Genomic DNA, 54921 nt, shown 5'->3' on the forward strand with positions numbered 1-54921 from the left:
TTCGAATTGAAAAGCGATTCGGCGATAAATCAGGCGTTAATCAGACCCTCCTTAACGAAATATCGGAGTTACTGGGGCTGGAGCAGAGCAAAACAGAAGCTCTGGAGCAACAGATGCTTACCGCTCAGGACAGTCTCAGCGACAGCCTGGCCGAGAATGAGGCTTTACAGGGTCGGCTGGATGCTTCCCGTAACCAGTTGATGCAACAAACAGCCGACGCCGAAGCCAGGGCTGAAAGGCTGGCTAATATGAACAAGGAGTTGGACGAAAAAGACGAACTGTCTACCAGCCAGCAAAACATGATCCTGCGGCTATCGAACCGGATTGCATCACTACAGGAACAGCTAAGCCAGATAGCCACAGCGTTACGTTTGCAAAAAGAACTAACAGCGAAAAAAGAGGGCGAACTGGAAAATGTCAGTAAGCGCTTGAATACATTACTGGCGGAACGGGTAAACCAGCTGGAACAATATCAATCTGAGTTCTTCTCACGGTTGCGGGATATTCTTGCCGCCAATGAAAATATCCGGATTGTGGGTGATCGTTTTTTGCTGCCTTCGGAACTGTTATTTGCATCCGGCTCCGCCCAGCTTGGTGCTGAAGGCAAGCGCGAACTCGACAAACTGGCAGGGGTGCTTCTTGATGTGGTGGACACGATTCCTCAAGATCTTGACTGGATTCTGCGCATTGATGGCCACACCGACATCATTCCTATCAATACCCGGAAATTCCCTTCCAACTGGGAGTTGTCAACCGCCCGGGCCGTGGCGGTTGTGCGCTACCTGGCCAATCAAGATGTGCCGCAAGGCCGAATGGTAGCAGCAGGCTTTGGCGAGTTTGCCCCGGTTGTTGAGGGCACCACGCCAGACGCCTTGCAGGCCAACCGGCGCATTGAGATCAAACTTACGGATCGCTAGTGCAAAACGATCCGTAGGTTTGTGGCTCAGGTCTCAGAAGTGAATCACGGTGCGGATGCTCTTGCCCTCGTGCATCAGGTCAAACGCCTCGTTGATGTCTTCCAGTTTCATTTCGTGGGTAACAAACACATCGAGCGGAATCTCGCCTTTTTCCGCTTTTTCCACATAGCCAGGCAGTTCGGTGCGGCCTTTTACGCCACCAAACGCCGAGCCTTTCCAGACCCGACCAGTTACCAGCTGAAACGGGCGCGTGCTGATTTCTTCACCGGCACCGGCCACGCCAATGATGATGGACTCGCCCCAACCCTTATGGCAGCACTCAAGCGCTGAACGCATCAGCTGCACATTGCCCACGCATTCGAACGAATAATCCACGCCGCCGTCCGTCATCTCAACAATGACTTCCTGAATCGGCTTGTCATAATCCTTGGGGTTAACCACATCGGTGGCGCCCAACTGCTGGGCAATCTCAAATTTGTCCGGGTTGATGTCTACCGCAATGATGCGCCCCGCCTTTGCCATTTTGGCACCAATAATGGCCGCCAAACCAATGCCACCCAAGCCAAAAATGGCCACGGTTGCGCCTTCTTCCACCTTCGCGGTATTCATCACCGCGCCAATCCCGGTGGTTACGCCGCAACCCAGCAGGCACACTTTATCCAGCGGCGCTTCTTTGGGGATTTTGGCCAGGGACACTTCAGGCAGCACAGTGTACTCAGAGAACGTAGAGCACCCCATGTAGTGGTACAGGGGCTCGCCCTTGTATGAAAAACGGGGCGTGCCATCGGGCATCACACCTTTACCCTGGGTTTCGCGCACGGAGCCGCACAAGTTGGTCTTGCCAGAGGTGCAGAATTTACACTTGCCGCATTCAGCGGTGTAAAGCGGAATCACGTGGTCGCCCACCTCAAGATCGGTCACGCCTTCACCGAGGGCCTCCACGATACCGCCGCCCTCATGGCCCAGAATGGTGGGAAATAAACCTTCGGGATCGGCACCAGAGAGGGTGTAAGCGTCGGTATGACACACACCGGTTGCCACAATGCGCACTAGCACTTCGCCTTTTTTCGGCGGTGCAACGTCCACTTCTACAATTTCCAGCGGTTGATTGGCGGCAAAAGCCACGGCGGCACGGGATTTAATCACGGAACATCTCCTTGCAGGCGGAATTTCAGCTATTGGGAGTTTGACTGAATTTAGACGAACGGTCCATGAAGCCGGTAAAGAGATTCGCAGCACCGTCACTACACCCGATGCAACGAAAGCAGCAAAAGAACACTACCAGGTAGCCATCGACGCCGATGCAGTTGCAGAAACAATCACAGAGTACGAGCGGAATGAAATCCGCAACGAACCCACCTATTAGCTGTGGCTTGAGGAGCAATTCATCGATTATGATGCAGCAAGCAACTATGGCAACTGGCAGTGCTGGCTGGCGCGGCCAGGCAGCGCAACCTGTGGCACTGCACACAGTGGATGCGGCGGACTGGCCAGTTTCATGACATGATTGCGATTGGCTATCCACCCAGAATCGAAAGAGGGCACTTACTCATGGCGCTGTTCAGCGAAAAGAACGCACAAACGCAGTTGGATGCCGAGGCGAAGAAGGTCAAACGTGCCGACCTGGAGGCGTTACTGGAACGGCAGCGGGCCATAGAAGACAAGGTTAAGGGCAGTGGCAAACTGAGCCGGTTCAGCGCCGATATCAAACTGATGTTTTCGATGATACGGGACTACTGGAAAGGCAATTACCGCGACGTTCCCTGGAAAAGTATCGCCGCCATTGCAGGCGCCCTATTGTATGTGTTGAACCCTCTGGATTTCATTCCGGACCTCATCATCGGCCTTGGTTTTCTTGACGACGTTGGCGTGGTTGCGCTGTGCCTGAGGCTTGTGGAATCCGACCTGCACAAGTACGCAGCCTGGAAAGAACACACAGAGGAATCCAGCCAATCGGCATAAGCTGATTGATTGAATAATGAACTAAGGGTAATCTTTCGCCCCTGATGTTTTCCTCAACTCATCGTCGCTGCTGATTGTTGTGGGTGGCACTCTGTTGGTGGTGCTTGCAAAGTTCAGCATCCCCCAGTTTCTTGGCGCTTTTAAAGCCGCGGCCCGGTGAAGGAATCGGGTGTAGGCTCAGGGCCGGATACAAGCACTATTACCTGGTAAACCAGGGCGGCGGATCAGAATAAACACCGCGCGCATCCGTGATCACTCAGCATATCCGGTCAGCTCCATATAGCCCTCGCCCTGATGACTTCCAGCTACATTTACCGGGCTTTCCCAATAGGGATAAAGCCCCCGGTTGAGGTAATCACCGGGCGGTGCGACAAGCTGCAAATCTACCTGATACGCCGGAACCTTGAGCCGCCAGCCCACAGGCACACCCTTGCGCCGGTCCAGTTCCTTAAGGTTCAGTTCCGCTGAACTTAACGGAACAGGATCGCCTTCCGCAGGAAGCCAGGTGCCCGCCTGGAAACTGCCGCTCTCATCACGCAACCGGAAGGCCATCAGTTTGTCGCCGCTATCCAGGTGCAGCGCAAACCAGTCCCAGCCCTTCTGCCCGGTTTTCAACAGCTGGCTGCTCCACTCCCGATCAAACCAGCCCTGGCCCCAAACCTTCAGCACGTCGCCACCCAGCGTTACCTCACCGGTTATGGCTATATCCACCAAACTGAAATACATGGAGCCTTCACCACTGGCAGATTTGGCGCTGAAGCCGTCTTTACCGTGCGCTACGGGAGCCCCCTCGATAGCAAGGATCAGATCGTAACTCCAGCCCTCACCGGCCGCCTTCAGTTGCCAGCGGTTATTCTCAGCATTGCCGGTAAGCTGCCAGTTATCCAGCCAGACCCGAAACGGAGCGGCCGTGGCACCGGCATTACCCATATCCCCTCGTGCAAGCTTTTCGGCAAAGTAGTGTTGGCCTTGCCAGCTCACCGCGCCATGAGCCATCCAGGCGGCCTGTCGTGGCCAGTTTCTGGCCGCTGGTGCTGGCTCGGTCGCAGCTCTGGGCTGCAGTGCCTGGCGGAATTGTGTCCATTGCAGCCCCAGAGGGTCACCGGCTGCCGTTTCAAGGTTGGCGGTGAGGTACCACCACTCAATACGGTGCTGCGGATGCGGCCCAAAATCGGCGGGAAATGTCAGCCGATCTCCGGGACCTGGCTGCAAATACGGCGTGCCAGCTTCGTCGTTTTTTCCAATCCCCGCCAAACCAGCAAACCCCTCGTCCCCGGCCTCTCCGGAGCAGCCGGCCAATAGCAACAGAACCAGGCACAAACCCATCGGCCGGATCATCGTTCACCTCCTGTTATAGCACTGGCAGAGACGGGCGCAACCGTCGGCTTGCCAAGCTGCCTGCGCATTAATGCAGCAATGCTTACACCTATGCCCAGGCTGAGAACAGCAAGCTCCAGCCAGAATGCAGGGTACACCGCCATGGGCAGAGACCAGCCAAACGCCAGAGGGTTAATGCGGTGCACCAGCACCCAGGTCAGCCAGATGCCCAGAGGCAAAGCCAACAAAGCAACGCCGCCCGTTAGCAATAGCGACAGCCGCAGTAACTGACCTGTCACCTCCCGGTGTGAGAGCCCCCAAATCATCAACAGACGGAAATACCAGGCCCGGGTGGAGAATAACACCCACCCCATTATTAACAGCGCCGAGGCTGCCAGAACCAGCGTGAGCAATGTCATGGCGCGGGTGAGCGCAAAGGTTCGATCAAACACACCGGTGGCCAGCTCCCGAATGCTGTCGTTGTCCCTCACGGACAGTGCGTGTACGCCCCAGATTTCCTCAAGCGCGTTAATGATGGGCTTGATGCCGGACTCTCCCGGGCTAACGGACAGGCTCTCGAAACGAGCGTTAAAGGTATCTGGCAGTGTGTCACCGTTCAGCAAAACCTCACCCACAGGTCGGCCATAGTCAGGGTAAATGCCCAATACCGGCAGTGCCAGTGACTGATCGCCGAATGTCAGTTGCACGCTGTCGCCCACGCCGATTTTCTCCCGTCGCGCCAGCTGCTCGTTAATCATCACACCGTCGCCCGCAGCCAGGGCATCCCAGGGGCGGCTGCCTGCCTCCAGCAAAGCCCACCCGCGAATCAAAGAGCCAATGGGTGCAAGGGCAAGTATGTCCACCTGCGGGCTATGGGCACTGCCCGCACCTGACAATTGGGCGCTGCCCCGGATCACCCGGTGCCACTGCAAACCCGGAGCACTCTCCTGCTGACTGGAGAGCCATTCAGTTGCCTGATAGCTGTCGACCCCGGCGGGTATTTCAATGTAAAAGTCGGCTTCAAGCCGCTGCGCCAGCCAGCGATCAAAGGTGTCTTCAAAGGTGGTAACCAGAGCCTGAACCGCAAGTACCATGGCCAGCGCAAACTGCAGGGCCACCAGTGGCAACGTCAGGCGGCGAACCAGCACGGCAAGCTCCCGGTAACGCCAACGCACAAGCGGCGCCTGCAAGTGGCTGGCACGCCAGTGGGCGATCCGGGCAACAGCGGCCGGTGTTAGCCAGCCAGCACCGGCAAATACCAGAGCAACGCCAACAAACGCCCAGGGCAGCGACGGCGACAACCAGGCCATAACCAGTCCAGTGGCCAGCAGAGATGCAGCCAAAGCGGCCGGAGCTGGCAGCCGTAAAAACGATCGACCACGGAACCAGAGCAAAAGCAGGTCGCCCAAACAGGCAATCACCACCACCGCCAGCATGACCAGCACCGGCATTAGCCAGCCCTGCCCCTGGCCAGCGTATAGGGGAATATCAAACAACCCATCCAACGCCTGCCCGAACCCGTTCCCCAGCCCGGCCGCAAGCCACCGGCCCAGCCAGACACCGGGCACCACACATACCAGCGCCAGCCCCAGAATCTCCATCACCAGCCAGCGCTGTACCTGCCCGGGTGCGACACCAAAGCGTTGCAACAACGCGAAGCTGTCACGGCGCTGTGCCAGCCCCAACAGATATACACTGCGCAATAACAAGGCAGTGATCAGTAGCACCAGCACGCCCAGGGCTTCCAGGTTAAGCAGAAAGCTGTCGGCGAGCTGGCCGGTATCCGGACTGATGGCGAAGGATTCCAGGCGATAACCGGAGGGCAGATCAACGGCCCGGGTGGCGTCGGGTGTCAGCAAGGATAGCCGGCTTTCACTGGCATCTTTTTCAACAGCCGTATGAATATCCACAAAGGGTTTGCCGTCCAACGGCTGATCCAGTCCTGGCGACGCTGCGCTTGCATCGGCAAAACAGTGGGCGGCCAACGGATCAATACCCACAAGCCTGTTTCCGGCTTCAGGTGTCACCTCCAGCCATGGCATCACACACACACCGGCCAACCGAAGTGATACAAAGTCTTCAATCGCCGGCCTCTGGCCATCGATCCGCACCACCTGCTGACGCTCCGCCACAGCTTGCTCACTCTGACTCAGGCTGGCTCTGGCCTGACTGGTGAGATAGCTAACGCCGGTCCACAACATGGTAGCGAGCAGTATCATGACCGCCAAAGCAATCAGTTGCAGCGGGTGACGGCGGTAATGACTGCCTAGAGCCTGGGGGATGAAAAAAATCTGAAGCAGGGATCGGGAGCGTTTCATGGCTCGCTCAAGTGCCCGAGATCCAGGTGCTGCTGGCAATCAGCGGCTAGCTCAATGTCGTGGGTAGCCAGTATCAGGCTGCAACCGTGGCGGGTCTGAAGGTCGAATAGCACCCGGGTTACCTCATCGGCGGTATGGCGATCCAGGCTTCCTGTTGGCTCGTCGGCCAGAATCAGTGCAGGCTCCATGGCAAACACCATGGCCAGAGCCGCCCGCTGACGCTGGCCACCGGATACCTGATCCGGATAACGCCGGGCCAGTTCACTGATGTTCAGGCGGGTCAGCCAGTCCTCGGCATTTGCCGGATCCCGGCCGGCAAGTTGTGCCCGCAATCGTACGTTGTCGAGCAGCGACAGCGCGGGCATCAGGTTGGCCTCCTGGAACACCACGCCAATGTGACGGCGGCGCAAGGCCGACCAGGCCGCCGCTTGTGGCCGCGCCGAACCGCTGGCCTCAAAAATCTGATCTCGCAGAACAATCGCGCCAGCATCTGGCCACTCCAGACCACACAACAGATGCATCAATGTGCTCTTGCCTGAACCGGAACGGCCCGTCAGTGCCAGCGACTGGCCCTCGCCAAGGGTGAACGACAGGTTTTCAATGACCGGAACGGTTTCATTACCACTGACAAAGTGCTTACCAAGCCTCCTCACCACCAGCAAAGGGTCCGTCATGTTAGCTCTCCGTTGTTGTGTGCTTCCCGCCACTGTCGGAACTGCTCAAGCCACGATCACATACATTAATGCCACGCCCACCCACAACCCGGTTTTCATGTCCGCAATGGTTTCCCGCTGGTATGCCGAGCGGCCCTCAAAACTGTAGCGAACATTGTAGCGGCTGGCGATATTCGGCAGCGCCTCTGCCTGCAGGCTTTCAAGGATCTGCGCCGTGGTGCTTACGCGGCTGTTCAGCGCAGACGTCACTTCCACCGCCAGCTTGCCATCGGCATGGCGCAGGGCTTCGGAGCCCTGACGGTGATCCAGGTTCATCACCTGACCAAGCGGTACAAAGCGTCCATCGGGAAGGCGCACGGTCACCCGGGACAGGGTAGACAACCGCTCGCGCTGATCCCGGGGCAGTTGCACCCGTACTTCTATCTCATCGCGCCCGTCCTGATAAATCTGCGCCACCCGGCCATCAAACGCCGCTCGCAACTGGCTGCCCAAATCCGTGGTGGTCAAGCCCAGTGCCTCTCCGTAGGCACTGACCTGATAGATCAGCTGTTCCCCCGGCGCGGGAGCTGCCGCCAGTACACACGACATGGTAATGCCCCGGTGCGCCAGACTAAGCCGGGAAAATCGGCGAAACGGACCTTCCCGGAAACCAACAGGCGGCGCTCGCCCTTGGCGGAGACCACTTCGCCATACAGGGGCAGTACCGGAGTATGTGTACCAGGCTCCACATCCTGAATCTGCACCCGCCAGCTACGTTCAGTGGCACTGACTTGCGCTGGCTCCGGCCGGGTCATTTTCAGGAGCAGAAAACCCAGCACACTGGCCGCCAGAATAATCAGTGGTAAAAGTCGCTTGAACATCAATTTTCAGCCCGCTCAAAAAACCAAGCCACGCCAATGGACGTGCAGGAAGCGCGCAAACCACACCCCTCTGTATCACCACAGCCGCCTTAAATACTTATTAATTAATCAACTATAGGCTATCAATATACCCAGCGCGAAGACATGCCACACACTCCTGACCGAGGCTTATTTGCCAAACCACCGAAAATATGGTCAAATCACGGCCCCATTTTTTGACCATTCTTTTCATTTTCCTGCAATAAGCAAGAACCGAAACAAGGAATACCCTATGACCGCCCGACTTGATGAGAAACTGGAACTGATTTACGAGGACGTTCTACACCGCAATCCGGGTGAAAACGAGTTCCACCAAGCCGTACATGAAGTTCTGGAAACACTGGGACCTGTTCTGGTGAAATACCCGGAATTTGCCGAGAAGAAAATCATTCAACGCATCTGTGAACCCGAGCGCCAGATTATTTTCCGGGTTCCCTGGCAGGACGATAACGGCGAAATCCATATCAACCGCGCCTTCCGCGTAGAATTCAACAGTGCCCTGGGGCCCTACAAAGGCGGCATGCGTTTTCACCCGTCGGTTTATTTGGGCATCATCAAATTTCTGGGGTTCGAGCAGATTTTCAAGAACGCCCTGACCGGCCTACCCATCGGTGGTGGCAAAGGCGGTAGCGATTTTGACCCTAAAGGTCGCTCAGACGACGAAATCATGCGCTTTTGCCAAAGCCTGATGACCGAGCTGTACCGTCACATTGGTGAATACACAGACGTTCCAGCGGGCGACATTGGCGTAGGCGGCCGCGAAATCGGCTACCTGTTTGGCCAGTACAAGCGCATCACCAACCGCTACGAATCCGGCGTACTTACCGGTAAAGGCCTGGATTGGGGCGGCAGCCGCGCCCGCACCGAAGCCACCGGCTATGGCACCGTATTCTTTACCAATGAAATGCTGAAAGCCCGTGGCGACTCTATCGAAGGCAAAAAAGTGGTCGTTTCCGGTTCCGGTAACGTGGCGATCTACGCCATTGCCAAAGCCCATGAACTGGGCGCTACGGTTATTGCCTGCTCCGACTCCAGTGGCTTTATCGTGGACGAAAAAGGCATTGATCTGGCCGCGGTCAAGCGCATCAAGGAAGTTGAGCGTCGTCGTATCAGCGCTTACACAGAGTTCCACAAAAACGCCAAATACATCGAAGGCGGCAGCATCTGGTCTATCCCTTGCGACGTTGCCCTGCCGTGCGCTACCCAGAATGAACTGAACGCCAATGACGCCAAAACTCTGGTTGAAAACGGCTGTATCGCGATTGCCGAGGGCGCAAACATGCCCACAACGCCGGAAGGCATCGCTATTTTCCAGCAAGCGCCAGTGGTCTACGCACCAGGCAAGGCAGCCAACGCTGGCGGCGTTGCCACCTCTGCCCTGGAAATGCAGCAGAATGCCAGCCGCGACTCCTGGTCCTTCGGTTATACCCAGAAGCGCCTTGAGGACATCATGATCGATATTCACAAGAGCTGCTTTGAGACATCTGCAGAGTTCGGCGCTGAAGGCAACTATGTGCTGGGCGCCAACGTCACAGGTTTCATCAAGGTAGCGCGTGCCATGGCATCCATGGGCGTTATCTGATCACTGCATAACACTGAAGACCCGGTGGTGGGGCTAAGAAAAAGTCCCACCACTGCAGGCCTCTTCCCGCAAGAACGCTGCCATGGAATAGCCCACTCACGTATACGGCCTGCCTGTTTCGCACACGTAACGCTTGTGCTGAAGCTCCTCAGAGGAATTACTAACGCGTAACGTAGATGACGCTGCTAAAATAGTACTATCGGGTAGTACTGTCAGGACAAGGAGGTACGTCGCACTTTCTATAGCCGGAGCACGGAGTACGTTATGCCAGACTCATATAATCCGGAGCCATCAGCACCGCCCTCCCAGGTTGATTTAAAACGCCTTTCACTGGTTGCCGGGGCCAGTCGTAACATGATTTTGCCACTCGACGACACCGGTGCTATCCAGTGGGCTAATCCCTGCTTTGAGGAGTATACCGGCTATCAACTAGCAGATATTTCGGGTGATCACCCAAAAGATCTGCTCAACGGCCCCGCCACAGACCCGAAAGCTATAAAGCGCATCTCGCTGAAGCTACATCAGACCGAACCCTTTGAAGAAGATGTTCTCCTTTATACCCGTTCAGGCACAGCTTTTTGGGTCCATCTCTATTGTATCCCGATCGGTGAGGACCAGGGTGTAGCACCAGGCTTCATCTCCATCATGAACAACATTTCGGATCGCAAGCGCAGCGAACGGGGCCTTCGCATTGCGGCCAGCGTGTTTGATCGTGGTCACGAAGCCATCATTATTTCAGATAAGCAAAACCGCATATTGGATGTAAACCCGGCATTTTCACGCATTACCGGCTACAGCCGGAACGACGTGCTAGGGCTCAACCCCTCCATACTCAGCTCTGGCCGCCACTCTCCCGCCTACTATCGTTCCATGTGGCAAAGTATCGAAGAAAACGGTTACTGGCGGGGGGAAATCTGGAATCGTCGGAAAAACGGTGAAGAATTTATCGAGTTACAGTCAATCAGCCGAGTCTACCTGGATGAGCGAGAGAACTACTACCATGTTGCCTCCTTCACGGACATTACAGAGCTGAAGAACCACGCTAAAGAGCTTGATCTTGCGGCCAACTATGATGAGCTGACCGGCTTACCAAACCGCCAGTTGCTGGAGGAACGTCTGAAAAGCGCGAGGGGGCACGCGGATCGCCAGCAAAAAAACCTGTCGGTGTGCTACATGGATCTGGACGGTTTCAAGGCGATCAACGACAGCTTTGGCGAAGCTGTCGGCAACCAGATTCTGCGTACTTTGGCGGGCCGTCTTGCACAAGCCATACGCAGTGGCGATACCGTTGCCCGAATTGGCGGCGATGAGTTTGGTGTGATCCTACAAAGCGAACAGCATGAAATTGTGTATGAGCGCATACTATCCATCATCAACGAGCCCATTGAGCTAACCGCAAACTTCGGTGCAATCACGCTTACCGCCAGCCTTGGCATAACCCGCTACCCTGCCGACAATGCGGATGCGGAAGGCTTGATCAGGCACGCGGACCAAGCCATGTACTCCGCCAAGGAAAAAGGCCGGAATCTGCTGCACTTTTTTGACCCTGAGTTGAATGAGCATCGGCAGCAGAGACGAGAACGGCTAACCGAGATCACCCATGCACTGGAGAACGATGAGTTTGAGCTTTACTTCCAGCCCCAGCTGCGCCTGGCGGACTGCAAAGTTGTAGGCTTTGAAGCTCTGATTCGCTGGAATCACCCCCATAAAGGCCTGCTGCAACCAAACGCATTTTTGCCCATGCTGGAAGATAGCCACCTTGAAGTGCCTCTGGGCCAGTGGGTTCTAAAAGAAGCCATTTACCAGATGAATCTCTGGCATGGCTCAGGTGAAGATTTGTCCGTTAGCATCAACATCAGCGCACGGCATCTGATGCATCGAAGTTTTACTCGCTATCTGGAAAGTTACCTGCACAGCCACCCGGCGATAAAGCCCGGCCGGATCACTCTGGAAGTGCTCGAATCAACCGCACTGGACGATACCCGGCACGCCAGCAATATACTTGCCCGATGCCAGGAATTGGGCTTTCGTATTGCACTGGATGATTTCGGAACAGGTTTTTCGTCACTGACCTACCTGCAGGCCTTACCGGTTGACTTGGTGAAAATTGACAAAAGCTTTGTGCGCAACATGCTCAAAGATGCCAGTGACCGGGCTATTGTGGAAAGCGTGATTTTTCTGGGCCAGAGGTTTGCGCACCCTGTTCTGGCGGAAGGCGTTGAAACCATGGATCATGCCCGCGCCCTGCGACAGCTAGGCTGCGAGTATATTCAGGGTTATGGCGTTGCCCGCCCAATGCCCGCTGGCGAGATACAAGACTGGCTACAGCAATGGCAGGAGAAAACCGCCAGCGGTGACAACAGCGATGCTTTGGAATCGATGCATATCGGTTAATACCGGCACACAACCAGGCGCCAAAGGTATCTAGCGATAGCGGCGCTGATTCAGGGTTGTCAGCCGGTCTGGGTGGAACACCATCAACCCGGTCACCACAGTGCCGTTCACAAACCCCTCTGGAAGCATGAACAGCGGGAGGTATCGCAAGTAATCGCGAACCAGTTCTGAAAACTCATACACGCCGCTGAGCCAGAGCATCAGGCACATCAGCAAGCCAGACACAGCCACTGAAATGCCCGCCCCGAAAAAACCACAAAAGAAGATATAAGCGAAGAAATTGCTGAAGTTTCGATGCCTCTCCCAAAGCATTATGCCGTGGGTAACAAGGGCAGGCACCATAACGGTGACCAAACCGTTCGCGGCAAACATAGCCGCTGGTTCACGGCCAATTAACACCGTAAAGATCAGTGCCATCAAGCCGGCAAACACAGCCAAGCCCCAGCCAAGCATCAGGGTAACCGCGGTTATGCCAAAAATATGAATGGCAAGCCCGGGGTAGATACCCGCGCGCATTTGCCAAAGCAGACCCAAGACCACCGCAGCACCAAAAAAAGAATGCTGCAGGGCATTGTCGCGGCGTAGCCCGTGCCACCTCACCGATCGGGCCGCCTGAACCAGAACCAGCAAAAACAGTGCGAAGGTTACCAGCCACTGCCCTGTTGATAACAGATTACCGGTCATGCCCATAGTGATCACCGCTCGCAGAATCCCGGAACACATTAACCGGTATTTTCAGATATACCCGGCCATTGTCCTCTGCCGGAGGCATGTCTCCCGCCCGCATGTTCACCTGCACGGACGGAAGAATCAGGCGGGGCATATCAAGTGTCGCATCCCGTTCCGTGCGCATCTGTACAAATTCGTCTTCGCTAATGCCATCGTGCACATGAACATTGGCCTCCCGTTGCTTCGCTACCGTAGTTTGATGGGCGTACTCATCACGTCCGGGCGTTTTATAGTCATGGCAGAGGAAAATGCGGGTTTCTGCGGGCAGGGACAGTACCTTGCGGATTGACTGATACAGAACCCGGGCATCGCCCCCCGGAAAATCACAGCGGGCGGTTCCAAAATCCGGCATAAACAGGGTGTCGCCCACAAACGCCGCATCCCCCATTATATAAGTCAGGCAGGCGGGCGTGTGGCCGGGGGTATGCATCACCCTGCACTCAAGGTCACCAATGGTAAAGGTGTCACCGTCGTGAAAAAGTCGGTCAAACTGGCTGCCATCGCGGACAAAATCGACTCCGGCGTTGAACACCTTGCCGAAGACCTCCTGAACATCACGGATATGAGCACCAATACCCGTTTTACCGCCGAGCTTTTCATGTAGATAAGCGGCCGCGGAAAGGTGATCTGCGTGTACGTGGGTTTCCAGAATCCACTCAACCTTCAGGTTATTTGACCGGACATACTCAATAACTGCATCCGCGGAGCGCGCATCGGTGGCGCCGGCGGCATAATCAAAATCGAGCACGGAGTCGAGAATCACACAGGCCTCGCCGGCCGGATCACGCACCACATAACTGAACGTATTGGTGGGCTCATCAAAAAAGTGCTGAACCTTTGGGTTGCTCATAGCAATCGCCTCCGCCGATGGGAATCCTTTTTTTATTTTAAAGGTATACCCAAGCGAAATATAAGGTGAAATTCTCTTTCCTTATACGCGCGATACGCCCGATGCATCAACAAGGCAGTCTCGCCCGGCTTTTTTTGCACGATACAACCGCTGGTCTGCCAACCGGATAACAGGGTCTGGCGCAACGGGAATGCTATCCAACTCACTCACAGCGGCCACACCCGCGCTGACGGTAAGCGGCACAGTGTGCCCTTCAAAAGTAAAAGCATGTTCACGCACCGAGCGGATAATACGGCTTACCGTGCTCCGGACATCTGCCTGGCTCATATCACTGAAAGCCACCACAAACTCTTCTCCGCCAAATCGTGCCACCACGTCTGCATCCCGGGTTTGTTCCTGTAAAATGCCTGCAAACTCACGCAAACAAAAGTCGCCCCCCAAGTGGCCGATAGAATCATTGATACGCTTGAATCGATCAAGATCAAACATCGCCAGCGTAAAACGCTCACCGTAACGACTGGAGCGGCTGAGCATTTCATTCAGCCTGGGCATAAGGTAGCGGCGATTATGCAATGTGGTTAGCGGATCACTAATGGACTGACTAAGGAGTTTACTCTCCAGCCGTTGGCGTTCCAACGCACCAGAGAGCAAGCCGGATACGATAATCAGGAGGTCTGCCTGATCGGTTCGCCACGAGCGCTGTCGAATTGAGTCCAGGCCAAAAAACCCGGAAACCATACCGTTTACTCTAACCGGTACGCAGAACATGGAGCAAACGCCCTGTTGCGCCAACATATCCCGCTCTGGGCCAGGCTTCATTTGCGTGAGGTCTTCAACAAACACAACCCGGTTGTCGCTCAACATTTCGGAGATTTTTTCGTGCCACCAGTCAAAAGCATCAATTGATACATTGCGCTGGTCATTAATCAGGGCAGGCACGCCTGGCGAGCACCATTCATGGGTGTTATTCATGAACCGGTAGTCTGGCGAGAACGCATACAAATAGGCGCGGTCGGCCCTGAAAAAGGTTCCGATCACCTTCAGCAGTTCGCTAATACCCTCATCAATGCCTCCGAATCCCAGGGTGATAAACGCCGTTGACTGCTTTGCAATCAGCTTTTGAAAATCCGCCTGAAAAGCGGCCTCTGCCTCGTTCTCGCGGAGCGTGCTTTCAAGACCTTTATAATGCTGAATACTATGAATCTGGCCATACCAAACTGTACTTCCATCGGCTTGGCGCTCAGGCTTTGAGTGGGCTTCAAACCACTCATAGAACCCTGCTTTTGTTTGTAATCGGGCTTGGCAAAGCCAGGGTGTAAGCGCCGCGGCTGATTCGGCGATGCTTGCGTACACACTGTCGCTATCATCCGGATGAATGGTGGAAAACACCGCATCGGCACTTGCCCGTAACTCAGACGGATCAAGGCCCAGAATGTCTTGTATCTGGTCACCCACAAACAAGAACCGGTGGGATTTGCCGTCGGCACTGAGCCAGTACGTGATCAGGATGCCGGGAATGCCCGAAGCCAGCTTCCGGAAAAGGTAGTCAGAATCTACAAATGGTTCCATTTCGCCGGACTGCTTTATCATGAACCACTTACTCCCTGAGCCTGAAACCACACCGTCCTGAAAGTGTAGTTCACCGCGCCCCACAGAGCCATCCCAACCTCAGGGCACAGGTTGGCCCATGCGCTTTTCGCTCCGGTTTTGGTCAAGTGGTACCATGCTTGACACCACAACTTGCCAAAACACTTGCCCGTGTCTGTCTACACCCAGGAGACCCATTAATGAGCGAAGCCGATAAAAAAAGTTCAGGCTCAAACCCTGCAAAACCGATCGCCTTCGGCGTCATTCTGGTGCTTGTTGTCCTCGCACTTATCTACGCATTAGGCGACCGGTTAGCACCGTCCTCGTCACGGGGATTTGTTTCTGCCCACGTTGTGCAGGTTGCGCCCCGGGTGTCTGGCGATATTACCGACGTTATGGTTCAGGACGATGCGGTGGTGCAGGCAGGCGACCCGCTCTTCTCTATTGATGCCCGGCCTTTTGAGCTGGCGGTTAAACAGGCAGAAGCCAACCTTGCCAGCACGGTTCAGGGCATAGATGCCTCAGCGGCGTCACTGGTGGCAGCCCAAGCCGGGGTTACGCAAGCCAGAACAAACCTGAATACCGCCCGCACAGACGCCGACCGCACGTTGCGTTTGGAAAAACGCGGCATTGTGCCGGTTGCCCAGGGTGATGCCGCCCGGGCCAAGGTAGCAGATGCGAAAGCACAGCTGCGCACGGCCGAGGCCAACCTGGAAAGCGCCCGTAAGCAACTCGGCCCCAAGGGCGCCGACAACCCCTCTATTCTGGCCGCGCAAGCACAACTGGAGAATGCACAGTACGACCTGGCTTCTACAGTGGTTCGTGCGCCTCACTTTGGCGTCGTAACCAACATGACGCTGGCCAAAGGTCAGTTTATCAGTGCGGGCAACCCGGCACTGACGTTCATTGATGCCGAGGCAGCCTGGATCACCGTCGACTTGCGGGAAAATCAGTTACAGAATATCGAATCAGGCGACACGGCCCACCTGCTGTTCGACGCAGTGCCCGGTACCATCTTCGAAGGCCGCGTACAAAGCGTTGCATGGGGCATAAATCCAGGGCGCAACGTTCAAGGTGGCCTGGTGGTAAACGAGGCATCCAACCGTTGGTTTGAGCCTGCACGGCGCATTCCGGTGCGAATTGAACTCACCGGTACGCAGGAGGACTGGCCACGGCAAGTGCGCGTCGGTGGAAAAGTGCACGCCGTCGTATTTGCCGGTAGCACCGGCAACCCGATTGCCTTAATCGCTCGCGGGTTGCAGCGTGTAAGATCCTGGTTCAGCTACCTGTATTGAGGGGCTTGCCATGTATATAACTCCACGCCCCAGTGTTACAGACGACCCGCTTTATGCGGTGCGCCTGGGTGTCACAGGCATGCTGGCCTACGCCGCCATACCCCTGATCAACCCGGCACTGCCGCCCATTATTGCGGCTCTTCCCGTCGGGCTGATTGCGGCACAACGCAAAGCGTTTAATCCGGGCAAGGCCATTGCCGGCCCCATCGTTATGATCCTGCTGGTGTATATCATGACGTGGTTTGTGGAAACCCTGCGCCCTATGCCATTGGTTTATGTGGGCGCCATGTGGCTCACTTACTTTGCCGGCTTTCGGATGATTTTGCAGTCTGGTGCCCAGGCCGGCATGCTGATTATTATCGTGGCGGTACTGATGTCCGTGATGGGCATGCATGGCACCGCCACTGTGGAAACCATGCGTGATGGTTTTGTGCAGGCCTCGTTGGTAGGGCTTGTACTGGGGCCGATTGTGTATGCCCTCTTCCCCGCCCGAACCACCGAACAGCATGTGGATGATCCGGCACCCACAGACGGCAATGTCACCCTGGGCGCAGCTATTCGGGCAACGGTGCTCATGGCCCTCACCTTCTGGCTGTATGCAGTCATGGAGCCATCCGACATGATGATGGCGGTCATCGCAGCCATGGTGCTGGTTTTTCCCACCCGTAACGCCGTGTTTTATGAAGCCCACCAGCGTGTGCTCGCAACCTTCTATGGCAGTGCCGTTGGGCTTACCATACTCTGGCTGTTCACCTTTTCTTCACATTTGCCGATACTGCTGGGGCTGATCTTCCTCGGCGGCTTGTGGCTGGGCCACCTTATGCTGCACGGAAAACATCCCAGCATGGTGTATCAGTATGCGTTGTCGGTAGCTCTGGCCCTGATTGCCGGTGCCCTGTCCACACAGGATCCTGGCTACGCAACCTTCACGCGCATTGTTCTGACCCTGTCTGGCGCCGGGGCGGCTGCACTGCTGGTTGCCGGGTTAGACGCCCTGACCGGGTGGCGACGCCCGACACCACAAGAAAGCACGACATGACAGAACAAGAAACCCAACGTGCGTCACGGATCCAGCATGAATGGCAGGCTTTTTGGCTGTCCATTGGCTTTCTTACCCGCATTCCCATGCTGGTGCGCATTGATTACTCCCAACACCTGATGAATCAGTGCAGCATGTACTTTCCGCTGGTGGGCCTGCTGCTCGGCGCGCTCTACGCCGGGCTGTTCGCCTTACTGAATCTGGTATGGAGCCCGCTGATCTGTGTGCTGGTAGTACTGTGTTTTCACCTGTTTATTACCGGCGCTTTTCACGAAGATGGCCTTGCAGACAGTGTGGATGCGTTGGGCGGGGGATATACCGTTGAGAAACGCCTGGAGATCATGAAAGACAGCCGCATAGGCACCTATGGCACAGTAGCGCTGGTGATGGCGCTGGGCCTGAAAGCTGCGCTGCTGGTCGATGCGAAAAGTATCTGGCTGGCACTGCTGGTGGTGCCCGCAATCAGCCGCTTAACGCCGCTGCTGTTAATGGCCTTTATGCCGTATGTAACCGACCCGGATAAAAGCAAAAGCAAGCCAGTTGCAGAAGCCTTTTCTCGCCAACGCTTGCTGGTCAGCTGCGTGTTTACCGCCCTAATCGCGCTGGTATTCAGCGCTTGGTTGCCGGGGCTTTGGCTTAGCGCCTTAGCGGCTGTAGCCATCGTAGCCTTACTGTGGGGCTGGTATTTACAGCGGCAATTAGGCGGTTACACAGGTGATGCGCTGGGGGCGAGCGTGGTGTTTTGTGAGCTGGTACTGTTGCTGGGGGTTTAGGTTAGTTGATCAGCCGACCAGCCGTGGCAAAACGCCCAAACAAACAATGATCAATGTTTATTCATTTTGGTACACTGTTTCCCGTAGAATAATTTTTCAGGTCTCGTTACTGGAGGGACAGGTATGAAGCTCTCTATAGATCTTAGCCCACAACAACATCAACACCTTAAAGCAGCCGCTGCGCTGGAAGGAAAAGCCATCAAGGCATACGTGCTTGAGAGAGCCTTTTCAGGCATGCCGGACTCTAGCATCCAAGACCTATCCCCACTAGAGAAAGTTCTAAATGCACGAATGACTGCCGCAAGACAAGGAAGCATTTCCAGCAGATCAGTTGAGCAGATCTTTGATGAAACTCTAAAAGAAGCTGGCCATTAGCCTATGCGCAACTACGACCTCACGGATGAGGCAGAAAGCGATCTTCGACAAATTATTCGCTACACCCTGGAAAAATGGGGTGCAGAGCAAGCCCATAACTACCGCGCAGCTTTCTCGAACACGCTGGAAGCCATTGGTAATCAAACTCTCGTTGGAATGACGTTCTCCGATAATCTACCAGCTATTCGCGTAGTGAAATCGCAGCACCACTATATTTTTACACTCTACAAAACCATCCGCGCGCGCTTGTTCTTGCTTTCTATCATGAGCGCCAGAACTTGGTCGCGCAATTGGAAAAGCGCTTAACTTAGTGTGTCGAAAATGCGCTTATTGAAGGGGTGCGAGCCAACATGAACGAGGAAAAATATGACCGTTAAACGCTGGAAACTGATTATCTCGGGTCGTGTTCAGGGTGTTTCTTATCGCGCTTCAGCAGAAGCTCAGGCCAACGAGCTCGGTATTCTCGGCTACGCCAGAAATCTTGCAGACGGGCGTGTGGAGATTGTTGCTGAAGGTAACGACCGTCAACTTAGCGAGCTGGAATCCTGGTGCCGGGAAGGTTCACCAGCGGCGACTGTCAGCTCAGTTGATGCAGAAGAGCAGGAAGCGACGGGCGAGTTTACCGGTTTCGGAATTCGCCGTTAGATAGCCAGTGCACAGGGCGTCACTACCGGGTCAGTTATCCTGGGCACAAGACACAATCCGCGATAAATGACTGTAGGGCAACCCGGTTTGCTGATGCCAATGGGTAAACGCGACTTGCGCCTGCTGCAGCCCTTTTTTGCTGGTTGGCGAGGCGTCCAACAGGCCGGCCCGGCGCAACACGGCCACTACATCATGGGACAAAATAAACCCGTCCCAGCCGACAATGCGCAGAAAATACTGCGCACTATTGCCGCCCAGGCGTGAACCATGGCGCTTCAGCCATAGCAACAAGCCCGCCTGGTCTTCCGACGGCCACTGGCTCAGAAAGGCACCGAAGCTGCCGTACTCATGCACCGCATCCATAATCATGCGGGCGTTTTCCGGCACCGTGCGGATTTTCTGCAAGTTGCGCACAATGCGCTCATCCGCCGCCAACTTTTCCAGAACCTCTGGCGACACCTGTTGCCAGTACGCGGGTACAAACCCGTCAAAAGCTGCCTCAAAACCCGGCCATTTGTTATCGATTACCCGCCACACAAAACCTGCTTTAAATACACAGCGGGTGATTTCTGCGAGATAGCGGTCGTCGCTGCGCTCTTCCAGCACACTGGCAGGCGGCAGCTGTGGGAGCAGAGTGTTCAGTTCCGCCACACCGCCTTTGCGGGCGATGGCGCGTTCGTGGATATCAGAAAATTTCATAGCCGCTCACTTTGTCAGTTTACCCAGCAATGCCTTGTCATCCAGCGAGACACCCCAGCGGTTACCATGCACCAACTCGTCCAGCGGCAAGCGCGAGCGCCAGCCTTTGGCTTCCAGCTCGGGCTGGTCCGCAAACTCGCTGACGTAGCCAAGGCACAGATAAGCCAGCGGATATACGTTATCCGGCAGGTTGAGGATCTTCGCCAGCTCGCCTTGATCGATGATACTCACCCAGCCTACACCTATACCTTCCGCCCGAGCCGCCAGCCATAAATTCTGTACCGCCAGGCAGGTGCTGAACAAATCCATCTCCACAATGGAATTGCGCCCCAAGACGTGGGTGCCGCCACGGCTGCGATCACAGGTAATGCACAAATTCATCGGGCTTTCGGTAATGCCCTGTAATTTCAGGCTGCGGTAGGTTTGTTGGCGCTCACCGGTATAGTTGTCTGCGGCTTTGGCGTTTTCTTCGTTAAAACTTGCCAGCACTTGCTGGCGTACTTCGGCGCTGTCGATGAGGATAAAATCCCAGGGCTGCATAAAACCCACCGAGGGTGCATGGTGCGCGGCTTTCAAGAGTCTCGCCAGTACGGGTCGGGGTATGGGGTCGGGCAGAAACTGCGAGCGTACGTCGCGGCGCTCGTATATGGCGCGGTAGAGTCCGGCGCGCTCACTGTCGCTGAAACTGTGATCTGATTTACTCACTGTGCCTGATCTCCTCCAGGTTGATCGCTGTCGGGTTCAGGTTCAGCAGCTCGCGCAGCCATGCGGTATCCAGATGCTGTTCTACCTGATCAGCCAACCGGTCAAGCTGGGCCAAGCGATGTTGCTGATAGTCCACCGCAGAGCCCGATTGGTTTAGCCCAGCCCAATGCAGCAGGGCATCACAAGCGGCGGGCTCATCAAATATTCCATGCACATAGGTTCCGGCGACTTGGCCGTCGGTGCTCATTGCGCCTTCGCTACTGCCTTTCATACAGCCCAGTGGCTGCGCCAGAGCCGCTCCCTCACTCACGCCGTTATGCATTTCATAACCGCTGAAAACCACACGGTCACTGCCAGACATATCCGTTTGAAAGGTGAGTGTGCCACTTACATTCCTCAGCTGTTTACCGGCAACCATGGTGGTGGTCATTTCCAACAAACCCAAGCCGTTTGTAGAACCGGCACCGCCTTCCAGTCCATTTGGGTCATCCACCTGCTCGCCCAACATTTGAAAGCCACCACAAATACCAAATACCTTGCCGCCGTAGCGCAGATGTTTCCGGATGGCTTTTGGCCAGCCCTGACTGTGCAGAAAGGCCAGATCCGTGCGGGTGCTTTTACTGCCGGGAAGTATGATTAAATCCGCCGAAGGAATGGTCTGATCCGGCCCGATGAACTGTAGGTTTACACCTGGGTGCAGGCGCAAAGGATCAAAATCATTGTGATTACTGATGCGAGGCAATACGGGAACAATCACGTTGAGAGCGTCGGCTTCGCTGCTGCCAGAGGTACCAATGCTGTCTTCGGAATCCACAATCAGGCCATGAAGGTAGGGCAACACGCCCAGTACCGGCTTGCCCGTGCGCTCGGTCAGCCAGTCCAGGCCCGGCTCCAACAGACTGATGTCGCCACGAAAGCGGTTGATGATAAAGCCTTTTGTGCGCTGCTGTTCGCTCCCGGAGAGCAGCGCCAGCGTACCCACCAGCTGGGCAAACACGCCACCCCGGTCGATGTCGCCCACCAGCAATACCGGGCAATCCGCCGCTTCGGCAAAACCCATGTTGGCGATGTCGTTGGCCCGCAGGTTCACCTCGGCCGGGCTGCCGGCACCCTCGGCAATGATCACATCGTAGCGCTCACTGAGCGAACGCCAGGCCTCCATGACGGCCTTCATCGCCTCCGCTTTGTAGGCGTGGTAGTCCAGCGCCTCCATGTTGCCGTGTACCTGGCCGCGCAGAATCACCTGGGCGCCGCAGTCGCTTTGCGGTTTCAGCAGCACCGGGTTCATGTCGCTGTGGGGCTCGAGGCCGCAGGCCAGGGCTTGCAACGCCGTGGAGCGGCCGATTTCACCACCATCCACCGTAACGGCACTGTTCAGGGCCATGTTCTGGGGTTTGAATGGCGCTACTGACACGCCCTGGCGCGCCAGCCAACGACACAGGGCTGCGACAACAGTGGTTTTACCGGCATCGGAGGTGGTGCCCTGAATCATCAGTGTGGTCATTTACAGCTCAACACCCTTCTGAGCCTTGATGCCCTGATCCTTGAACGCGTGTTTCACCGCACCCATTTCGGTAACGGTATCTGCAATATCAATCAGCTCTTGCGGGGCATTCCGGCCGGTAACCACCACATGTTGCATCTCGGCGCGGCCCTGCAAATCGTCCAGTACCCGGTCCAGATCTATGTAGTCGTACTTCAGCGCAATGTTCAGCTCATCCAGCAGAATCAGGTCGTAGCTTTCATCTTTCAGCATGCCGGCTACTATGTCCCAGGCGGCGTTGGCCGATGCCACATCCTGCTCCCGACTCTGGGTTTCCCAGGTATAGCCCTGCCCCATTACGTGGTAGTCCACATTGGGCAAATCCCGGAAGAAGGCTTCTTCGCCAGTGCTGAAGGCACCTTTGATGAACTGTACAATGCCCACTTTCATGCCGTGGCCCAGAGAGCGCGCCACCATGCCAAACCCGGAGCTGCTTTTGCCTTTGCCTGGGCCAGTCAGCACCAGCAATATGCCCTGCTCTTTCTGGGCATTGGCTATGCGTTCGTGCATGATTTTCTGCTTCGCGGCCATGCGCTTGGCGTGGCGTTCGGGGTCTTTTGCGCGTTCTTTCATGGTGTGCTCTCCTCGTCATTAGAAAATGCCAGCGGTTGGCCCTTGAAAATAGCGGCAACAACGCCGGGTGCTGATGGGAAATAGCTGTAAAACAGGCTGGCGACCAAGCTTTTGTCACCGAACACGAGCTCACTCCCGGTGCCTGCCTGTTTTTGGGTGTGCGCCACGGCTGCCCAGTGTGTGCTTAATGTAAACCGATGAAACGTGTGGCCTCGCAGCTCCCCCTGCTTCGTGGCGAGGCTGTGCATACCAATGCCCTGGAGGCGTTTGGCAATGGTTGCCTGCCCCCGCACGATCCCGAATAGCGAGTGCGCCACGCCTTCCTTATCGGTGAACTCTTCCATACAGGCGATCAAGCCGCCGCATTCTGCGAGTATTGGCTTGCCGGAATGGTGGAACGCCCTGATGGCTTGTCCCATAGACTCATTCTTTGCAAGCGCGCTGCCATGAAGATCGGGGTAGCCACCCGGAAGCCAAAGGGCGTCGGCGGCTGGCAGTTCTGCGTCTTTCAGGGGCGAAAAATAATGCAGCTCGGCGCCCATCGCATGCAGCAACTCGGTATTCGCGCGGTAAATAAAACTGAAGGCAAGATCCCGGGCAATCGCAATGCGCACTCCGGCCAGTAACGCTTGGGGCCTGACCGGCTCGGCAGCCCTGACAGGTATCGTCTTCGGTAACTCATCAAGGCCTGCGGCTTTGAGCACTTCGGCCGCTTTATTCAGCTGTTGATCGAGGTTCTCCAGCTCTGCCGGCTGAACCAGCCCCAGGTGCCGATCGGGAATACTCATTGCCTCATCACGGGGAACAGCACCCAGCAAACTGACACCTTCAGGCAACCCTTCACGCAACATATCGCCATGGCGCGGGCTGCCAATTTTGTTGGCAACAACCTGATATACAGCGAGGTCGGGATCAAAACTGGCGAGGCCCAAGGCAACAGCACCAAAGGTTTGTGCCATGCCACCAGCATCAATCACCGGCAGCGCAGGAATAGCCATCAGCTTTGCCAGGTCAGCGCTTGACGGATCGCCGTCGAACAGCCCCATTGCACCTTCGATCAGAATAAGATCTGCCGTTTTCGCCGCTTCTGCCAATCGCCACCGACACTCATCTTCGCCGGTCATCCAGGGGTGGAGTTGGTAAACAGGGTTTCCAGAGGCAAGTTCCAGCACCATTGGATCCAGATAGTCCGGGCCGTGTTTGAACACACATACTTTGCGCCCCGCGTTGCGATGAAGCCGTGCCAGCGCGGCCGTTACCATGGATTTACCCTGCCCGGAGGCGGGCGCAGTAATCATCACTGCCGGTACAGCTAAATTCATCAATTCACCTATTCCATAAATTGAATCAGGAGGACACCGGCACAAACACGGGAGCCCCATCGACCTCTACAGTGGTCAGTTTCTGGTTATACAGCCTCTCGAGCGCCGAGGGCTTAAGCATGGATTCCGCTGGGCCCCAGCACGCATCGCCGTTGGTATATAACAGCAGAACATGACTACACCAGCGTGCGGCCAGGTTCAGATCGTGCAGGCACATGAACACTGTTTTCCCTGCATAGGCCTGATCCCGGAGAATAGTCATTACCCTGACCTGGTGGTGCAAATCCAGATGATTGGTGGGCTCATCCAGCAGCCATACATCCGGGTTTTGCGTCATCAGCGTTGCTATCGCAACACGCTGTCGCTCGCCACCAGACAATGTATTCAGCAGCCGGCCAGACAAATAATCAACATCCAAAGCGGCCAAAGCACGTTGGGCACGATCCAGATCTTCACCCTGCTCACTTTCCCAGGCCGACAGCCAGGGGTGACGCCCGATCAGGGCGGTTTCTATAACCGTTGCCGGAAAGCTGTCCTGCCGCTCCTGAAACACCAGCCCCAGATGACGGGCAATGTCACGGCGTTTGAGCTCTGTTAAAGGCGTCGCGTTGAGCATTACCTGACCGCTACGGGAGGGAAGCAAACCGGCGAGTGTATGAAGTAGCGTGGTTTTGCCCGCACCGTTGGGGCCAAGCACACCCCAAGTCTGGCCTGGCTCGATCTCCATGTTCAAAGCATAGCTATCAGGCCGCCCCGGTACGTTGATAATCAAATCACGGGTACGCAACTTACTCATCAGCGGCTCCGGTGCAGCAGATACAGGAACGTGGGTACGCCCAGCAGTGCGGTAATCACGCCAACCGGTAATTGCTCGGGCGCAATCACCGTGCGTGCCAGTGTGTCCGCCAGTACCAGCAAGGTGCCGCCTGCCAGGGCACAAGCTGGCAGGATAATGCGCTGATCATTCCCCAGCACCAGCCGGAGCATGTGCGGCACAATCAGACCCACAAAACCGATACTGCCGGCCGTGGTCACTGCGGTAGCCGTCAACAGGCTGGCAAGAAGGTAAATGGCCCATTCCAGAGGTCGAACAGAGACGCCAAGGGCGGCGGCCTGCATAGGCCCACGCGCGAGTACATTCAGATTTCGGGCCAGAGGCAAAATGACCACGATGGATAACGCCAACACAATCAGAGGCGGCCAGGGTGTGCGCGCATAGGACACATCGCCCATCAGCCAGTACAACATGCCGGGGAGCTTGTACGAAGGAGTAACGGCGAGCATAAGCGTAATCACCGCGCCCCAACCTGCGGCAACTACCACGCCCGTCAGCAGCAGGCGTGAGGGAGTCCAGCTGCCGGTGCCGTGGGCCAGACCGAATACCAGCATCGTTGCCAGCATGGCGCCGGCAAATGCCGAACCTGATATCAGCAATGTGCCCATACCCGTCAGCATAGCCAGCAATGCCCCAACTGCGGCACCACCGGACAGCCCCAACACATAGGGATCCGCCAGTGGATTGCGGAGCAAGACTTGCATCAGCGCGCCTGCCACAGCCAGCAGGCCGCCAGTGGCAAATGCTGCGAGTGTGCGCGGCAGCCGAAGTTCCCACAACAGAGTACGATGCAACGCACTGCCCTGGCCCTGAATAACCTGCCAAAGATCAGGGAGAGAAATGGTCACACTCCCCAACGCTAAAGCCAAAAACACCGCGGCCAGTGACACTGCGCCAAGACTCAGCAAAGAGCGTGTCATCGGCTAGCGGCCTGCAGGTTCTCATTCAAACACTCAATGTTCACGGACAATATCCAGCTTTTCACAGATCAGCTTACTGGCTTCAAGCAGCCTTGGTGTGGGCCTGGAAATAGGTGAAGCGGGAACAAAGAACAGGTTATCCCGGGCAACCGCACTCATTTCAGAATAGTCTTTCCAGTGGTCCAGCTCATCATCACTGGCACCTTCAACGCTTCCGGTCAGAATGACATGGGGATCAGCCTGAAGGACAACTTCGGCGCTGATTCTGGGCACCATGCGCGACATATCGCCAAATACGTTCAGGCCTCCACACAGCTGCAACACCTTGCCAATCAAGTGCTCGTTGTTAATGGTCATCAAAGGCGTTTCCCACACCTGATAGAAAACCCGTATGGGCTCGGCATTGCGATACTGCTCAGCAACCTCCGCAATACCCATTCGAAAACGTTCCGCTTCCGCAAACCCCTCATGCTCCGTGCCTGCCAGAACGGAGAGCCGTTCAATAGTGCTGGACACCTCCTCGAAAGACCGAGGTTCGATGGCAAACATGGGCATGCCAAGTTCTTTTAACATTTCTATCTGTGCGGGCGGGTTACCGGTTACCCAGGTAACCACCAGGTCCGGTTTCAGTGCCAAAAGCGTTTCCAGATCTATTCTGGTGTGATTGCCTACCAGGGGCAGCTTGCGAGCAGCGGGCGGGTAGTCGCTGTGATTAACAACAGCGACTACCTTGTCGCCAGCACCCGCGGCAAAGACAAGTTCGGTGGCGCCCGGCGACAGCGTGGCTATTCGCTGGGCCGGTTCAGGCAAGCACACACGCTTTCCTTCCGCATCTTCGGCACATACCTCTGCCCATACCGTTGGCGACAGAACCAAAAGTACGCAGAATAATGCTTTAACCGGCCAACAGCTCATTATTTAACACTCACTCAGCGGAGGTCATAGCGCACGGTGAGCATGCCTGTGCGACCCGCAGCAATATATTTTTTACCATCAAAGCGCTCTGCTGTTGAATACTCTTTGTCCAGAACGTTTACCAGCGTCAGGCGGGTACTCCAGTCCGGGGCAAAATTCCAGCCAGCGCGCAAATCAAGGGTCGCAAACCCTGCTAGCAGGTTTGTATTGGCAGCTTTATTGTAACGCTCGCCCTCAGCGATCACAGAACCGCCAAATGTAAAGTTACTGACGGCCTTGTCCAGATCGAAGCGGGCGGTCCGCTTGGTGCGGCGTGCCAGCTGCTTTCCTGTATCACGGTCTTTCGGATCCATATACGTCAAAGCAATGGCTGCACGCCAGCCATTATGCTCAAACCCGCCACCAAGTTCAGCCCCGCGAATCCTGGCCTTATCAACGTTAATACTGGACGAAACACCGCCAACCTCTCCGGAGCCAATCAGATCATCAACGTCCATTTGATAAACGGCCAAATCCCAGAACCATCTTTGATAATTACCACTGGCACCCAACTCAAAGGTTTCTGACTCCTCGGGCTTCAAATCGGGATTGCCGCGGTAGAAAGGTGTGGTTGGATAGTACAAGTTGTTAAAAGTCGGCGCCCGAAAAGCGGTACCGTAACTGGCACGAACACGGTGAGAGCGGTCAAAACTGTAGCCCAATGCCACACCGCCAGTCTCTTTGGTTCCGTACGCTTCGTTGTCATCACTGCGCAAACTCAGCTGGGTATCGAGCGAGCCAAAGTTCATACGCAGCTGACTAAACACTGCCGTATTGGTCCTACTGGTTTCGTTGAAGTCCATAGAGCTGCTGACTTCATCCTGTTGTAGCTCGGCGCCAACAACCAGTTCGTGGACGCTGTAAGTGAAGGTATTTTCCCATCGAGCCTGCCGCAGGCGAGTGTTGTAGTAGCTTTCACTGCCGCCGGAGAAGGATTTTTCGTCATCCCGGGACTCTGCGAACTGGATACCCGTTTGCCAGTAGTCATTCAGAGGCGTTACCAGCCCAAAACCAACAGTACGAATCGTGTAATCCGTATTGCCGCCCTCGTATTCGGTGTTACCCTCAGACTGCAAGAGCATAACGCTCGCTTCCCCGCCATTATCAAAATCATGAACAACTCGGCCAAGCCCAGAGGTATTACGGAAGCCTTTGTCGTCGCCATTTTCAACAATTGCGGTACCGTCTGTTTCCTTGTGCAGGCCACTCAAGCTGAATCGCGTATTGCCTGCCGAACCGGAGGCACCTGCGCTCACCTTCTGGGTGTCAAAATTACCCGCTCCCGCTTCAACCCAACCTCGATTGCCATACTTTGGATCCAGCGTAAAAGCCTGCACTACTCCACCCATGGCATCTGCGCCATAAAGTGAACTGCGAGGCCCCCGCACAACTTCCACTCGCTGCACGAGTTCGGTCGGGACGAATTGCCATGGAGCCCCGCCACCCGTCGCCGAATGCAGTTTTATACCATCAAGCAGAAAAACCGTACCAGCATTTTGGACACCGCGGGTATACACGCTCGTTGTTTTACCGAAGGAGCCATTGCCAGTGACGTTAATACCCGGCTGGCCACGCAAAAGATCGGAGAAATCGGAAGGCGCCTTGGAGCGAATATCCTTTTCTTCAATAACCGTAACGGACGCAAGGCTTTCGCCTATCGTTTCAGGCCCGAGCGTTGCAGTAACAACAATGGGATCGAGTTGTGAAGCCTCATTTTCCTGAGCCACGGCGAGGGATAGCGGAGTAAGGGAAACAGGAAGCAAAAAACTACTGGCAAGCAGTCGGGAAACAGTCATAAAACGCACTCAAAGACGCACCACGCGCACCCGCATGGCTGATTATTGGTGCTGCAAAGGGAAGCGAAACCCGGCAAATAAGCCAGGATAGAGAGTGACAAAAGGTGGGGAAATTCCGTAGGACAGGCCGGTGTTTACCCACCGCAACTGCCCTCCGCAGCGTTCGGTGTGTTTGCAGGCCGGTCTCCGGACTTGTGAGTTGTCATACTGACCAGCGTAAGCCTTCCCATGCTTGTGCACAGTGGCATCTCTCTTCGCCGATCACTCACTTACCGTTGCGGGGGCAGTGCCGGACTTTAACCGGCTTCCCGTTTCACTGTTGTAGCGACGATGATTGCACCACAACAACACCTGCAAACGCGGGGCAAGGCTAACAATGCGTTAATATTTGGTCAATGACTAAACGCAAGTCTTTTAAGCCAGAGCCATTTCAAGCTTTCGCCACTGCCACTCTTCCGCCACCAACCCAAAGCGCAACATCCCCGGCCGCTCAAACACCCTAACCCATACCGCCTGTTCAGCTAGCTGATCCGCCAGCACCTGTGGACGGTCTGTGCGAACTGTCTGAAAAAGCACACTGCCCCCAGCCAACGAAAGCCCGGCTGTCTGCAACACCTCCCGTAACCTGGCTGCGCTTTGTTGCAAGTGCGCGCGAGCCTGAAGCTGCCAATCCGTATCACTTAACGCCTGCGCCATCACAAAACGAGCTGGCCCACCAAGCGGCCATGGGCCAAGCAATGTTTTTAAAGCATCAGCAACGGCAACATCCGTCAGCACCGCCCCTGCTCGCACCCCTGCCAAACCAAAAAACTTCCCAAGCGAACGCAGAACGATCAACCCCGGCCGCCCGACATGGGGACACAAACTAAACACCGGCGTGGCGTCCATAAATGCCTCGTCAACAATCAACCAGCCGCCACGCTTTTGCAGCCGCTGATGCCAACGCAACAGAGTGGAAGGCGGGATTATTTCCCCGGTGGGGTTGTTGGGGTTAATCCAAACCAGCACATCCAGCTGATCCAGCCAGCGATCATCGCAACCGGAGGCGCCGCAACGGGTTTGCTCAGGTCCTATGGGAACAACTGTGTGGCCCGCGTTTCGCCAGCTGTGCCCATGTTCACGATAACCAGGCACGGGTACGCCCACACGGCAGGATTTACGCAATCCTGGCAAAGCCATAATAGCCGCCTGGCTGCCGGGCACAGGAACGCAGGCGGCCGAAAAAGGGGTACCTGACCACTGGCGAATAACCTCTTCCAGCCCGTCGTCCGCTTCCGGCAGTCTTTGCCAGAGTTCTGCCGGTATCTCGGGCACCGGCCAGCCGATTGGGTTAATGCCGGTAGACAGATCAAGCCACTCCGAGCGGGGAATGCCCCAGCGCTCTGCGGCCTGGGTCAGCCGCCCTCCGTGTTCCAGCATCATTATGAGTTCACCACCAAACAATAAACGTTGTAACCAGCAAAACCACACCCAACCACAGCAATACCCCACGCCGCACCAGCCTGATCGCAGCATCCACACTGGCGAAATTCGCATTCCGGGTGCCGCCCAGGGTTGGCCGGTGTTTAACACCGGCGGGATAGGGTGACGGCCCACCCAGCCGCACATTTAAGGCACCGGCACCCGCTGCCATAACAGGGCCTGCGTTAGGGCTATCCCATTGTGGCGCCTGGCTTCGCCAGCAACGCCAGGCCAGTTTTCGGTCGCCCAGCAGCATGTAAGTGAGCGCTGTCAGCCGGGCGGGCACCCACCCCATCAGATCGTCCAGTCGCGCTGCGGATCGGCCAAAATACAGAAACCGCGGGTTACGATAGCCCCACATGGCATCCAGCGTGTTTACCATTCGATGCAACACCACCCCCGGAATGCCCGCAACCAGAAACCAGAACAGGCTGGCGAACACCGCATCTGCACCATTCTCTAGCATGGATTCAGTGGCCGCGGCGGCCACGCCTTGCTCATCAAGTGCACTGGCCTGGCGGCTGACAACACGGCTAACCTGGTCACGAGCGGCTGCAAGATCACCCTCCTGTAGCGGTTCAACTACCGCCTGTCCGTGTTCCGTCAGCCCACGCAGGGAAATAGCCAGCCAGAGCGCGACTGCCTGGGCCAGCACCAAAACCAGCCCATCAAGTACCAAAGACACCCAAATCGCCAGTATCAACCCGGGTACCGTTACCAAAAGCACCGCTACCCCCCCTGCCGACAGGCTTCGCTGTGACTTTTCGGGCGCCGTGTTAAGCACCTTTTCCACAGTGCTGACCATTCGCCCAAAGCCGACAACGGGGTGCAGACGACGTGGCTCGCCCAGCAGTTGGTCAAGGACAACAGCAAGCACACAAACAATAAAGGGAATGAATAACAACACAGGTGTTTCCGGGCCGCGCAAAAGGTGAAGCCGTCAAGCCTACCTGATTACGCCCAGTCGGAGTATGATCCCGCCTCATACTGTATTGAACCCAAGCCTCACCCCGTAATCAAAACCTGTTTTACGGCCTACGTATGTTTAAAGGTATGCGAAATGTCGTTTCCCAGTAGTTGGACTACCCCTCCCCAACAACCCGATGCCCGTTTTTTTGAGCAAGCGAAGCAGCGCCAGAATGTGCTGACCAAGCCAGCCGGATCTTTAGGCCGGCTGGAGAACGTCGCCATTCAGTTAGCGGGACTTCAGGGAACAGACACACCGACGCTTGAGCGCACCCATATCAGCGTATTTGTGGGTGACCACGGCATTTGCGAGGAAGGGATTTCTGCCTACCCTCAGGCGGTTACCGCCCAGATGATTGCCAACTTTGCCAATGGCGGCGCAGCCATCAGTGTGCTGGCCAAATCACTGGGTGCGGGCCTGGAGGTGGTTAACCTTGGCACAGTTGCTGAGATTGCGCCGGATTTACCGGGGGTTATAGATGCCCGCATAGCGCCCTGCACCCGCAACTTTGCCGAAATTGACGCTATGACCAGTGAGCAACTTTGTGCCGCGATTACCCAGGGCGATGCGGCTGCCCAGCGGGCGGCAGACAACAACTGCCAACTGTTTATAGGCGGTGAAATGGGCATAGGCAACACCACATCGGCAACGGCCATTGCGTGCTCGCTGATGAGCAAGAACCCCATGAAGCTGGCAGGCCCTGGTACGGGCTTGAACCTGGCCGGAGTGCGTCATAAAGCAGAAGTTATTATCAGCGCCGTTCAGCGCCACGATAACGACGATGATGGCGAAGATGCCATGGCCGTGCTCAAAGCTTTTGGCGGGTTTGAGATTGCAGCCCTGGCGGGTGCCATTGCCGGCTGTGCGGCACGGTCCATTCCCGTACTGATTGATGGCTATATCGTCTCGGTTGCCGCGTTGATTGCTGTAAGCCACCAGCCAGGCATTCGACCCTGGCTGCTCTTTGCCCATCGGTCTGCCGAGCCTGGCCACCAGGCTATTCTGGCCGCCCTGGATGCAGAGCCTCTGCTGGACCTTGGTATGCGCCTGGGCGAGGGCAGCGGCGCGGCGGCAGCCGTTCCACTGCTGAAAATTGCCTGCGAGCTACACAACGGCATGGCCAGTTTTGAAGACGCCGGCGTCAGCAATAAAGACAAGTAGTACTACAAAGGACGATCAAGATGGCTGACAGCACCACGGTGTTTGATCTCATCCGCCACGGCGAACCCGAAGGCGGGCCCATGTATCGTGGCAGCAAAGACGACCCATTAAGTAATCTGGGTTGGCAGCAAATGCGCGGAGCCATTGCCCAGGACGATACCTGGGATGCCATGGTCACATCACCTATGCTCCGCTGCGCTCACTTTGCGCAAGAACTGACTGATCGCTATCAAATCCCGCTGCATATAGATGAGCGTCTGCGGGAAATCAGCTTTGGTGAGTGGGAAGGCCGCACTGCGCAAGACGTTATGGCCAGCGATGGCGAACGGCTGCGGCAGTTCTGGGCTAACCCGACTGCCAACACACCACCGGGCGGCGAACCGGCAATCGATTTTAATGGTCGCGTTGTTGAAAGCTGGCATTACTGGCAGCAGGCGCTTGCGGGCCAGAAGGTGCTGATTGTTTGTCATGGTGGTGTTATAAGGATGATCGTCGCGAATGCTATGGGTATTCCGCTAAAACAGGCGTTTGCCAGCTTGACCACACCCTATGCTTGTCGCAGCAGGATTCAGGTTGATACCTCAGAACACGGTCGGTTTCAGAGTCTGGTTGCGCACGGCGCGCTTAAGGCTTCAACACCATAGGCAAGCCGGCAACACTCATTACCACCTTGTCGCTGAGTGTTGCCAGTGACTGATTCAGCCAGCCCAACTCGTCCGCAAAGCGGCGGGTGAGCGGGTCCATGCCAATGGTGCCCAGCCCCACTTCGTTGCTAACGATCACCAGTTCGCCAGGATAACGGCTTACCTGCTCTGAAAACGCTTGCCGCTCCCGGGCAAAGGTTTCTTCACCGGCGTGCAACAAATTACTCAGCCACAGGCTCATGCAGTCCACTAAAATGCAGGGCGCATCAGGCGTTTGGGCATAACGGGCAAGCACTGAGGCCAGAGCAAGGGGCTCTTCCGCCAGGCCCCAGGCCGGCGGGCGTTGTTGCTGATGACGCTGAATGCGCGCTCGCATCTCGTCATCGCCCGCCGTGGCGGTTGCCAGATACACCACGGAGCCAGGTGTATCAGAAGCCAAACGCTCCGCAAGCGCAGTTTTACCAGAACGAATGCCGCCAAGAACCAGGGTATGCATGTTTAGAGGTGCCTCCGGGAATCAGTCATGCATGCTAACCGGCCGCTATGACACAACGCAAAAAAGCCCCGCAAGCGGGGCCAAGGCAGGAGAAAGAAAACCCGGAACCAATCAGAACTTAACGCGGGCGCCGGTCATGGCGACGTTGATGTTATCGTAACTGCGCTCTTTCGCGCTCAACTCGTAATTGTTGAACGAGGCGTACATATCCAGCCATTTTGCCGGGGCGTACACGTAGCTCACACCATAGGCTTTGGCTTCGCTGTCGGTTACCACCGCCGGTGAGTATTCAGAGCGGTCGTCACCCATGGCATGATGAATCGCGAATGAATGCTTGCCGGTTTTGTAGCCGGTTTTCACCATATAAAATTCTGAAGCGCCCTTGGTGCTGCCATCCTGGTTTGAGTAAACACCGGTCAAGTTAAAGCCACTGGTGTGCAACCAGGAGGCGGACCCGCCGAACACATCTATCTTATCAACCGCACCACCCACATCTTTGCGCGAGTAACCAACACCGGCCACCAGCTTACCCGCCAGCGGCAGGGTCACTTTTGCAGCCAGTTCAGTGACGTCATCGCTGCCGCCGCCCTTGCTACTTTTGTAACCCTGGCTGACAGAAACAGTCAACGGGCCAAACCTGGGGCTATCGTAGCGCACACGGTCGTATCGCTGCTCAAAATCCTGGTTATGCAGCGCGTGGATCAGCTTTACGTCTTTGCCGGGATCACCATCTTTAGCCACAAACGGCAGGGAGCCACCCATCAGGCCCAGGTTGGAGAAGGCCGCCACTTTGGTGCCGGAAAGGTCAATCTCGGTATTGCCATCGGCGGCACCTGAGCCCTGGCCGATAGATACCTGGCCAAAATCACCGGCCACAAACACATTGATATGACGCTCTTCCAGCTCACCGTCTATGGAGCGATTTTCCGGGGTAACTTCCTTTGAATCATTGTGCTGGTACTCAAACTCCAGATGGGTACCGATTGTTACACCAAGATCTTCCACTTCCTTACTGATCTTTGCGCCGAAACGGCTGGATGCGTACTTGTTGTCAACGATGTAGGTTTCGGAGCCGCGGCCGGTATCGCCGTACATCACCGCCATGTTCACCCAGCCGTAGATATCAATATCCAGATCCGGCACTTCAACGGTTTTTGCAGAAGCCGATGCGGCGGCCAGGCTACCGCTTACAAGAGCAATGGCAAGATATAACTTATGTTGGTGCTTCATAGAAAAGACTCCGAAATCTCAATGGCTAAAGTCGAATAACTCTGAATGAGTAGTAGGCTAACCTTAGCCAGATCAAACATCGCAGGCTTGATCAGAATCAAGTTGTTGCGGCTAATGCTCGTACCTAGGGATAAACACCTAGCCAACCATGATTAGCGCGGCTTATGCGAAACGTCACCTTTTGGTGCCGGCCTGGCCGCGCAACCGGCGGTTTCTGCTATAGTTTTGCCCAAGCATTATTTATTCCGCCCCGGAGGCAGCATGCAGGCTGAACTGATTGATATACGCAACCACCTTGTCCAGCATTCGCCGTTTAACGAGATGCCGGAAGAACTGGTTAATCAGCTTACAGCCAGCATTGAAATCAGCTACGTGCGGGCAGGCACCCCGATATTGGAAACCGGCCAGCCCAGCTCCCACCTGTATTATCTTCGTAGTGGTGCCGTCGAGATTTTTCGCCGCTCCGGTGAGCTCTACAATCGTATCGGTGAGGGCGAAATTTTCGGCCAATTTGGCCTGCTCATGCAGCGGCAGGTGCGGTTTCCGGCCCGGGCGCTGGAAGATAGTCTGCTTTACCGTGTACCTGCGGAAACCTTTCACACCCTGTTTGAAAGCGATGAACACTTTGCCGATTTTGTGGAGATAGAAGACCGCAGCCGCTTACGCTCTGCCCTGTCCCGCCGGGAAAAATCCAACGCACTGATGACGTCTCGCGTAAGCCGCCTGATTTCCCGAAAAACCGTTTCGGCACCCAGCAGCGTGCGCCTGCAAGAAGCCGCACGCATTATGACGGACAGCGGCGTGTCGGCCCTGCTGCTGATGGACGGCGAGGGCGACAACGCGCGACTCACGGGTATTATTACCGACCGTGACCTGCGCACCCGGGCGGTAACCGAAGCATTACCCTCCGAAACCCCGGTCAGCGAGATCATGTCGGCAGGGCTGATCACCATACGTGCCAGCAGTTATATTTTTGAGGCCATGCTGACCATGCTGCACAACAACGTGCATCACCTTCCGGTTATAGACGGGCATGAGGTTCGGGGGGTGGTTGCGCTTGCAGATATTGTGAAATACGAGAGCCAAAGTAGCCTGTACCTGGTGAGTAATATCTATCACCAGCAGCATGTAAAAGGCCTGAAGAAGATTAGTCACGATGTTCGCGACAGCTTTGTGCGCATGGTGAATGAAGACGCCAACTCACACATGATTGGCAGTGCTATGGCCGGCATAGGTCGCAGCTTTACCCAGCGCCTTCTGGAGCTGGGGGAAGAAAAGCTGGGCCCGCCACCCGTGCCCTACTGTTTTATGGCATTGGGGTCTATGGCGCGGGATGAGCAGTTAGTGGTAACGGATCAAGACAATGCCATGATCCTGGACGACAGCTTTGTGCCAGAGGAGCACGATGAATACTTTCTGGCACTGGCGAAGTTTGTATCTGACGGCCTGGCAGAGTGCGGCTATACCTACTGCACCGGGGATATCATGGCCACCAACCCGAAATGGCGCCAACCATTAAGAGTATGGCGGCATTACTTTACCGACTGGATTGAAAATCCAAAGGCGGAGTCACTCCTTAACTGCAATATTTTCTTTGATCTGGATGGCATATACGGCAATGTCGAGTTTGCGGAAGAGCTCAAATCCCTGGTGGCCACCAAAGCCAGCAACAGCAAACTTTTTCTGACCTTAATGGCGCGAAATGCACTCAACCGAACGCCTCCCCTCGGCTTTTTCCGCACCTTTGTGCTTGAAGAAGACGGCAAACACCAGAAAACCTTCAACCTGAAGCGTCGGGGCACAGCGCCGCTGTCTGATCTGGTGCGTATTCACGCTCTGGCTTGTGGTTCTCGCGCCCAGAATTCTTTTGAACGCCTCAAGAGTATTGGTGAAACACAACTGATTATCGAAGACGATCTGGGCAACCTCAGGGACGCGCTGGAGTTTATTTCCATTGTTCGTATCCGTCATCAGTCGCTGTCTCTGGAAGCGGGTGAAGAACCGGATAACAACGTACGGCCGGAAGATCTGTCGCCTTTTGAGCGCAGCCATCTTAAAGATGCCTTTCAGGTGGTCAGCAACGCCCAGAAATTTCTGAGATTCCGCTATCATACTCAGGCAACACGGCATGTATGACACTCCTTCCACGTCAGAAGAGATCAAACTCCTGCCCTGGCCAGAGCAATACCAGGCTCTGGCCAACAGCGCCCAGGCAGAGGTACTGAAAGCGTTTTACGAAGCCGGCTGCGTATCTGCAGACACACCCATGTCAGACGTCCCCATGGTGGCACTGGACTTTGAGACCACCGGCTTGGCGGCAGATTCACATTCCATTGTCAGTATCGGGCTGGTACCACTAACATTAGATGCGATTATGCTTGGTCAGGCCAGGCACTGGGTGGTGCGGCCAAGGCTGCCGCTGCACCAAACGTCGGTAACCTTTCATGGCATTACCCACAGTGACATCAACGAAGCACCAGATCTGTCCGATATACTTGAAGAGGTTTTTGCCAGCCTGAACGGCCGCATTCCGGTAGTACACTTCAGGAATATCGAGCGGCCATTCCTGGATGTGGCGCTGCAGGCACGCCTGAACGAGGGCATTCGCTTCCCTGTTATCGACACCATGGCCATCGAGGCCCATTTACATCCCAACCGAAACCCTTCCCTGCTGCAACGCCTCATGGGTAAACAGCCAGTGTCCATTCGCCTGGCAGACAGCAGAGTGCGCTACAGGCTGCCTCACTACGCTGCCCATAACGCTCTGATTGATGCCATTGCCACAGCAGAATTATTGCAAGCCCAGATTTATCATCACTTCAGCCCGCAAACACCTATTGGTGAACTGTGGCTTTAAGGCACCGGTGTTGTAGCAGGCTTTATTGCGTTGTTTTCACCTCATCAATCCACTCGCCGTAGCCTGCCTCAGCCATCTGTTCCAGGGGAATGAACCTGAGCGCAGCTGAGTTCATACAGTAACGCTGCCCGGTAGGCGCCGGGCCATCATTGAACACATGCCCAACGTGGGAATCAGCATAGCGACTGCGAATCTCAGTACGCGTGGTAAAGAATCCGTTGTCTTCTTTTTCCACAACCATGTTGTCGTTCAACGGGCGGGTAAAACTTGGCCAGCCGGTGCCGGATTTGTACTTATCCCGTGATGAAAATAACGGCTCTCCCGAGACAATATCCACGTATATGCCAGCGCGCTTGTTATCCCAGTACGGGTTGCTAAAGGCCCGTTCGGTGCCATCATTCTGTGTTACGTCGTACTGTTCGCTGGTTAGCCGTTGCTTCAGCGCATCAGCATCTGGCTTAACAAACGCCTGTGGATCAAACCCTTTATTGTTACCAGAGCTACTGACATCCGCACCTTTTTCAGCTTTGCCAGCAGCCTCGGTGTCAGGTTTGTACTGGCTGAAGTCCAGCTCATAGTCTTCACCATACACGTCCTCAATGAACTGATAGCGACCGGAGTTAAAGGTATAGAGCTTATAGCGTATCGGATTCTTTTTATAATAATCCTGGTGATACTTCTCAGCCGCATAAAAAGTTTTAAGTGGGGTGATCTCGATTACCACCGGCTTTTCATAAATACCCTTGGCGTCCAGCTCTTTTTTAGCGGCTTCCGCCAAGCGCTTTTGCTCATCGTTCTGGTAAAAAATCGCCGGGCGGTACTGTTCACCGCGGTCTACAAACTGGCCCTTGGCATCGGTCGGATCCATCATACGCCACAGCCCTTGCAGCAAGCCTTCATAGGTAATTTTTTCAGGATCGTAGTACACCTGTACCGCTTCCGTATGGTCTGTGCGGCCAGAGGAAACCTGCTGGTAGGTAGGGTTGGGTTCATCGCCACCGGCATAGCCGGAAACAGCTTCAACCACACCTGGAATTTTTTCGTAACCAGACTCCACGCACCAGAAGCAACCACCGGCAAAGGTCGCGACCTCAAGACCTGGATCAGAAGGCGCATACGCATTGGGCTCGCCTTTTTCAGCGGTGGCAACTGAGGCATAAAGGGCGCCGGTGGCGGCTATAAGCAGCGCAGCGACCAGTGCCAGACTATTTCGGTTCATAACAACTCTCCTGAGAGCAGTGTTGCGTGTATTGTACAAAGCCATGTTCAGTTGTCAGCCTATCGCCGTAACTTCACCAAAACGTTCCTTAATTCTTACGAATCTATAACGATGCAGATTCTTTTGTCGCTGAATCAGCCAACGGCAACCAAAAACGGAACCTTGCACCTGCCCCTGAATGGCTTTCTACACAAATCCGCCCCTGCTGCAACTCCGCCATTCGGCGCGCAATAGCCAAACCAAGCCCCGCGTGCTTACTGCGGCTTGCGCCTGGTGCCTGATAAAACGGGTCAAACACGTGCTCTATATCCTGTGGTGCAATACCTTCACCGACATCCTCAACGCAGATTTCAACGCCGTTGCTGTGCGCTATCACGCTCAACTTTACCTCGGCACCGCCCGGTGAATGATCAACAGCGTTGCCAATCAGGTTATCCAGAACCCGCTCCGTCATGGCAATGTCAGCAAGCGCCATGGCGGGTTCAGCGCCGGTGATGTTAAGCAGAACACCCACATGCTCAGCCTTCGGTTTGTGCTTTTGCGCAACATCATGCAGCAGCTCCGCGGGCATGAATGGCTCCACAAACGGTTGTCGTTCGCTGGCATCCAGGGCCGCCAGCTCAAACAATTCATCAACCAGTTTGCTGAGGCGCAGGGTTTCGGCCAACGCTATACCCAAAAACCGCCGTTGCTCGGCCGGGGCCAGCTTCTGTTGCTTCATTCCCAGGGTTTCCAGGTAGCCCTGAATAGAGGCCAGTGGTGTGCGTAGATCGTGGGACACCTGCGCCACCAGCTGGCGGCGCTGATGATCCTTATCCTTCAACAACTCCAACTGGCCAGCAATACGCGCCGCCATTTGATCAAATCGGGCGGTCAGATAATCCACATCGTCGCCAGGAACACCGGCTCTGTCTGCAATGCCCGTGCTTTCGGTATCTTTTGCCTCTGCTTCGAAGGCCTCCACACGAGCGGTCAGCCGGGATAAGCGTTTTGTCAGCAACCGGAAAAACAACAGGCCCGCCAGCAGCCCCACAAACAGGCTGATGGCCAGAGCGCCGCCACCCATCCGCAATAAGCGATCGCTGTGCACCATGCTCTCGGCAAAGTCATATTCCTCGCCGCGAAGCACTACATACAAATAACCCTTCGGGTGCTGAGCATTGGGCACCTGAGTAACCGAGAACACCTTGCGACGGTCATGGCTGCGCGGGTCATCCCCCTGTATCGGATAGGCGCCAGGGTTATTCAGCAACCGACGAATAGGTGCCAGCGACACATGCTTGCGTTTGATCTTGGCGGGGTTAGCGGAATACGAAAGAATGCGTCCGTTCTGATCCAGCAGGTAGATTTCTATGCTGGGGTTAATGTTCATGTAAAGATCAAACAGGCGCTCCAGCTCGCTATGGTTAATTTTGCCATCGGTAACCAGGTTACGATCAGAGACCAGATGGCTTGCCAAATCACGGTTGAGGGTCTGATTGACCGCCGCGCTGTATTCGCGCACGGAATAAAGGCTGAGGGCAGTGAATAGCCCGCCCACGATAACCAACAACAAAAACAGGCCCAGCGCGAGGCGCGCATACAGGGTTTGAAACACCGGACGGGCCATAAATTAATCCAGAAAGCGGTAGCCGACACCCCAGACCGTTTGCACGTATCTAGGCTCCGCAGCGTTGGTTTCGATTTTGTTGCGTAAACGGTTAATGTGGGTGTTCACGGTGTGTTCATAGCCGTCGTGATTGTACCCCCATACGGCATCCAGCAACTGGGCGCGGCTAAATACCCGGCCGCGATGGCAGGCAAAATGCCACAGCAGGTCGAATTCCCGGGCCGTCAGCTCTGCTTCAGTGCCATGCACAAATACCCGACGCCGAACCGGGTCTATTTTCAGCCCCTCCAGGTCCACGTCTTCAGCTTTCGAGTGGCCGGGGCTACCCGCAGCGAACGCATCCACGCGCCGGAACAGGGCTTTGATACGTGCCGCCAGTTCCGCCACGCTGAACGGTTTTATCAAGTAGTCATCAGCACCCATCTCCAGGCCAAGTACCCGGTCCAACTCGGTGCTTTTAGCCGTCAGCATAAGCACCGGAACATAACCGGGAATCGCACGAATCTCTCGGCATACGGATAAGCCATCCAACCCGGGCAGCATCAAATCAAGCACAACCAGATCAATGCCACCCTGCCGAAACCGCTCAAGGCCGCTATCCCCGCGATCTGCCAGAACCGGCTGCATATCGAGATCCCTGACCTGCATACTCACCAGTTCGCCAATCCCGGGATTGTCTTCAATAATCAGTACCGTTCTTGTCATGGTGCTCCGGTTTGCCTGCCTGCTGTGCCTCATTAGCCTGTACCAAGGCAATCAATGAGAAGTCTAGCGCAAAAACTTCACAAATCTGTCACAGGATCTGTTTATAGCTGATGCATCAATGCTTGGCGGTTTGTTCACTTTGAGCCTACGCTAAGGAGACTTCCTGATGGATGGAACCTGTAACCTATTGCGAGAAAGGAGATCGTTATGAACCTTCCCGGTTTTCAGCACAGTCGTTTTCACTCCAGTCTGATGCCTGTTTTTCTGGCCTTCATGGTCTCTCTGGCATCATTTAGCGCCCACGCAGATAAACTGACCGACAACACAATTCGCCATTTCATCACAACCCTTGAGAAAGCCCAGGCCCTGGAATCAGAGTTTGAGAGTCTGAATGACACAAGCAACATTGAATCCATTGATTTTTCGAGAATGATTTCGTCGTCTGTGGAAAAACTTGAAGGCCAAAAGGGGTACGGCCGCCTTGAAGATCTGGTTCAGGATAATGGTTTCAGCAACCTGGACGAGTGGGCTGCCACCGGCGATCGTATTTACGCGGCCTGGATGGCCATTGAAATGGGAGATGAAAACCCTGCTCTCAATCAGGAAATGAAAGAGGCGATGGCCGATATGGAGAATAGCCCGGGCATGAGCGATCAGCAAAAAACCCAGATGCGGGCAATGATGCAAGCGGCCCTTGGCGTAACAAAAACGGCCGCCGAAGCGCCTCCCGCCGACATTGAAGCGGTCAGGCCCCACGTGAATGCGCTAAAAACAATCTCGAACAACGAAGATTAACTTTTCAATGCAGAAAAAACCCGGAAGGCATAAAACTGCCTTCCGGGTTTTTATTTTCCAGTGTTATTACACAAACAGGTTGTAAATAAACACGATCATAACCGCTATGGGCGTGCCAAAACGCAACCAGTTCAGCCACAGTGCGAACGAACCTTCGCCCATGTCGAGATCCGATTTCAGAGATTCTTTGGCCACAAACCAGCCCACAAAGATCGCCGTCAGCAAGCCTGACAGTGGTAGCAAAATGTTCGCCGTGAAGAAGTCCAGCAGATCAAAGATGGTTTTGCCTTCAAAGCGCGCGAACATATCAAGAGGCGCAAAGTCGGCCCATACGTTCAGCGACAAAATAGAAGCAATACCCAGCAACCAACAGAGCAGACCCACTACAATCGCACTGCCCGAGCGCCCCATGCTGGTATTTTCCTCTACCCACTCAACCACGGGCTCCAGCAAGGAAATACCCGACGTCCAGGCGGCAAACAGTAATAAAATAAAGAACAGAGTGCCAAACAAACCGCCCATGGGCATATTGCCAAACGCCAGCGGCAGAGTCTGGAAAATCAGGCCGGGGCCTGCGCTCGCCTCCAGGCCGTTGGCAAACACCACCGGGAAAATCGCAAGGCCGGCAAGCAGCGCCACAACGGTATCCATCAGCGCTATGCTGACTGCCGTGCGGCCAACCGGTATCTCGCGGCCAAGATAAGAGCCATAAGCCATCATGATGGCCATGCCAAGGCTAAGGGTGAAGAACGCGTGGCCCAAGGCAATCAACACACCATTAATGGTGAGTGCCTCGAGGTTGGGCGTAAACAGAAAGCTGACCGCCTCGCCAAAATGGCCAGTGGTGGTGGCGTAACCCACAACAATCAGCAGCAGAACGAACAGCGCTGGCATCAATATGGTAACTGCACGTTCCAGGCCGCTCTTCAGACCCTGTGAAACCACCAGAACCACCAACGCCATAAACAGGGTGTGCCAGGCAAGCAGTTGCTTCGGGCTGGCCAGCAAATCACTGAACAGGTTACCAATGGAATCTGCGGTGCCTGCGGCGAAATCACCCGTAGCCGCATGGCCAATGTAGGAAGCAGCCCAACCACCGATGACAGAATAAAACGACAGGATCGCGAAGGCCGCAATCATGCCGATAACCGCAGAAATACGCCACGCCGGCGAACTGAGGTTACGCTCAGCCACCAGGCGCATGCTGCCAATGGGGTTATGGCGGCCACTGCGACCTATGTATATTTCTGCCATCATGATGGGGACACCAATCACAGCAATACACAAAAGGTAAACCAGAACGAAGGCACCACCGCCGTTTTCACCGGTGATATAGGGAAATTTCCACATATTGCCAAGGCCAACGGCGGAGCCAGTGGCGGCAAGTATAAAGGCAAAGCGGGAAGACCATAGGCTACGAGAAGAACCAGAACCCGAGGCCTTGTTAAATTGAGTCATGTTATGTTCCTGTGCTTTTGGCTAAGGAAGCGAAAGGAGGGGCCACTGGCTTACCCAGAGCAATTGACTGGGATTTTGCCAGCACAGGCGCGGGGATGCCAGCGCCGACACCAATTTCGGGCCGGATTACCCGCAAACGGCATTTAATTGCTTTTCCGGGAAGGCAATAAGCCGGATCCTCCTGGTCTACGAAACACGCGGCCCTGCCTCAGGCTGTCTCTGCCATTTGCGCCCTGGGGTGAAGGCGGGCGTTCACCCACAGTGAAAAAGCTAAAACACCACCGCCCAGGGCAAGCCGGAACAGGTCTGCGTCCCGGCTCCAGATAAGCAGGTTAACCAGCAACCCCGCTGGCACCAGAACATTATTCATGATGGCGAGCGTACCGGCATCTACCTTGCAGGCGCCGCGATTCCAGAGGAACAGGCCAAGCCCCGAAGCGGCCAACCCCAGCCATGTCAGGATGCCCCATTGCAGCGCGGTTGTGGGTAAGCGTTCAGCGTTGCCGAATACCATGAAAGAGGGCAGCGCGATAATCAGCGCACCGATAAAAAAGTAGCCGAAGGTGCGGTGCGCGGGAATATCAATCGGGTACCGCCGCATAACGTGTTTGTAGCCAACCTGGCCCGCCGCAAACGTAAAGTTTGCAACCTGAAGCAACACAAACCCTGTAATAAAGTCTTCACTCAGGCCGTCGTAACGGATAATACCTGCGCCAAGTGTGGCTATTGCCGCGGCCACCAGCGCAACCGGGGAAAAGCGCCGGAACAGCGCATCGTCAATCAGGGTAACGTACAGCGGCGTGAATATGGTGAACAACAAAACCTCTGGTACGGTCAGGTAGCTGAACGAGCGGTAGAGACACAGGTAAGTAATACCAAACTGCATCATACCCGCTACCAGAACCCCCAGCCGAAGCCCCCCGGGCACTCCACGCCACCGTGTAAACGGCAAGAAGATCAGTGTGGCCAACAGCACCCGGCTAAGCACAGCAAAATCACTGTCTACATGGCCAGCGAGAAACTCGCCAATCAAACTGAACGAAAAAGCCCAGAGTATTGTTACAAAGACCAGTAATCCCATAGTGCCTGCCGTGTGTAAGAATTAGGGCATGTACTTTAGCGGGTTTTCAGGTTGGTTTCAGCGCTTCTGAGTGGCAATTCCGTATGACATAAATCATTACAACCCGGTAGTCTGTTCGGCCCATAAATAAACCAGCCGGAACACTTGCCTGTTCCAACCCCTCGGATACGCACCTTATGGATGAAACCCATCAGCCACTTCCGGAAACTCGCAAGCCGCTCGTTTCGCGGACATTAACCGAATGGAAAACCCTGGCGATACTGGGTGGTCCCATTCTGATCGCCCAGATAGCGCAAATGGCCAACGGCGTTATCGACACGGTTATGGCGGGCCACGCCAGTGCGGAAGATCTTGCCGGCGTGGGCATCGGTAGCAGCCTGTGGATGCCGCTGTTTTTGTTTTTTATGGGCATGCTCGGGGCACTGCAACCGATTATTTCCGGGTACAACGGCGCCCGCGCGCCAGAAAAGATCATGCCGGCTACCTGGCAGGGGTTATACATCGCCGGTGTTGGCGCAATCATCATGATTATGCTGCTCACCAACGTGCATCCGGTTCTGGAAGGGCTGAATCTGGAGTCCAACACGGCCCGCATTACCCAGGGCTATCTGAACGCTTTCGCCTGGGGCGTTCCCGCCCTGCTGCTGATCACCGCACTGCGCGGCCTGACTGACGGTCTGGGCCACACTCGGGTAATCATGGCGTTTTCTGTGTTGAGCACACTGATTAACCTGCCGCTTAATTACATTTTCATTTACGGCAAGCTGGGCGTACCCGCCATGGGTGGCGTTGGCTGTGGCTGGGCCACCTCACTTTCCAACGGTTCGGCGGCCATCGCACTGCTAGTGTATCTCAACCGAAGCAGGCTGTATAAGCAGTTCCACCTGATTAGCAGTTGGACGAAACCCAACATACCCCTGATTCGCTACATCCTGAGCGTGGGCATACCCATTGGTTTCACTATTTTTGTGGAAGCCAGCATGTTTTCAGTCATTGCATTATTCCTTGCACCCCTGGGTCCGGTGGTCGTGGGCGGGCACCAGATTGCCTTGAACGTGGTATCTCTGCTGTTCATGATGCCACTGAGCATTGGCATGGCACTTACTCTCAGGATCAGCTTTCTTGTGGGTGCCAGGGCGCCGGATACTGCCCGCCTGATTTCCCGAAGCTCATTGATCCTGGCTGCAGCCACAGCACTGGTGTTCGCTATTTTACTGTTTGTTTTCTCCCGGGGCATTGCTGCGCTTTATACCAGCGATCCGGACGTTCAGGCAGTGACTGTACGGTTGCTAATGTTCGCGGCTATTTTTCAGGTAGCCGATGTTATTCAGGTTGCCTGTATCAGCTCGCTGCGAGGCTACAAGGATACGAGCATTCCCATGCTGATCATGCTGTTTTCGTTTTGGGGTGTGGGCTTGCCGCTAGGCTATACGCTTACGTTTACCGATTTACTGGTACCCGCCATGGGAGCTGCGGGATTTTGGGTAGGGTTAACCGGAGGGCTGGCATCGGCAAGCGTATTGCTGGGGTGGAGATTGTTTCGTTACCGCCCGCAAACAGAGCTCGGCTAGTCAACAAACCCAGTGCCGGTGGCCGGCTCTTTGGCTGTTGGCTTGGGCATGTTGCCTGAAAAAACAACCCTGTCACGACCCATTTTCTTGGCCTCATAAAGCGCTGAATCGGCGCGCTCCAGCCAGCTACCCACATGCTCGCTGTGCCTCAGCACCGCAACTCCAAACGATGCGCTTATCGCCCCGCCCGGATGCTTCACCTTCTTTCGCACTATATGTTGAAGGTTATTCATAACCGCTGACAAACCAGCGCCATCAACACCCGGTAGCAAAAGTACAAACTCCTCACCCCCATAGCGAAAAAGCTGGTCCGACTTCCGGGTGCTTTGCTGTACCCGAGTCACCAGATCCACAAGAACGCTGTCCCCGACACCATGGCCGTAGGTGTCATTAATCTTTTTGAAATGATCTATATCCATCATCACCAGAGCGTAGGACATGCCAGTACGTTCGGCATGAGCCGTTGCCTCGCCAAGTTCTTCGTTCATGGCGCGCCGGTTTTGAACGCCAGTCAGCGGGTCTATGGTCGCCAATTGCTCCAAACGCTCACGCTGATCGTCCGTTCGTTGAGCAAACGCAAAAGCCGCCGCGCTAACAACAACGGCCGTTGCCGCAAACGTCCACATTTGAATATCAGATTGAAAAACGTCGCTCTGGGCCACCATAGCGACAATTGAGGTAGCGTTAAGAAGCGTGGCGAGTCGCGGGTTTGCCAAAAAAAATGTGGTCACAAGGCAGGGGAAAAGCCAAAACAAGCCAACCTCTCCAACCGCTGCCGCAACCGCCACAGCCCCTGCGCAAGCAATAACAGCAAGCACCATTCCACTGCGACGCGTATCCCCGGTTATCCAGGCATAAGCCATACCGGCGCAGATAAACACCAAAATAGAGGTGTCTATCAGCCCCGCAAGAACATTACCCTGCCAAAAGCGTATGGCGGCAAACGGGGTAATCCCCAGAAGCGCACTGGTTCCCAGAAGAGTAATGATCGACAGCCGAAAGTCGGCTTTAAGACGTCTTAACATGCCATTTATCTTCCAGCCAGACAGAGTTACCTTCTAGCATAAGCCAGTGCGGGCTCGCGGGGCTTTTCCGGCTAATCGGGCCAGCCCCGGACATGGCAAACTTCAGCTGAGGCCCAACGCTTCGGCGTGATGACTCAGGTGGTCATCAATAAACGAAGCGATAAAGAAATAGCTGTGATCATAGCCATTACGCATACGCAGATTGATGGGGTGACTATGTTGCTCGCAGGCCTCAACCAGGGCTTCAGGATTAAGCTGGGTAGCCAGAAAGTTGTCCGATGTTCCCTGATCAATCAGTAGTGGCAACCGCTCACTGGCACCGGGAATCAGCAGGGTGGCGTCCCACTCCTCCCAGCTTTTCGGGTTGTCACCAAGATACCCGCTGAACGCCTTCTCACCCCAGGGGCAAATGGTAGGGTGGGCAATGGGAGCAAACGCAGACACAGAGGCATAGTGGCCCGGATTGCGAAGTGCGCATATCAGTGCACCATGGCCTCCCATGGAATGACCACTAATGCTGCGCTTATCCGTGAGTGGTAACTCACCCTCAACCAGCTGCGGAAGCTCCTTAACAACGTAATCGTACATGCGGTAATGAGGCGCCCACGGCTGCTGTGTGGCATTGATATAGAACCCTGCTCCGCTTCCGAAATCGTAGCTGTCGTCTTCCCCCGGCAGGTTCACGCCGCGCGGGCTGGTATCCGGGCAAATAATCGCCATACCCAGTCTGGCGGCCTGCTTCTGGGCCCCTGCTTTTTGCATAAAGTTCTGATCGTCGCAGGTTAGCCCCGAAAGCCACCAAAGCGCTGGTACCTTCTTAGGGTTAGGCCCCACCGCTGCCGGCGGCAGATACACGGCAAACTCCATGGTGCACTCCAGCGTGGCAGATGTGTGGCTGTAGCGGCGGTGTTCTCCGTCAAAACTGACGTTGGTGGATAGCAGTTCCATAATGTCCTCTGCAGAATACGGATTGAGCGTGCTGGTTGAAAAGCTGGTTGAGAGCACGGTTTAATCAGTCGTCGGCGCGTGCACGCTTTGAAAGCTCAACTCCGCAACCTATACGGGCCAGTTCAGCCAGCACAGCCGTACGCGTAACAATGCCGATAAGCTTTTCGTGCTCCACAACAGGATACACCTTCGGCTTGCCAGAACCGAGCTTCTGGGCAAGGTCAACAATAGCTGTGCCAGGGGCAACCGACAACGGCTCGCGAAACATCACGTCGTCAACAATGGGGTCGCCCTCACAATGGTAATTACTCACCAGCAACGCGTGAATACAATCCTGTTCAGACACAAAACCCAGTAAATGCCTGTTTTCATCCACTACAGGCAGCCCGGAAACATGGTATTCCAACAACGTCTTTACGACATCTGAAAGCGACGTTCCGCGGCGGATGGGCGCAATGTGATTCGACATAACATCAGATACTCTGAGTGCACTCATGGATAGCCCTTCCTTTTTGGATAACCCGGCAGCCAATGCCAGCCGGGTCCTACACTCTAAACATAGGCAATTAGCCCGGAATCCTCCAATTTTCCCGGCACGGCGGTTTACACAGTGTGATATCGGACTAAACTCAATAAGTTATAATCCTCGCGATTGAAACCACACCACTAAACTATGGCACGCACAGGGGACCCCCATGGAAGCCATTGAACATATTCTGGGACAAATCAACGGATTGGTCTGGGGCCCACCCATGCTTGTCCTGATTCTTGGCGTTGGCCTGTTTCTCAGTCTCGGCCTGAAGCTTATGCCCATACTCAAACTCGGTGCTGGCATCCGTTTGATGTGGAGCGGCCGCAGTGCAGCCGGTGTGGAATCCGACGGTGAAATCCCGCCATTTCAGGCGTTAATGACAGCCCTCTCGGCAACCGTGGGCACCGGAAACATTGCCGGCGTGGCTACTGCCGTTTTTCTCGGTGGCCCGGGAGCGCTATTCTGGATGTGGCTGACCGCACTGGTCGGCATGGCCACCAAGTATTCAGAAGCCGTGCTGGCTGTGCGTTTTCGTGAGGTGGATGAGCGTGGTGCCCACGTTGGCGGCCCCATGTATTACATTCGCAACGGCCTTGGTAAAAAATGGGCCTGGCTGGGCATACTGTTTGCCGTTTTCGCAGCCATTGCAGGGTTTGGCATTGGCAATACGGTGCAAGCCAATTCGGTTGCCGACGTGATGGAAGCCACGTTCGGTCTGCCACACTGGATCTCCGGGCTCATTTTAATGGTGCTGGTGGGCCTGGTGCTTATTGGCGGTATCCGCCGCATTGGCCAGGTAGCCAGCGCCCTGGTGCCGCTTATGGCGGTGTCGTACTTGCTGGCCGGTTTGGTTGTGCTGGCCCTGAACGTTGCAGACATTCCGGCTGCCTTTGCACTGATTTTCGAACATGCATTCAGCCCTATCGCTGCAGAGGGTGGTTTTGCCGGTGCAGCGGTTTGGGCCGCCATCCGCTTTGGGGTTGCCCGGGGAATATTCTCCAACGAAGCCGGCCTGGGCTCTGCCCCTATCGCCCATGCCGCAGCACAAACCAAGAACCCGATCAATCAGGGGTTGGTGGCCATGCTGGGCACTTTTATCGACACCATTATTATTTGTACCATCACGGGCCTGGTCATCATTACCTCCGGGGTTTGGACATCTGGAGAGTCTGGCGCCGCACTTACGTCTATGGCGTTCTCCCACGCATTGCCCGGGGTCGGCGATTATGTGGTAGCTATTGCTCTGGCAGTGTTTGCCTTTACAACGCTGCTGGGCTGGTCTTTTTATGGCGAACGGTGCATCGAATTTTTATTCGGCGTGAAAGCCATCGTGCCTTATCGCGTAGCTTGGGTTCTCGCCATTCCCCTTGGCGCCACCGTAAACCTTGGCCTTATCTGGCTGGTTGCCGACACGCTGAACGCCATGATGGCACTGCCCAACCTGATTGCCCTTCTGTTCCTCAGCCCGGTGGTGTTCAAGCTAACCAGGGAACATTTTGAGCGGGAAAAAACCGTGGGGCTGTAAGGCAGAAACTGTGCTAACCGGGGCGACTAAGCCGCCATTGCCGGATGAGGTGCATCAACTAGCCCTTGCAATCGCTTCGTCCAGCACCAATGATTCTCGTATACACGCAGTAAATGAATCCGGCAATCGGCTTGCCGGAACTTCAAACAGTGTTAAAAAAAAGCCGCAAAAAAGGAGAGCAAAAATGAGCTTACGTTTGGGAGATACCGCACCGGACTTTAAACAGGATTCCAGTGAAGGCGAAATTTCGTTTCACGAATGGCTCGGCAATGGCTGGGGTGTGCTGTTTTCGCACCCTGCAGACTTTACACCAGTGTGCACAACGGAACTTGGCCTGACTGCGAAACTCAGAGATGCATTTGCAGAACGCAACGTTAAAGCAATTGCACTGAGCGTAGACCCGGTTGATTCCCACCACGAGTGGATCAAGGATATCAACGAAACCCAGGGCTGCTCCGTGAACTTTCCGATCATCGCAGATCACGACGGCAAGGTGGCTGAGCTATACGACATGATTCACCCCAACGCCGACAGCACTGTGACCGTGCGCTCGCTTTTCGTGATTGACCCGAACAAAAAAGTTCGTCTGATCATCACCTACCCGGCCAGCACCGGTCGCAACTTCAACGAAGTTCTACGGGTGATTGACTCCCTGCAGCTGACCGACGACCACAAGGTCGCCACCCCGGGCAACTGGGAGCGCGGCGGAGACGTGGTCATTGTGCCGTCGCTGCAGGATGAAGACGAAATCAAGCAACGCTTCCCGAAAGGCTATAAGGCGGTGAAGTCTTACCTGCGTATGACACCAGACCCCACGGCTAACTGGAGCGGTGATTAATCACCAGCGCCGGGTACTGAGCGCAGACGATAGTGAATACAAAAAGGCCGGACAACTCTCGTTGCCCGGCCTTTTTGTTGCCTGTTTTTACTCAATAAAATTACATTGGCAACATCTGTGTAACAACCTGCTCAGTGCGCTTCTCTATCTCGGGTAAGGCTTCTTCCTCCGTCATATTCATCTGGTTTGCCCAGACAGACAGGCGAATCCCATGGGGAAAGTAGTTGCTTTTACGTTTGGCGGTAGCAGCACTGGTGTTTCTCTTCGCTGTACCTCCACCAGACGCCATTCGAGAGTTAGCAGCACCCGCCCGGTCAGACGTGCCGCTGCCGGAATCCGTAGCCATATCGAACTCTACAGGCTTACTTTGCCGCTCTTCCAAAACCACATCAATAATCAACGCCCACTCCCGTGGTTTGGAGGCATTGCTGATACCCAGACCCGCGAATCCTCCTGTAGCCGCACCGCCAACGACGCCGGCTACACCGCTGTCTGTCATGTCGGATATGGCGTATCCCGTACCGACACCCACCGCGGCACCAGAAATAACACCCATCGTCCGTGCTGCACCTGCACCACCAGACTCGGGCTCAACTTCGCCAAAGTATCTGGTTGACGCACGCAGCCGATACTTTGCATCGCTCGGATTATTTACAATATTCCAGCCCTGCTCTCTTGCAGACTCTTTCATCAAAGAGAGGAGTTGGATATCACTGTCGGAAATGTTGCGATATGAAATATACACGTTTTTATCGGAATGCGCGGGGGGCTCCAACTGGGGCGGTGGAACAACCCACACGGTGCCGCTGCGGGCATCTGCGTACTTGTTAGCGGTAATACTACCCATTTGTCTTGAAACGGTTGTACAGCCCGAAGCCATAACCACCGCCGCAAGCAGGGTCACTGCAAATCTATAGGTCGCCATAATTTTGTCCCTAAACCAATGACTAAGTATAGGCTGGCATGTTTTCACCAACATAATTCAGACAGAGACACTTATTTTCCGCCTCTTCTCAAAGTAGACCTGAAACACAGGTCGCACAATAAACTGTGTGTTTTTTGATCTGAAGCGGACAATATTCGGGACAATAAATAAAGCCCGGCTCTCGCCGGGCCCCTAATCAGAACGCCGGAACAACGGCACCTTCATACTGCTTCTTGATGAACTCGCGAACGTCGTCTGATTTTAACGCCTTCGCCAGTTTCTTAACGGCTTCGCTGTCTTTGTTATCAGGGCGGGCCACCAGAATATTCACGTAAGGAGACTCGGAACCTTCAATGATCAAAGCATCTTCTGATGGGTTCAGGCCTGCTTCCAGCGCGTAGTTGGTGTTGATCAGAGCCACATCTACCTGGCCGAGAATCCGTGGCAGAGTTGCGGCTTCCAGCTCTTTGAAATCGAGATCTTTGGGGTTGTCTGCAATATCACGGGGCGTTGCAGTGATTTTGCTGTCTTCTTTCAAGGTGATTACCCCGGCTTTTTGCAACAGCAACAAGGCGCGGCCGCCGTTGGTGGGGTCGTTCGGAATGGCAATCACGTCTCCTTTCTCCAGATCATCCAGAGAGTCGATCCTGTTGGAGTATGCTCCAAAGGGTTCAACGTGTACGCCGGTAACGGTCACCAGGTTGGTACCCCGGCCATCGTTGAACTCATCCAGGTACGGCTGGTGCTGGAAGAAGTTGGCGTCCAGACGCTTCTGATCTACCTGAATGTTCGGCTGAACATAGTCGGTAAATACTTTCACATCCAGTTCCACACCTTGTTCCGCCAGCTTAGGCTTCACAAATTCCAACAGTTCGGCGTGGGGTACGGGGGTTGCAGCTACGGACAGCTTTTCAGCGGCTACTGCGCCAGAAAAAACGGATGCAGCCGCCAGGGCTACCAAGGCTTTTTTAAACTTCATCTAGCACTCTCCTATTCGCGTTTATATTCGGATAACAACAGTTTTGTTCATGGCAGCGCCCAGCCTACGCCATGCCTCCCGAAAAACGCCCGTAAATACATCCCTGTAGGGCTCGGTCGCGCCATCCTTGGCGCTCCACGTTTTTCGGGAGGCATGGCGTAGGCTGAGCTTGGTTCTGAGGTGTTTTCAAGAGCGTATTGCCACTAAAAGCTCACTCAGAAACAAACTATTTACGGCTAAAATGCAGAACCAGTCGATCACCGATCATCTGCAGCACCTGCACAAAAATCACCAGAAGGGCCACGGTAATCACCATCACGTCGGTCTGGAACCGTTGATAACCAAAGCGAATTGCCAGATCACCAAGGCCACCGCCGCCGATGACACCAGACATAGCAGCATAAGACACCAGCGTAATCGCGGTTACGGTAATACCTGCGATGATGCCCGGAAGCGCCTCAGGCAGCAAGGCGCCGAAAACGATCTGCCGCACGCTAGCGCCCATGGCTTGGGTGGCTTCGATGATGCCCCGGTCGACTTCGCGCAGGGAGGTCTCAACCAGTCGGGCAAAGAACGGCGCACCGCCTGCCACCAGCGGGGGAATAGCACCGGCCACACCGAGCGAGGTTCCGATCAGCATGACAGTGAACGGTATCATCACAATCAGCAGAATAATGAACGGCACAGACCGCAGCACGTTCACCACAAATGACAGCACGGCGTATGCCACTGGCTGCTCCAGCAACTGGCGTTTACCGGTTAGAAACAACAGCACACCTATGGGCAGACCGGCCAATACGCTGAACAGCAGCGACAGCCCCACCATCACCAGGGTGTCCCAGCTTGCGACGCCAATCTCCGGCCAATCCACGTTACTCAGTAAAGCTTCCATCAGCGCAACACCTCCACGTGAACTTCGGCCTCTTCCAGTGCGCTCATGGCCACAGCCAGATCGCCGCCCACCAAAGACAGGGTTAGCTGCCCGTAAGGCGTGTCTTTAATGTGATCGATACGACCCGCAAGGATGCTGAAATCGACGCCAGAGGCACGGGCTACACTGCCCAGCAACGGCTGGTAGGTGGACTCACCCTTGAAAGTCAGGCGCAGAATACGACCGTTGGCCTTTTGCAGGTCTTCTTGTCTGTCGCGGCTGTCGACACTCTCACTTTCAAGCACAAATTCCCGGGTTGTGGGATGTTGTGGGTGAAGGAAGACATCGCTCACATCGCCCATTTCCACCACACGGCCGCCATCCATTACCGCCACCCGGTCACACACCCGGCGCACCACGTCCATCTCGTGGGTGATGAGCACGATGGTAAGACCCAGCTCTTTGTTAATTTCCGCCAGCAGGCGCAACACCGATTGGGTCGTTTGCGGGTCCAGGGCACTTGTGGCTTCGTCACATAATAAAATGGTGGGCCTGCAGGCCAGGGCGCGGGCAATGCCCACGCGCTGCTTCTGGCCGCCGGATAGCTGCGACGGGTATTTATCGGCTTGATCCACAAGGCTCACGCGGGCCAGCAGTTCGTGTACCCGGTCCCGGATTTCCGCTTTGGAATAGATGCCCGCCAGCTTCATGGGGAAGGCAATGTTGTCCGCTACGGTTTTGGAAGACAGCAGATTGAAGTGCTGAAAGATCATGCCGACTTTGCGGCGAAAGGCTCGCAGCTCTGCGGCGCTGTATCGGGTGATATTCTCGTCATCAATCAGAATATCGCCGCCGGTGGCAGGCTCCAGCAGGTTGATCAGCCGGACCAGGGTGGATTTCCCCGCCCCGGAATGCCCGACAATGCCGAACACCTCGCCGGTTTCTATGGTCATATCAGTAGGATGAAGCGCGGGGATCGCCCGGCCGCCCACCTGATACGACTTCTGTACCTGGTTAAATACAATCACGGTCAGCGCCTTGTGGGTGCAGGTTTAAAGCCGGCGATTATAAACTATTCAGCGGCCAAACCCGAACCCACAAAACAACTGGGACACTCATACAGCCAGGTCAGGTGCGAAAAGGTCAGGTTCTGCCAAAAAACAATACTTCTAAAACCCAAAAAGCCGGGCTATCAGTGCCCGGCTTTTTGGGTTCAAAGTGTCAGATCAATGCAGCGCCCGCAGTTGGCGGGGATACAAAGCCGCACTCACTTCAGGTTCTTCCAGAAGATCGGCAAGCTCAAGATCCACATCGCTTTCTT

Annotated in this window: 52 protein-coding genes, 2 pseudogenes and 1 riboswitch; of the genes and pseudogenes, 20 read left to right on the plus strand and 34 right to left on the minus strand. The window is 55.3% G+C overall.

Annotation, left to right across the window (positions count from 1 at the left end; genetic code table 11):
- Positions 1-917: OmpA family protein (locus ACTHYN_RS08515; protein WP_441812028.1), on the plus strand; the 917-nt coding region annotated here is incomplete at its 5' end.
- Between the two features lie 33 nt (positions 918-950).
- Here ACTHYN_RS08515 and ACTHYN_RS08520 read toward each other — a convergent pair.
- Complete coding sequence (locus tag ACTHYN_RS08520) at positions 951-2063, minus strand: S-(hydroxymethyl)glutathione dehydrogenase/class III alcohol dehydrogenase (protein ID WP_441812029.1); 1113 nt, start codon at positions 2061-2063, stop codon at positions 951-953.
- 40 nt (positions 2064-2103) lie between these two features.
- Between ACTHYN_RS08520 and ACTHYN_RS08525 the strand changes: the two genes are divergently transcribed.
- The 3 genes and pseudogenes from ACTHYN_RS08525 to ACTHYN_RS08535 form a co-directional block, all read left to right on the plus strand.
- Positions 2104-2283 carry a hypothetical protein gene (locus tag ACTHYN_RS08525; RefSeq protein ID WP_441812030.1) on the plus strand — a complete coding sequence of 60 codons (180 nt, stop codon included), beginning with the start codon at positions 2104-2106 and terminating at the stop codon, positions 2281-2283.
- A gap of 185 nt (positions 2284-2468) precedes the next feature.
- The gene (locus ACTHYN_RS08530) at positions 2469-2879 is read left to right on the plus strand and encodes a YkvA family protein (protein WP_441812031.1); all 411 of its coding nucleotides are present in this window, start codon (positions 2469-2471) and stop codon (positions 2877-2879) included.
- Between the two features lie 37 nt (positions 2880-2916).
- Positions 2917-3036: pseudogene (locus ACTHYN_RS08535) on the plus strand (flagellar motor protein PomA); the annotation flags it as partial.
- Between the two features lie 95 nt (positions 3037-3131).
- Here the strand turns inward: ACTHYN_RS08535 and ACTHYN_RS08540 are convergent.
- From ACTHYN_RS08540 to ACTHYN_RS08560, 5 genes and pseudogenes are all read right to left on the minus strand, one after another.
- Positions 3132-4217: a lipocalin-like domain-containing protein gene (locus tag ACTHYN_RS08540; protein ID WP_441812032.1), complete on the minus strand. Its 1086-nt coding sequence runs from the start codon at positions 4215-4217 to the stop codon at positions 3132-3134.
- Positions 4214-6514, minus strand: a complete 2301-nt coding sequence (locus ACTHYN_RS08545) for an FtsX-like permease family protein (protein WP_441812033.1) — start codon at positions 6512-6514, stop codon at positions 4214-4216. Before ACTHYN_RS08545 ends, ACTHYN_RS08540 begins: the two co-directional genes overlap by 4 nt.
- On the minus strand, positions 6511-7188 hold the full coding sequence (locus tag ACTHYN_RS08550) for an ABC transporter ATP-binding protein (protein ID WP_441812034.1): 678 nt from the start codon (positions 7186-7188) through the stop codon (positions 6511-6513). Before ACTHYN_RS08550 ends, ACTHYN_RS08545 begins: the two co-directional genes overlap by 4 nt.
- A gap of 48 nt (positions 7189-7236) precedes the next feature.
- Positions 7237-7740: pseudogene (locus tag ACTHYN_RS08555) on the minus strand (efflux RND transporter permease subunit); the annotation flags it as partial.
- Positions 7731-8048 carry a hypothetical protein gene (locus ACTHYN_RS08560; protein WP_441812035.1) on the minus strand — a complete coding sequence of 106 codons (318 nt, stop codon included), beginning with the start codon at positions 8046-8048 and terminating at the stop codon, positions 7731-7733. The pseudogene ACTHYN_RS08555 and the gene ACTHYN_RS08560, both read right to left, overlap by 10 nt.
- 271 nt (positions 8049-8319) lie before the next feature.
- Between ACTHYN_RS08560 and gdhA the strand changes: the two genes are divergently transcribed.
- Entirely contained in the window at positions 8320-9669 is a 1350-nt protein-coding gene (gene gdhA / locus ACTHYN_RS08565; protein ID WP_441812036.1) for an NADP-specific glutamate dehydrogenase, read from the plus strand.
- Positions 9670-9933: 264 nt separating this feature from the next.
- Entirely contained in the window at positions 9934-12063 is a 2130-nt protein-coding gene (locus tag ACTHYN_RS08570) for an EAL domain-containing protein (protein ID WP_441812037.1), read from the plus strand.
- Between the two features lie 30 nt (positions 12064-12093).
- Here ACTHYN_RS08570 and ACTHYN_RS08575 read toward each other — a convergent pair whose 3' ends face one another.
- The 3 genes from ACTHYN_RS08575 to ACTHYN_RS08585 form a co-directional block, all read right to left on the minus strand.
- Complete coding sequence (locus tag ACTHYN_RS08575) at positions 12094-12753, minus strand: energy-coupling factor ABC transporter permease (RefSeq protein ID WP_441812038.1); 660 nt, start codon at positions 12751-12753, stop codon at positions 12094-12096.
- Entirely contained in the window at positions 12737-13642 is a 906-nt protein-coding gene (locus tag ACTHYN_RS08580; protein WP_441812039.1) for an MBL fold metallo-hydrolase, read from the minus strand. The genes ACTHYN_RS08575 and ACTHYN_RS08580 overlap by 17 nt, the downstream gene beginning before the upstream one ends.
- An 81-nt stretch (positions 13643-13723) precedes the next feature.
- Positions 13724-15232 (minus strand): sensor domain-containing diguanylate cyclase, encoded by a 1509-nt coding sequence (locus ACTHYN_RS08585; RefSeq protein ID WP_441812040.1) that lies wholly within the window; start codon positions 15230-15232, stop codon positions 13724-13726.
- Positions 15233-15429: 197 nt separating this feature from the next.
- On the opposite strand from ACTHYN_RS08585, the gene ACTHYN_RS08590 reads away from it, so the two are divergent.
- The 6 genes from ACTHYN_RS08590 to ACTHYN_RS08615 all read left to right on the plus strand — a co-directional run bounded on the left by ACTHYN_RS08590 (position 15430) and on the right by ACTHYN_RS08615 (position 19356).
- Complete coding sequence (locus tag ACTHYN_RS08590; RefSeq protein ID WP_441812041.1) at positions 15430-16524, plus strand: HlyD family secretion protein; 1095 nt, start codon at positions 15430-15432, stop codon at positions 16522-16524.
- Between the two features lie 10 nt (positions 16525-16534).
- Positions 16535-17563 carry an FUSC family protein gene (locus ACTHYN_RS08595; RefSeq protein ID WP_441812042.1) on the plus strand — a complete coding sequence of 343 codons (1029 nt, stop codon included), beginning with the start codon at positions 16535-16537 and terminating at the stop codon, positions 17561-17563.
- Positions 17560-18336: an adenosylcobinamide-GDP ribazoletransferase gene (cobS, locus tag ACTHYN_RS08600; protein ID WP_441812043.1), complete on the plus strand. Its 777-nt coding sequence runs from the start codon at positions 17560-17562 to the stop codon at positions 18334-18336. The genes ACTHYN_RS08595 and cobS overlap by 4 nt, the downstream gene beginning before the upstream one ends.
- A 123-nt stretch (positions 18337-18459) precedes the next feature.
- Positions 18460-18711: an antitoxin gene (locus ACTHYN_RS08605; RefSeq protein WP_441812044.1), complete on the plus strand. Its 252-nt coding sequence runs from the start codon at positions 18460-18462 to the stop codon at positions 18709-18711.
- 3 nt (positions 18712-18714) lie between these two features.
- On the plus strand, positions 18715-19017 hold the full coding sequence (locus ACTHYN_RS08610) for a type II toxin-antitoxin system RelE/ParE family toxin (protein WP_441812045.1): 303 nt from the start codon (positions 18715-18717) through the stop codon (positions 19015-19017).
- Positions 19018-19077: 60 nt separating this feature from the next.
- A complete protein-coding gene (locus ACTHYN_RS08615; protein WP_441812046.1) occupies positions 19078-19356 on the plus strand; it encodes an acylphosphatase in 279 nt (92 codons plus the stop codon).
- A gap of 30 nt (positions 19357-19386) precedes the next feature.
- Here ACTHYN_RS08615 and ACTHYN_RS08620 read toward each other — a convergent pair whose 3' ends face one another.
- From ACTHYN_RS08620 to cbiB, 11 genes are all read right to left on the minus strand, one after another.
- The gene (locus tag ACTHYN_RS08620) at positions 19387-20055 is read right to left on the minus strand and encodes a DNA-3-methyladenine glycosylase I (protein WP_441812047.1); all 669 of its coding nucleotides are present in this window, start codon (positions 20053-20055) and stop codon (positions 19387-19389) included.
- 6 nt (positions 20056-20061) lie between these two features.
- A complete protein-coding gene (gene bluB, locus ACTHYN_RS08625) occupies positions 20062-20760 on the minus strand; it encodes a 5,6-dimethylbenzimidazole synthase (protein ID WP_441812048.1) in 699 nt (232 codons plus the stop codon).
- Entirely contained in the window at positions 20753-22264 is a 1512-nt protein-coding gene (locus tag ACTHYN_RS08630; RefSeq protein WP_441812049.1) for a cobyric acid synthase, read from the minus strand. The genes bluB and ACTHYN_RS08630 overlap by 8 nt, the downstream gene beginning before the upstream one ends.
- A complete protein-coding gene (gene cobO / locus ACTHYN_RS08635; protein WP_441812050.1) occupies positions 22265-22876 on the minus strand; it encodes a cob(I)yrinic acid a,c-diamide adenosyltransferase in 612 nt (203 codons plus the stop codon). It lies immediately after the preceding gene.
- Positions 22873-24198, minus strand: a complete 1326-nt coding sequence (locus tag ACTHYN_RS08640; protein ID WP_441812051.1) for a cobyrinate a,c-diamide synthase — start codon at positions 24196-24198, stop codon at positions 22873-22875. Before ACTHYN_RS08640 ends, cobO begins: the two co-directional genes overlap by 4 nt.
- A 25-nt stretch (positions 24199-24223) precedes the next feature.
- On the minus strand, positions 24224-24994 hold the full coding sequence (locus ACTHYN_RS08645) for an ABC transporter ATP-binding protein (protein WP_441812052.1): 771 nt from the start codon (positions 24992-24994) through the stop codon (positions 24224-24226).
- Positions 24994-25953, minus strand: a complete 960-nt coding sequence (locus ACTHYN_RS08650; RefSeq protein ID WP_441812053.1) for a FecCD family ABC transporter permease — start codon at positions 25951-25953, stop codon at positions 24994-24996. Before ACTHYN_RS08650 ends, ACTHYN_RS08645 begins: the two co-directional genes overlap by 1 nt.
- Before the next feature lie 33 nt (positions 25954-25986).
- Positions 25987-26868 carry a cobalamin-binding protein gene (locus ACTHYN_RS08655; protein ID WP_441812054.1) on the minus strand — a complete coding sequence of 294 codons (882 nt, stop codon included), beginning with the start codon at positions 26866-26868 and terminating at the stop codon, positions 25987-25989.
- Between the two features lie 14 nt (positions 26869-26882).
- Positions 26883-28703 (minus strand): TonB-dependent receptor domain-containing protein, encoded by a 1821-nt coding sequence (locus ACTHYN_RS08660; protein WP_441812055.1) that lies wholly within the window; start codon positions 28701-28703, stop codon positions 26883-26885.
- Between the two features lie 160 nt (positions 28704-28863).
- A riboswitch (cobalamin riboswitch) is annotated at positions 28864-29073 on the minus strand.
- Positions 29074-29117: 44 nt separating this feature from the next.
- Complete coding sequence (cobD, locus tag ACTHYN_RS08665) at positions 29118-30122, minus strand: threonine-phosphate decarboxylase CobD (protein ID WP_441812079.1); 1005 nt, start codon at positions 30120-30122, stop codon at positions 29118-29120.
- A 10-nt stretch (positions 30123-30132) separates the two neighbouring features.
- Positions 30133-31071: an adenosylcobinamide-phosphate synthase CbiB gene (gene cbiB / locus ACTHYN_RS08670; protein WP_441812056.1), complete on the minus strand. Its 939-nt coding sequence runs from the start codon at positions 31069-31071 to the stop codon at positions 30133-30135.
- Between the two features lie 153 nt (positions 31072-31224).
- On the opposite strand from cbiB, the gene cobT reads away from it, so the two are divergent.
- Together cobT and ACTHYN_RS08680 are read left to right on the plus strand one after the other, a co-directional pair.
- Positions 31225-32292, plus strand: coding sequence for a nicotinate-nucleotide--dimethylbenzimidazole phosphoribosyltransferase (cobT, locus tag ACTHYN_RS08675; protein ID WP_441812057.1), 1068 nt, complete (start codon positions 31225-31227; stop codon positions 32290-32292).
- 20 nt (positions 32293-32312) lie between these two features.
- Positions 32313-32936, plus strand: coding sequence for a histidine phosphatase family protein (locus tag ACTHYN_RS08680; protein WP_441812058.1), 624 nt, complete (start codon positions 32313-32315; stop codon positions 32934-32936).
- Here the strand turns inward: ACTHYN_RS08680 and cobU are convergent.
- Together cobU and ACTHYN_RS08690 are read right to left on the minus strand one after the other, a co-directional pair.
- A complete protein-coding gene (cobU, locus tag ACTHYN_RS08685) occupies positions 32917-33432 on the minus strand; it encodes a bifunctional adenosylcobinamide kinase/adenosylcobinamide-phosphate guanylyltransferase (protein ID WP_441812059.1) in 516 nt (171 codons plus the stop codon). The two genes, ACTHYN_RS08680 and cobU, sit on opposite strands and share 20 nt — an antisense overlap.
- A gap of 111 nt (positions 33433-33543) precedes the next feature.
- Positions 33544-34662 carry a porin gene (locus ACTHYN_RS08690; protein WP_441812060.1) on the minus strand — a complete coding sequence of 373 codons (1119 nt, stop codon included), beginning with the start codon at positions 34660-34662 and terminating at the stop codon, positions 33544-33546.
- A 261-nt stretch (positions 34663-34923) separates the two neighbouring features.
- Here ACTHYN_RS08690 and ACTHYN_RS08695 point away from each other — a divergent pair, with 261 nt between their 5' ends.
- Both ACTHYN_RS08695 and ACTHYN_RS08700 read left to right on the plus strand, forming a co-directional pair.
- On the plus strand, positions 34924-36798 hold the full coding sequence (locus tag ACTHYN_RS08695) for a DUF294 nucleotidyltransferase-like domain-containing protein (RefSeq protein ID WP_441812061.1): 1875 nt from the start codon (positions 34924-34926) through the stop codon (positions 36796-36798).
- Positions 36791-37519, plus strand: coding sequence for a 3'-5' exonuclease (locus ACTHYN_RS08700; RefSeq protein WP_441812062.1), 729 nt, complete (start codon positions 36791-36793; stop codon positions 37517-37519). Before ACTHYN_RS08695 ends, ACTHYN_RS08700 begins: the two co-directional genes overlap by 8 nt.
- Before the next feature lie 22 nt (positions 37520-37541).
- Here ACTHYN_RS08700 and msrB read toward each other — a convergent pair whose 3' ends face one another.
- From msrB to ACTHYN_RS08715, 3 genes are all read right to left on the minus strand, one after another.
- Entirely contained in the window at positions 37542-38738 is a 1197-nt protein-coding gene (gene msrB, locus ACTHYN_RS08705; protein ID WP_441812063.1) for a peptide-methionine (R)-S-oxide reductase MsrB, read from the minus strand.
- A 103-nt stretch (positions 38739-38841) separates the two neighbouring features.
- Complete coding sequence (locus tag ACTHYN_RS08710; protein ID WP_441812064.1) at positions 38842-40347, minus strand: ATP-binding protein; 1506 nt, start codon at positions 40345-40347, stop codon at positions 38842-38844.
- Between the two features lie 3 nt (positions 40348-40350).
- Positions 40351-41052 (minus strand): response regulator transcription factor, encoded by a 702-nt coding sequence (locus ACTHYN_RS08715; RefSeq protein WP_441812065.1) that lies wholly within the window; start codon positions 41050-41052, stop codon positions 40351-40353.
- 207 nt (positions 41053-41259) lie between these two features.
- Between ACTHYN_RS08715 and ACTHYN_RS08720 the strand changes: the two genes are divergently transcribed.
- Positions 41260-41847: a hypothetical protein gene (locus tag ACTHYN_RS08720; RefSeq protein ID WP_441812066.1), complete on the plus strand. Its 588-nt coding sequence runs from the start codon at positions 41260-41262 to the stop codon at positions 41845-41847.
- A 66-nt stretch (positions 41848-41913) separates the two neighbouring features.
- Here the strand turns inward: ACTHYN_RS08720 and ACTHYN_RS08725 are convergent, their stop codons facing one another.
- Both ACTHYN_RS08725 and ACTHYN_RS08730 read right to left on the minus strand, forming a co-directional pair.
- A complete protein-coding gene (locus ACTHYN_RS08725) occupies positions 41914-43305 on the minus strand; it encodes a sodium-dependent transporter (protein ID WP_441812067.1) in 1392 nt (463 codons plus the stop codon).
- A 208-nt stretch (positions 43306-43513) separates the two neighbouring features.
- The gene (locus tag ACTHYN_RS08730) at positions 43514-44386 is read right to left on the minus strand and encodes a carboxylate/amino acid/amine transporter (RefSeq protein WP_441812068.1); all 873 of its coding nucleotides are present in this window, start codon (positions 44384-44386) and stop codon (positions 43514-43516) included.
- 176 nt (positions 44387-44562) lie between these two features.
- Between ACTHYN_RS08730 and ACTHYN_RS08735 the strand changes: the two genes are divergently transcribed.
- Positions 44563-45957, plus strand: a complete 1395-nt coding sequence (locus tag ACTHYN_RS08735; protein WP_441812069.1) for an MATE family efflux transporter — start codon at positions 44563-44565, stop codon at positions 45955-45957.
- Here the strand turns inward: ACTHYN_RS08735 and ACTHYN_RS08740 are convergent.
- The 3 genes from ACTHYN_RS08740 to ACTHYN_RS08750 all read right to left on the minus strand — a co-directional run bounded on the left by ACTHYN_RS08740 (position 45954) and on the right by ACTHYN_RS08750 (position 48426).
- The gene (locus ACTHYN_RS08740) at positions 45954-46982 is read right to left on the minus strand and encodes a GGDEF domain-containing protein (protein ID WP_441812070.1); all 1029 of its coding nucleotides are present in this window, start codon (positions 46980-46982) and stop codon (positions 45954-45956) included. The genes ACTHYN_RS08735 and ACTHYN_RS08740 overlap by 4 nt on opposite strands.
- Before the next feature lie 102 nt (positions 46983-47084).
- Entirely contained in the window at positions 47085-47930 is an 846-nt protein-coding gene (gene fghA / locus ACTHYN_RS08745) for an S-formylglutathione hydrolase (RefSeq protein ID WP_441812071.1), read from the minus strand.
- Positions 47931-47994: 64 nt separating this feature from the next.
- On the minus strand, positions 47995-48426 hold the full coding sequence (locus ACTHYN_RS08750; protein WP_441812072.1) for a CBS domain-containing protein: 432 nt from the start codon (positions 48424-48426) through the stop codon (positions 47995-47997).
- A gap of 199 nt (positions 48427-48625) precedes the next feature.
- On the opposite strand from ACTHYN_RS08750, the gene ACTHYN_RS08755 reads away from it, so the two are divergent.
- Positions 48626-49987 (plus strand): alanine/glycine:cation symporter family protein, encoded by a 1362-nt coding sequence (locus ACTHYN_RS08755; RefSeq protein WP_441812073.1) that lies wholly within the window; start codon positions 48626-48628, stop codon positions 49985-49987.
- 184 nt (positions 49988-50171) lie between these two features.
- Positions 50172-50825 carry a peroxiredoxin gene (locus tag ACTHYN_RS08760; protein ID WP_441812074.1) on the plus strand — a complete coding sequence of 218 codons (654 nt, stop codon included), beginning with the start codon at positions 50172-50174 and terminating at the stop codon, positions 50823-50825.
- Positions 50826-50925: 100 nt separating this feature from the next.
- On the opposite strand, the gene traT is transcribed toward ACTHYN_RS08760, so the two are convergent.
- From traT to ACTHYN_RS08780, 4 genes are all read right to left on the minus strand, one after another.
- Positions 50926-51750, minus strand: a complete 825-nt coding sequence (gene traT, locus ACTHYN_RS08765; protein ID WP_441812075.1) for a complement resistance protein TraT — start codon at positions 51748-51750, stop codon at positions 50926-50928.
- 196 nt (positions 51751-51946) lie between these two features.
- Complete coding sequence (locus tag ACTHYN_RS08770; protein WP_441812076.1) at positions 51947-52729, minus strand: MetQ/NlpA family ABC transporter substrate-binding protein; 783 nt, start codon at positions 52727-52729, stop codon at positions 51947-51949.
- Positions 52730-52955: 226 nt separating this feature from the next.
- Entirely contained in the window at positions 52956-53621 is a 666-nt protein-coding gene (locus ACTHYN_RS08775; RefSeq protein ID WP_441812077.1) for a methionine ABC transporter permease, read from the minus strand.
- Positions 53621-54628 carry a methionine ABC transporter ATP-binding protein gene (locus ACTHYN_RS08780; RefSeq protein ID WP_441812078.1) on the minus strand — a complete coding sequence of 336 codons (1008 nt, stop codon included), beginning with the start codon at positions 54626-54628 and terminating at the stop codon, positions 53621-53623. The genes ACTHYN_RS08775 and ACTHYN_RS08780 overlap by 1 nt, the downstream gene beginning before the upstream one ends.
- Between the last annotated feature and the right edge of the window lie 293 nt (positions 54629-54921).

This window comes from Marinobacter sp. (genome assembly GCF_052091845.1).
Classification (GTDB): Bacteria; Pseudomonadota; Gammaproteobacteria; order Pseudomonadales; family Oleiphilaceae; genus Marinobacter.

What these genes read in the sequence shown, in the direction of transcription:
- ACTHYN_RS08530 (WP_441812031.1), top strand. Translation starts at nt 2,469, where the DNA reads ATGGCGCTGTTCAGCGAAAAGAACGCACAAACGCAGTTGGATGCCGAG.
- ACTHYN_RS08540 (WP_441812032.1), bottom strand. Translation starts at nt 4,217, where the DNA reads ATGATCCGGCCGATGGGTTTGTGCCTGGTTCTGTTGCTATTGGCCGGC.
- ACTHYN_RS08545 (WP_441812033.1), bottom strand. Translation starts at nt 6,514, where the DNA reads ATGAAACGCTCCCGATCCCTGCTTCAGATTTTTTTCATCCCCCAGGCT.
- ACTHYN_RS08550 (WP_441812034.1), bottom strand. Translation starts at nt 7,188, where the DNA reads ATGACGGACCCTTTGCTGGTGGTGAGGAGGCTTGGTAAGCACTTTGTC.
- ACTHYN_RS08560 (WP_441812035.1), bottom strand. Translation starts at nt 8,048, where the DNA reads ATGTTCAAGCGACTTTTACCACTGATTATTCTGGCGGCCAGTGTGCTG.
- gdhA (WP_441812036.1), top strand. Translation starts at nt 8,320, where the DNA reads ATGACCGCCCGACTTGATGAGAAACTGGAACTGATTTACGAGGACGTT.
- ACTHYN_RS08570 (WP_441812037.1), top strand. Translation starts at nt 9,934, where the DNA reads ATGCCAGACTCATATAATCCGGAGCCATCAGCACCGCCCTCCCAGGTT.
- ACTHYN_RS08575 (WP_441812038.1), bottom strand. Translation starts at nt 12,753, where the DNA reads ATGGGCATGACCGGTAATCTGTTATCAACAGGGCAGTGGCTGGTAACC.
- ACTHYN_RS08580 (WP_441812039.1), bottom strand. Translation starts at nt 13,642, where the DNA reads ATGAGCAACCCAAAGGTTCAGCACTTTTTTGATGAGCCCACCAATACG.
- ACTHYN_RS08585 (WP_441812040.1), bottom strand. Translation starts at nt 15,232, where the DNA reads ATGATAAAGCAGTCCGGCGAAATGGAACCATTTGTAGATTCTGACTAC.
- ACTHYN_RS08590 (WP_441812041.1), top strand. Translation starts at nt 15,430, where the DNA reads ATGAGCGAAGCCGATAAAAAAAGTTCAGGCTCAAACCCTGCAAAACCG.
- ACTHYN_RS08595 (WP_441812042.1), top strand. Translation starts at nt 16,535, where the DNA reads ATGTATATAACTCCACGCCCCAGTGTTACAGACGACCCGCTTTATGCG.
- cobS (WP_441812043.1), top strand. Translation starts at nt 17,560, where the DNA reads ATGACAGAACAAGAAACCCAACGTGCGTCACGGATCCAGCATGAATGG.
- ACTHYN_RS08605 (WP_441812044.1), top strand. Translation starts at nt 18,460, where the DNA reads ATGAAGCTCTCTATAGATCTTAGCCCACAACAACATCAACACCTTAAA.
- ACTHYN_RS08610 (WP_441812045.1), top strand. Translation starts at nt 18,715, where the DNA reads ATGCGCAACTACGACCTCACGGATGAGGCAGAAAGCGATCTTCGACAA.
- ACTHYN_RS08615 (WP_441812046.1), top strand. Translation starts at nt 19,078, where the DNA reads ATGACCGTTAAACGCTGGAAACTGATTATCTCGGGTCGTGTTCAGGGT.
- ACTHYN_RS08620 (WP_441812047.1), bottom strand. Translation starts at nt 20,055, where the DNA reads ATGAAATTTTCTGATATCCACGAACGCGCCATCGCCCGCAAAGGCGGT.
- ACTHYN_RS08630 (WP_441812049.1), bottom strand. Translation starts at nt 22,264, where the DNA reads ATGACCACACTGATGATTCAGGGCACCACCTCCGATGCCGGTAAAACC.
- cobO (WP_441812050.1), bottom strand. Translation starts at nt 22,876, where the DNA reads ATGAAAGAACGCGCAAAAGACCCCGAACGCCACGCCAAGCGCATGGCC.
- ACTHYN_RS08640 (WP_441812051.1), bottom strand. Translation starts at nt 24,198, where the DNA reads ATGAATTTAGCTGTACCGGCAGTGATGATTACTGCGCCCGCCTCCGGG.
- ACTHYN_RS08645 (WP_441812052.1), bottom strand. Translation starts at nt 24,994, where the DNA reads ATGAGTAAGTTGCGTACCCGTGATTTGATTATCAACGTACCGGGGCGG.
- ACTHYN_RS08650 (WP_441812053.1), bottom strand. Translation starts at nt 25,953, where the DNA reads ATGACACGCTCTTTGCTGAGTCTTGGCGCAGTGTCACTGGCCGCGGTG.
- ACTHYN_RS08655 (WP_441812054.1), bottom strand. Translation starts at nt 26,868, where the DNA reads ATGAGCTGTTGGCCGGTTAAAGCATTATTCTGCGTACTTTTGGTTCTG.
- ACTHYN_RS08660 (WP_441812055.1), bottom strand. Translation starts at nt 28,703, where the DNA reads ATGACTGTTTCCCGACTGCTTGCCAGTAGTTTTTTGCTTCCTGTTTCC.
- cobD (WP_441812079.1), bottom strand. Translation starts at nt 30,122, where the DNA reads ATGCTGGAACACGGAGGGCGGCTGACCCAGGCCGCAGAGCGCTGGGGC.
- cobT (WP_441812057.1), top strand. Translation starts at nt 31,225, where the DNA reads ATGTCGTTTCCCAGTAGTTGGACTACCCCTCCCCAACAACCCGATGCC.
- ACTHYN_RS08680 (WP_441812058.1), top strand. Translation starts at nt 32,313, where the DNA reads ATGGCTGACAGCACCACGGTGTTTGATCTCATCCGCCACGGCGAACCC.
- cobU (WP_441812059.1), bottom strand. Translation starts at nt 33,432, where the DNA reads ATGCATACCCTGGTTCTTGGCGGCATTCGTTCTGGTAAAACTGCGCTT.
- ACTHYN_RS08690 (WP_441812060.1), bottom strand. Translation starts at nt 34,662, where the DNA reads ATGAAGCACCAACATAAGTTATATCTTGCCATTGCTCTTGTAAGCGGT.
- ACTHYN_RS08695 (WP_441812061.1), top strand. Translation starts at nt 34,924, where the DNA reads ATGCAGGCTGAACTGATTGATATACGCAACCACCTTGTCCAGCATTCG.
- ACTHYN_RS08700 (WP_441812062.1), top strand. Translation starts at nt 36,791, where the DNA reads ATGTATGACACTCCTTCCACGTCAGAAGAGATCAAACTCCTGCCCTGG.
- msrB (WP_441812063.1), bottom strand. Translation starts at nt 38,738, where the DNA reads ATGAACCGAAATAGTCTGGCACTGGTCGCTGCGCTGCTTATAGCCGCC.
- ACTHYN_RS08710 (WP_441812064.1), bottom strand. Translation starts at nt 40,347, where the DNA reads ATGGCCCGTCCGGTGTTTCAAACCCTGTATGCGCGCCTCGCGCTGGGC.
- ACTHYN_RS08715 (WP_441812065.1), bottom strand. Translation starts at nt 41,052, where the DNA reads ATGACAAGAACGGTACTGATTATTGAAGACAATCCCGGGATTGGCGAA.
- ACTHYN_RS08720 (WP_441812066.1), top strand. Translation starts at nt 41,260, where the DNA reads ATGAACCTTCCCGGTTTTCAGCACAGTCGTTTTCACTCCAGTCTGATG.
- ACTHYN_RS08725 (WP_441812067.1), bottom strand. Translation starts at nt 43,305, where the DNA reads ATGACTCAATTTAACAAGGCCTCGGGTTCTGGTTCTTCTCGTAGCCTA.
- ACTHYN_RS08730 (WP_441812068.1), bottom strand. Translation starts at nt 44,386, where the DNA reads ATGGGATTACTGGTCTTTGTAACAATACTCTGGGCTTTTTCGTTCAGT.
- ACTHYN_RS08735 (WP_441812069.1), top strand. Translation starts at nt 44,563, where the DNA reads ATGGATGAAACCCATCAGCCACTTCCGGAAACTCGCAAGCCGCTCGTT.
- ACTHYN_RS08740 (WP_441812070.1), bottom strand. Translation starts at nt 46,982, where the DNA reads ATGTTAAGACGTCTTAAAGCCGACTTTCGGCTGTCGATCATTACTCTT.
- fghA (WP_441812071.1), bottom strand. Translation starts at nt 47,930, where the DNA reads ATGGAACTGCTATCCACCAACGTCAGTTTTGACGGAGAACACCGCCGC.
- ACTHYN_RS08750 (WP_441812072.1), bottom strand. Translation starts at nt 48,426, where the DNA reads ATGAGTGCACTCAGAGTATCTGATGTTATGTCGAATCACATTGCGCCC.
- ACTHYN_RS08755 (WP_441812073.1), top strand. Translation starts at nt 48,626, where the DNA reads ATGGAAGCCATTGAACATATTCTGGGACAAATCAACGGATTGGTCTGG.
- ACTHYN_RS08760 (WP_441812074.1), top strand. Translation starts at nt 50,172, where the DNA reads ATGAGCTTACGTTTGGGAGATACCGCACCGGACTTTAAACAGGATTCC.
- traT (WP_441812075.1), bottom strand. Translation starts at nt 51,750, where the DNA reads ATGGCGACCTATAGATTTGCAGTGACCCTGCTTGCGGCGGTGGTTATG.
- ACTHYN_RS08770 (WP_441812076.1), bottom strand. Translation starts at nt 52,729, where the DNA reads ATGAAGTTTAAAAAAGCCTTGGTAGCCCTGGCGGCTGCATCCGTTTTT.
- ACTHYN_RS08775 (WP_441812077.1), bottom strand. Translation starts at nt 53,621, where the DNA reads ATGGAAGCTTTACTGAGTAACGTGGATTGGCCGGAGATTGGCGTCGCA.